The organism is Desulfovibrio sp. SGI.169 (assembly GCF_050313595.1).
Classification (GTDB): Bacteria; Desulfobacterota; Desulfovibrionia; order Desulfovibrionales; family Desulfovibrionaceae; genus Desulfovibrio.
This window is the reverse complement of the sequence record NZ_JBNPLS010000013.1, coordinates 1-54,368: the sequence shown is the minus strand read 5'-3', so window position 1 is coordinate 54,368 and position 54,368 is coordinate 1. Positions and strand designations below refer to the sequence as shown.

General features: G+C 56.5%; 63 protein-coding genes, 1 tRNA gene and 1 other RNA gene (1 of these 65 running past the window's edge). 49 read left to right on the top strand and 16 right to left on the bottom strand.

All coding sequences use genetic code 11. The annotated features are described in order from the left end of the window. The 7 genes from ACQRA4_RS08360 to recJ all read left to right on the top strand — a co-directional run. On the top strand, nt 1–147 hold the 3' portion of the coding sequence (locus ACQRA4_RS08360; RefSeq protein WP_427822619.1) for an FmdB family zinc ribbon protein. 102 nt of this gene lie to the left of the window's left edge; 147 of the gene's 249 nt are visible here — the last part of the coding sequence; its start codon lies off the left edge, out of view; its stop codon occupies nt 145–147. A 123-nt stretch (nt 148–270) separates the two neighbouring features. Then, the gene (locus tag ACQRA4_RS08355; RefSeq protein WP_427822618.1) at nt 271–1,152 is read left to right on the top strand and encodes a YicC/YloC family endoribonuclease; all 882 of its coding nucleotides are present in this window, start codon (nt 271–273) and stop codon (nt 1,150–1,152) included. 4 nt (nt 1,153–1,156) lie between these two features. Beyond that, a complete protein-coding gene (locus ACQRA4_RS08350) occupies nt 1,157–1,411 on the top strand; it encodes a DUF370 domain-containing protein (RefSeq protein WP_427822617.1) in 255 nt (84 codons plus the stop codon). Beyond that, nucleotides 1,408–2,019: a guanylate kinase gene (gmk, locus tag ACQRA4_RS08345; protein WP_427822616.1), complete on the top strand. Its 612-nt coding sequence runs from the start codon at nt 1,408–1,410 to the stop codon at nt 2,017–2,019. Before ACQRA4_RS08350 ends, gmk begins: the two co-directional genes overlap by 4 nt. 34 nt (nt 2,020–2,053) lie before the next feature. After that, entirely contained in the window at nt 2,054–2,755 is a 702-nt protein-coding gene (pyrF, locus tag ACQRA4_RS08340; protein WP_427822615.1) for an orotidine-5'-phosphate decarboxylase, read from the top strand. Nucleotides 2,756–2,766: 11 nt separating this feature from the next. Next, a complete protein-coding gene (locus ACQRA4_RS08335) occupies nt 2,767–3,609 on the top strand; it encodes a tetratricopeptide repeat protein (protein ID WP_427822614.1) in 843 nt (280 codons plus the stop codon). After that, nucleotides 3,606–5,330 carry a single-stranded-DNA-specific exonuclease RecJ gene (gene recJ, locus ACQRA4_RS08330; protein WP_427822613.1) on the top strand — a complete coding sequence of 575 codons (1,725 nt, stop codon included), beginning with the start codon at nt 3,606–3,608 and terminating at the stop codon, nt 5,328–5,330. Before ACQRA4_RS08335 ends, recJ begins: the two co-directional genes overlap by 4 nt. A gap of 64 nt (nt 5,331–5,394) precedes the next feature. On the opposite strand, the gene ACQRA4_RS08325 is transcribed toward recJ, so the two are convergent. The 9 genes from ACQRA4_RS08325 to ACQRA4_RS08285 form a co-directional block, all read right to left on the bottom strand. Continuing rightward, entirely contained in the window at nt 5,395–6,276 is an 882-nt protein-coding gene (locus tag ACQRA4_RS08325; RefSeq protein WP_427822612.1) for a succinate--CoA ligase subunit alpha, read from the bottom strand. Beyond that, nucleotides 6,276–7,397 (bottom strand): ATP-grasp domain-containing protein, encoded by a 1,122-nt coding sequence (locus ACQRA4_RS08320; RefSeq protein ID WP_427822611.1) that lies wholly within the window; start codon nt 7,395–7,397, stop codon nt 6,276–6,278. The genes ACQRA4_RS08325 and ACQRA4_RS08320 overlap by 1 nt, the downstream gene beginning before the upstream one ends. 42 nt (nt 7,398–7,439) lie before the next feature. Beyond that, complete coding sequence (locus ACQRA4_RS08315) at nt 7,440–8,834, bottom strand: aldehyde dehydrogenase family protein (protein WP_427822610.1); 1,395 nt, start codon at nt 8,832–8,834, stop codon at nt 7,440–7,442. A gap of 74 nt (nt 8,835–8,908) precedes the next feature. Beyond that, nucleotides 8,909–9,889, bottom strand: a complete 981-nt coding sequence (locus ACQRA4_RS08310) for a tripartite tricarboxylate transporter substrate binding protein (RefSeq protein WP_427822609.1) — start codon at nt 9,887–9,889, stop codon at nt 8,909–8,911. Nucleotides 9,890–9,940: 51 nt separating this feature from the next. After that, nucleotides 9,941–10,399, bottom strand: a complete 459-nt coding sequence (locus ACQRA4_RS08305; protein WP_427822608.1) for a tripartite tricarboxylate transporter TctB family protein — start codon at nt 10,397–10,399, stop codon at nt 9,941–9,943. A gap of 9 nt (nt 10,400–10,408) precedes the next feature. Next, nucleotides 10,409–11,911: a tripartite tricarboxylate transporter permease gene (locus ACQRA4_RS08300; RefSeq protein WP_427822607.1), complete on the bottom strand. Its 1,503-nt coding sequence runs from the start codon at nt 11,909–11,911 to the stop codon at nt 10,409–10,411. A 79-nt stretch (nt 11,912–11,990) separates the two neighbouring features. After that, nucleotides 11,991–12,206 carry a hypothetical protein gene (locus ACQRA4_RS08295; RefSeq protein ID WP_427822606.1) on the bottom strand — a complete coding sequence of 72 codons (216 nt, stop codon included), beginning with the start codon at nt 12,204–12,206 and terminating at the stop codon, nt 11,991–11,993. Nucleotides 12,207–12,262: 56 nt separating this feature from the next. Further along, nucleotides 12,263–13,684, bottom strand: coding sequence for a sigma-54 interaction domain-containing protein (locus ACQRA4_RS08290; RefSeq protein ID WP_427822605.1), 1,422 nt, complete (start codon nt 13,682–13,684; stop codon nt 12,263–12,265). Between the two features lie 54 nt (nt 13,685–13,738). Next, nucleotides 13,739–14,422, bottom strand: a complete 684-nt coding sequence (locus ACQRA4_RS08285; protein ID WP_427822604.1) for a tetratricopeptide repeat protein — start codon at nt 14,420–14,422, stop codon at nt 13,739–13,741. A gap of 190 nt (nt 14,423–14,612) precedes the next feature. Between ACQRA4_RS08285 and ACQRA4_RS08280 the strand changes: the two genes are divergently transcribed. The 18 genes from ACQRA4_RS08280 (at nt 14,613) to holA (ending at nt 30,459) form a co-directional block, all read left to right on the top strand. Then, nucleotides 14,613–15,086, top strand: coding sequence for a hypothetical protein (locus ACQRA4_RS08280; RefSeq protein WP_427822603.1), 474 nt, complete (start codon nt 14,613–14,615; stop codon nt 15,084–15,086). Between the two features lie 31 nt (nt 15,087–15,117). After that, nucleotides 15,118–15,444: a GIY-YIG nuclease family protein gene (locus ACQRA4_RS08275; protein ID WP_427822602.1), complete on the top strand. Its 327-nt coding sequence runs from the start codon at nt 15,118–15,120 to the stop codon at nt 15,442–15,444. Then, the gene (locus ACQRA4_RS08270; protein WP_427822601.1) at nt 15,438–16,073 is read left to right on the top strand and encodes a LysE family translocator; all 636 of its coding nucleotides are present in this window, start codon (nt 15,438–15,440) and stop codon (nt 16,071–16,073) included. The genes ACQRA4_RS08275 and ACQRA4_RS08270 overlap by 7 nt, the downstream gene beginning before the upstream one ends. Nucleotides 16,074–16,144: 71 nt before the next feature. Next, nucleotides 16,145–16,717: a YceD family protein gene (locus ACQRA4_RS08265; protein ID WP_427822600.1), complete on the top strand. Its 573-nt coding sequence runs from the start codon at nt 16,145–16,147 to the stop codon at nt 16,715–16,717. 246 nt (nt 16,718–16,963) lie between these two features. Continuing rightward, a complete protein-coding gene (gene rpmF, locus ACQRA4_RS08260; protein WP_427822599.1) occupies nt 16,964–17,146 on the top strand; it encodes a 50S ribosomal protein L32 in 183 nt (60 codons plus the stop codon). Further along, complete coding sequence (gene plsX / locus ACQRA4_RS08255; protein ID WP_427822598.1) at nt 17,146–18,180, top strand: phosphate acyltransferase PlsX; 1,035 nt, start codon at nt 17,146–17,148, stop codon at nt 18,178–18,180. The genes rpmF and plsX overlap by 1 nt, the downstream gene beginning before the upstream one ends. Before the next feature lie 18 nt (nt 18,181–18,198). Continuing rightward, nucleotides 18,199–19,185 (top strand): beta-ketoacyl-ACP synthase III, encoded by a 987-nt coding sequence (locus ACQRA4_RS08250; RefSeq protein WP_427822597.1) that lies wholly within the window; start codon nt 18,199–18,201, stop codon nt 19,183–19,185. A gap of 86 nt (nt 19,186–19,271) precedes the next feature. Further along, nucleotides 19,272–20,036 carry a 3-oxoacyl-[acyl-carrier-protein] reductase gene (gene fabG, locus ACQRA4_RS08245; RefSeq protein ID WP_427822596.1) on the top strand — a complete coding sequence of 255 codons (765 nt, stop codon included), beginning with the start codon at nt 19,272–19,274 and terminating at the stop codon, nt 20,034–20,036. Nucleotides 20,037–20,121: 85 nt separating this feature from the next. After that, complete coding sequence (gene acpP, locus ACQRA4_RS08240; protein WP_427822595.1) at nt 20,122–20,355, top strand: acyl carrier protein; 234 nt, start codon at nt 20,122–20,124, stop codon at nt 20,353–20,355. Between the two features lie 165 nt (nt 20,356–20,520). Next, nucleotides 20,521–21,768 (top strand): beta-ketoacyl-ACP synthase II, encoded by a 1,248-nt coding sequence (gene fabF, locus ACQRA4_RS08235; protein ID WP_427822594.1) that lies wholly within the window; start codon nt 20,521–20,523, stop codon nt 21,766–21,768. An 86-nt stretch (nt 21,769–21,854) separates the two neighbouring features. Further along, a complete protein-coding gene (glyA, locus tag ACQRA4_RS08230) occupies nt 21,855–23,093 on the top strand; it encodes a serine hydroxymethyltransferase (protein ID WP_427822593.1) in 1,239 nt (412 codons plus the stop codon). A 455-nt stretch (nt 23,094–23,548) separates the two neighbouring features. After that, entirely contained in the window at nt 23,549–24,052 is a 504-nt protein-coding gene (locus ACQRA4_RS08225; protein ID WP_427822592.1) for a deoxycytidylate deaminase, read from the top strand. Continuing rightward, nucleotides 24,045–25,202, top strand: coding sequence for a bifunctional diaminohydroxyphosphoribosylaminopyrimidine deaminase/5-amino-6-(5-phosphoribosylamino)uracil reductase RibD (ribD, locus tag ACQRA4_RS08220; protein WP_427822591.1), 1,158 nt, complete (start codon nt 24,045–24,047; stop codon nt 25,200–25,202). The genes ACQRA4_RS08225 and ribD overlap by 8 nt, the downstream gene beginning before the upstream one ends. Nucleotides 25,203–25,206: 4 nt before the next feature. Beyond that, on the top strand, nt 25,207–25,905 hold the full coding sequence (locus ACQRA4_RS08215) for a riboflavin synthase (protein WP_427822590.1): 699 nt from the start codon (nt 25,207–25,209) through the stop codon (nt 25,903–25,905). 36 nt (nt 25,906–25,941) lie between these two features. Continuing rightward, on the top strand, nt 25,942–26,412 hold the full coding sequence (gene ribH / locus ACQRA4_RS08210) for a 6,7-dimethyl-8-ribityllumazine synthase (RefSeq protein ID WP_427822589.1): 471 nt from the start codon (nt 25,942–25,944) through the stop codon (nt 26,410–26,412). Between the two features lie 3 nt (nt 26,413–26,415). Further along, nucleotides 26,416–26,904 carry a transcription antitermination factor NusB gene (nusB, locus tag ACQRA4_RS08205; protein ID WP_427822588.1) on the top strand — a complete coding sequence of 163 codons (489 nt, stop codon included), beginning with the start codon at nt 26,416–26,418 and terminating at the stop codon, nt 26,902–26,904. Between the two features lie 20 nt (nt 26,905–26,924). Then, nucleotides 26,925–29,438, top strand: coding sequence for a leucine--tRNA ligase (gene leuS, locus ACQRA4_RS08200; protein WP_427822587.1), 2,514 nt, complete (start codon nt 26,925–26,927; stop codon nt 29,436–29,438). Between the two features lie 10 nt (nt 29,439–29,448). Further along, complete coding sequence (gene holA / locus ACQRA4_RS08195) at nt 29,449–30,459, top strand: DNA polymerase III subunit delta (RefSeq protein ID WP_427822586.1); 1,011 nt, start codon at nt 29,449–29,451, stop codon at nt 30,457–30,459. A 70-nt stretch (nt 30,460–30,529) separates the two neighbouring features. Here holA and ACQRA4_RS08190 read toward each other — a convergent pair whose 3' ends face one another. Further along, nucleotides 30,530–30,775, bottom strand: coding sequence for an SDR family oxidoreductase (locus ACQRA4_RS08190; RefSeq protein ID WP_427822585.1), 246 nt, complete (start codon nt 30,773–30,775; stop codon nt 30,530–30,532). Between the two features lie 612 nt (nt 30,776–31,387). Between ACQRA4_RS08190 and ACQRA4_RS08185 the strand changes: the two genes are divergently transcribed. From ACQRA4_RS08185 to trbJ, 9 genes are all read left to right on the top strand, one after another. Further along, nucleotides 31,388–31,481: transfer RNA gene (locus ACQRA4_RS08185), tRNA-Sec, on the top strand. 132 nt (nt 31,482–31,613) lie between these two features. Beyond that, an RNA gene (locus ACQRA4_RS08180) (hammerhead ribozyme type II) lies at nt 31,614–31,687 on the top strand. A gap of 201 nt (nt 31,688–31,888) precedes the next feature. Then, complete coding sequence (locus ACQRA4_RS08175) at nt 31,889–32,905, top strand: helix-turn-helix domain-containing protein (protein ID WP_427822584.1); 1,017 nt, start codon at nt 31,889–31,891, stop codon at nt 32,903–32,905. Nucleotides 32,906–32,912: 7 nt separating this feature from the next. Continuing rightward, nucleotides 32,913–33,332, top strand: coding sequence for a TraK family protein (locus tag ACQRA4_RS08170; RefSeq protein WP_427822583.1), 420 nt, complete (start codon nt 32,913–32,915; stop codon nt 33,330–33,332). Between the two features lie 2 nt (nt 33,333–33,334). After that, nucleotides 33,335–34,063, top strand: coding sequence for a conjugal transfer protein TraL (locus tag ACQRA4_RS08165; RefSeq protein ID WP_427822582.1), 729 nt, complete (start codon nt 33,335–33,337; stop codon nt 34,061–34,063). A gap of 9 nt (nt 34,064–34,072) precedes the next feature. After that, nucleotides 34,073–34,594, top strand: coding sequence for a hypothetical protein (locus ACQRA4_RS08160; protein WP_427822581.1), 522 nt, complete (start codon nt 34,073–34,075; stop codon nt 34,592–34,594). Beyond that, nucleotides 34,587–35,546: a P-type conjugative transfer ATPase TrbB gene (trbB, locus tag ACQRA4_RS08155; protein ID WP_427822580.1), complete on the top strand. Its 960-nt coding sequence runs from the start codon at nt 34,587–34,589 to the stop codon at nt 35,544–35,546. Before ACQRA4_RS08160 ends, trbB begins: the two co-directional genes overlap by 8 nt. Next, a complete protein-coding gene (locus ACQRA4_RS08150) occupies nt 35,546–35,872 on the top strand; it encodes a TrbC/VirB2 family protein (protein WP_427822579.1) in 327 nt (108 codons plus the stop codon). Before trbB ends, ACQRA4_RS08150 begins: the two co-directional genes overlap by 1 nt. Nucleotides 35,873–35,934: 62 nt before the next feature. After that, nucleotides 35,935–36,735, top strand: coding sequence for a P-type conjugative transfer protein TrbJ (gene trbJ / locus ACQRA4_RS08145; protein ID WP_427822578.1), 801 nt, complete (start codon nt 35,935–35,937; stop codon nt 36,733–36,735). 8 nt (nt 36,736–36,743) lie between these two features. On the opposite strand, the gene ACQRA4_RS08140 is transcribed toward trbJ, so the two are convergent. Further along, on the bottom strand, nt 36,744–37,112 hold the full coding sequence (locus ACQRA4_RS08140) for a hypothetical protein (RefSeq protein WP_427822577.1): 369 nt from the start codon (nt 37,110–37,112) through the stop codon (nt 36,744–36,746). Between ACQRA4_RS08140 and trbL the strand changes: the two genes are divergently transcribed. The 7 genes from trbL to ACQRA4_RS08105 all read left to right on the top strand — a co-directional run bounded on the left by trbL (nt 37,078) and on the right by ACQRA4_RS08105 (nt 42,211). Further along, nucleotides 37,078–38,235, top strand: a complete 1,158-nt coding sequence (gene trbL / locus ACQRA4_RS08135; RefSeq protein ID WP_427822576.1) for a P-type conjugative transfer protein TrbL — start codon at nt 37,078–37,080, stop codon at nt 38,233–38,235. The two genes, ACQRA4_RS08140 and trbL, sit on opposite strands and share 35 nt — an antisense overlap. A gap of 73 nt (nt 38,236–38,308) precedes the next feature. Next, nucleotides 38,309–38,614, top strand: coding sequence for a hypothetical protein (locus tag ACQRA4_RS08130; RefSeq protein WP_427822575.1), 306 nt, complete (start codon nt 38,309–38,311; stop codon nt 38,612–38,614). Nucleotides 38,615–38,632: 18 nt separating this feature from the next. After that, a complete protein-coding gene (locus tag ACQRA4_RS08125; RefSeq protein WP_427822574.1) occupies nt 38,633–38,896 on the top strand; it encodes a hypothetical protein in 264 nt (87 codons plus the stop codon). A gap of 78 nt (nt 38,897–38,974) precedes the next feature. Beyond that, nucleotides 38,975–39,250 (top strand): hypothetical protein, encoded by a 276-nt coding sequence (locus ACQRA4_RS08120; RefSeq protein ID WP_427822573.1) that lies wholly within the window; start codon nt 38,975–38,977, stop codon nt 39,248–39,250. A 5-nt stretch (nt 39,251–39,255) separates the two neighbouring features. Beyond that, nucleotides 39,256–40,116, top strand: coding sequence for an HNH endonuclease (locus tag ACQRA4_RS08115; protein ID WP_427822572.1), 861 nt, complete (start codon nt 39,256–39,258; stop codon nt 40,114–40,116). Next, on the top strand, nt 40,076–40,357 hold the full coding sequence (locus tag ACQRA4_RS08110) for a hypothetical protein (protein WP_427822571.1): 282 nt from the start codon (nt 40,076–40,078) through the stop codon (nt 40,355–40,357). The genes ACQRA4_RS08115 and ACQRA4_RS08110 overlap by 41 nt, the downstream gene beginning before the upstream one ends. 891 nt (nt 40,358–41,248) lie before the next feature. Further along, a complete protein-coding gene (locus ACQRA4_RS08105; RefSeq protein ID WP_427822570.1) occupies nt 41,249–42,211 on the top strand; it encodes an IS1595 family transposase in 963 nt (320 codons plus the stop codon). Between the two features lie 242 nt (nt 42,212–42,453). Here the strand turns inward: ACQRA4_RS08105 and ACQRA4_RS08100 are convergent, their stop codons facing one another. Together ACQRA4_RS08100 and ACQRA4_RS08095 are read right to left on the bottom strand one after the other, a co-directional pair. After that, the gene (locus ACQRA4_RS08100; protein ID WP_427822569.1) at nt 42,454–42,798 is read right to left on the bottom strand and encodes a hypothetical protein; all 345 of its coding nucleotides are present in this window, start codon (nt 42,796–42,798) and stop codon (nt 42,454–42,456) included. Further along, nucleotides 42,798–43,037, bottom strand: a complete 240-nt coding sequence (locus ACQRA4_RS08095) for a helix-turn-helix domain-containing protein (RefSeq protein WP_427822568.1) — start codon at nt 43,035–43,037, stop codon at nt 42,798–42,800. The genes ACQRA4_RS08100 and ACQRA4_RS08095 overlap by 1 nt, the downstream gene beginning before the upstream one ends. Nucleotides 43,038–43,133: 96 nt before the next feature. Between ACQRA4_RS08095 and ACQRA4_RS08090 the strand changes: the two genes are divergently transcribed. The 3 genes from ACQRA4_RS08090 to ACQRA4_RS08080 all read left to right on the top strand — a co-directional run bounded on the left by ACQRA4_RS08090 (nt 43,134) and on the right by ACQRA4_RS08080 (nt 44,244). Beyond that, entirely contained in the window at nt 43,134–43,529 is a 396-nt protein-coding gene (locus ACQRA4_RS08090; protein WP_427822567.1) for a hypothetical protein, read from the top strand. 9 nt (nt 43,530–43,538) lie between these two features. Continuing rightward, nucleotides 43,539–43,919: a hypothetical protein gene (locus tag ACQRA4_RS08085; RefSeq protein ID WP_427822566.1), complete on the top strand. Its 381-nt coding sequence runs from the start codon at nt 43,539–43,541 to the stop codon at nt 43,917–43,919. A 91-nt stretch (nt 43,920–44,010) separates the two neighbouring features. Continuing rightward, nucleotides 44,011–44,244: a hypothetical protein gene (locus ACQRA4_RS08080; protein ID WP_427822565.1), complete on the top strand. Its 234-nt coding sequence runs from the start codon at nt 44,011–44,013 to the stop codon at nt 44,242–44,244. Between the two features lie 1,037 nt (nt 44,245–45,281). On the opposite strand, the gene traI is transcribed toward ACQRA4_RS08080, so the two are convergent. From traI to ACQRA4_RS08065, 3 genes are all read right to left on the bottom strand, one after another. Continuing rightward, nucleotides 45,282–46,877 (bottom strand): TraI/MobA(P) family conjugative relaxase, encoded by a 1,596-nt coding sequence (gene traI / locus ACQRA4_RS08075; RefSeq protein WP_427822564.1) that lies wholly within the window; start codon nt 46,875–46,877, stop codon nt 45,282–45,284. Nucleotides 46,878–46,896: 19 nt separating this feature from the next. Next, the gene (locus tag ACQRA4_RS08070; protein ID WP_427822563.1) at nt 46,897–47,202 is read right to left on the bottom strand and encodes a plasmid mobilization protein; all 306 of its coding nucleotides are present in this window, start codon (nt 47,200–47,202) and stop codon (nt 46,897–46,899) included. Nucleotides 47,203–47,434: 232 nt separating this feature from the next. Then, entirely contained in the window at nt 47,435–48,298 is an 864-nt protein-coding gene (locus tag ACQRA4_RS08065; protein ID WP_427822562.1) for a tyrosine-type recombinase/integrase, read from the bottom strand. A 1,392-nt stretch (nt 48,299–49,690) separates the two neighbouring features. On the opposite strand from ACQRA4_RS08065, the gene ACQRA4_RS08060 reads away from it, so the two are divergent. From ACQRA4_RS08060 to ACQRA4_RS08040, 5 genes are all read left to right on the top strand, one after another. Beyond that, nucleotides 49,691–50,488, top strand: coding sequence for a hypothetical protein (locus tag ACQRA4_RS08060; protein ID WP_427822561.1), 798 nt, complete (start codon nt 49,691–49,693; stop codon nt 50,486–50,488). An 86-nt stretch (nt 50,489–50,574) separates the two neighbouring features. Continuing rightward, nucleotides 50,575–52,020, top strand: a complete 1,446-nt coding sequence (locus tag ACQRA4_RS08055) for an aryl-sulfate sulfotransferase (RefSeq protein WP_427822560.1) — start codon at nt 50,575–50,577, stop codon at nt 52,018–52,020. A gap of 180 nt (nt 52,021–52,200) precedes the next feature. Continuing rightward, a complete protein-coding gene (locus ACQRA4_RS08050; RefSeq protein ID WP_427822559.1) occupies nt 52,201–52,653 on the top strand; it encodes a hypothetical protein in 453 nt (150 codons plus the stop codon). Between the two features lie 58 nt (nt 52,654–52,711). Continuing rightward, nucleotides 52,712–53,674, top strand: a complete 963-nt coding sequence (locus ACQRA4_RS08045; RefSeq protein WP_427822558.1) for a Bug family tripartite tricarboxylate transporter substrate binding protein — start codon at nt 52,712–52,714, stop codon at nt 53,672–53,674. 87 nt (nt 53,675–53,761) lie between these two features. Further along, the coding region (locus tag ACQRA4_RS08040; RefSeq protein ID WP_427822557.1) for a tripartite tricarboxylate transporter permease at nt 53,762–54,368 on the top strand (607 nt) is incomplete at its 3' end.

Below are 54,368 nucleotides of genomic sequence, written 5' to 3'. Positions count from 1 at the left end.
ACCGCCACGGAACGCCAGATGAGCGTCCCAAGCCCCCTGAAAACCGGCGCTTTTCCCTTCAAGCCCGGCCCGGTGCGCCCTATGGGCACGGGCATGCCCTCCTGCGGCGGCTCCAGCGGCGGCTGCGGCGGAGGCGGTTTTTCCTGAGGAGCTTAGGCGCAATCCGTCGGATTGCCATGCGGCAGGGCCGCCGTCGTCAAGGCGGCCGTTCTTGCATTCCCCCGTCCCTTGCTCTACACTTGCCGGATACAGTACGCAGCAGGAGAAGCTATGCTCCGCAGTATGACCGGTTTTGGACGCTGTCTGGTGGAAAACGCCAGCATCACCCAGCAATGGGAAGTTAAAAGCGTCAATGGGCGTCATCTTGATCTCAAATGGCGTCTGCCAGTGGCCGCGCGCAGTCTGGAACAACGGCTGGAAAAGGTGGTGCGGCGTTTTGCCGCCCGCGGCCGGGTGGACATCAGTCTGGTGTTGCACTATGCGTCCGACGCCGCGCCCAGTCCACGCTTTGACAGTCTGCAGGCCGCGGCCATGCTGGAAAAACTGCACAGCCTGGCCGCCTCGCGCGGCGAGGAGTTCAAGCCCGACTACAATGCCCTGCTGCACATTCCCTCCCTGTGGGGCGACACCGGTGAAGAGCCGGATGAAGACCTTGTCGCCCTGCTGGAAGACGGCCTGGCCCTGGCCCTGGAAGACTGGAACGAAGCCCGCGCCGCCGAGGGCCGCGCCCTGGCCACGGACATGCACTCCCGTATTCTGCGCATGGAGGAATGGACGGGCCTCATCGCTGAACGCGCCCCGGCCATCAGGGAGGAACGCGCCAACCTGCTGCGGGAGCGCCTGGGAGAGGCGCTGGCCCAGAGCGGGCAGGAGCTGGAGGAAACCCGCCTGCTTCAGGAGGTGGTCATTCTGGCCGACCGGCTGGACGTCAGCGAAGAGCTGACCCGCCTGCACACCCATCTGGAGCGTCTGCGCAATCTGCTGCAAAGCGGCGGCGACGCCGGACGACGCCTTGATTTCACCCTGCAGGAATGCTTCCGCGAAATTAACACCTGCGGCAACAAGCTGCCCGATGTGCAGCTTTCCCGCCTGGTGGTGGACTTCAAGAACGAACTGGAAAAATGCCGCGAACAGGTTCAAAATCTGGAATGAACCCATGCCCGGCGACAAACTTATCAATATAGGTTTTGGCAATTATGTGCTGGCCGGACGGGTGGTGGGCATCGTCAACCCCTCCTCTTCGCCCATGAGGCGTCTGCGCGAGGACGCGCGGGCCGAGGGGCGGCTCATTGACGCCACTCAGGGGCGCAAAACGCGCTCCATTCTGGTGACGGATTCCAACCATGTGCTTCTCTCCTCCATCCAGCCTGAAACCATTCGCCAACGCTTTACGCAAGAGGAGGGGGAATGACGCGGCGCGAAGGCATAGCCCTGGTTTTGAGCGCGCCGTCCGGCGCGGGCAAAACCACCCTGATCAAACGGCTTCTGGCGGAATTTCCGCATTTCGGCTATTCCGTGTCATGCACCACGCGCCAACCGCGCCAGGGCGAAGAACACGGCAAAGACTATTTTTTTCTGAGCCGGGAAGAATTTGAACGCCTTCGCGCGGAGCGGGCTTTTGCGGAATGGGCCGAAGTGCACGGCAATTTTTACGGCACGCCGCTGGCGCCGGTCAAAGAAATGCTGCGGCAGGGCCAGGACGCGCTCTTTGATATTGACGTGCAGGGCGCGGCCCAGCTCAAGCTGACACTTGAGGGGGCGCTCTTTGTCTTCATACTGCCGCCAAGCATGCGCGAACTGGAGCGCCGTCTGCGCGGACGCGGCCTGGATGACGAAAGCACCATCCAGCGTCGCCTGACCAACGCCCGCCAGGAAATGCTTGAAGCCCGCTGGTACGACGCCCTGGTGGTCAACGACAATCTGGAAGCGGCCTATGACGCCCTGCGGGCCGTATACCTGGCGGCCACACTGGCGCCGGGCCGCAACCCGCGGCTGGTTGAAGAACTGCTCGCCCGCTGAAGCGGCGCAACCGCCTTCACGGCAAGGAACACCCATGGCCCAGCTTATCGTCGCTCTGGATATGCCCCGCAAAGACGCGGCCCTGGCCCTGGCCCGGAATCTGCAAGGTCTGGCGCCATGGTGCAAAGTGGGCATGGAACTGTTCACCCTGGCTGGCCCTGGCCTGCTGGAATCGCTCAAAATCATGGGCTTCAAGGTTTTTCTTGATCTGAAATTTTACGATATTCCGCATACCGTGGGCCGCGCCGTTCATGCCGCGGCCGCCGTGGGCGTGGATTTGCTGACCCTGCATTGCCAGGGCGGCGAGCGCATGTGCCGCGAAGCCCGCGCCGCCGTGGACAGCCTGACGGCGGACAGCCCCGCGCGGCCGCTGCTCTTCGGCGTCACGGCGCTGACCAGCTTCGCGCCAGGCGAAATGCCCGGCATCGCCGCCGCCCCGGCGGATTTTGCTCTTGATCTGGCTGCCGGCGCTCTCGTCTGGGGTCTGGACGGCGTGGTCTGCTCGGGTCAGGAAGCGGCGCGCATCAAGGCGGCCTCGCCCGGCCTGCTCTGCCTCTGCCCCGGCATCCGCCCGACCGGAACCGCCGCCGGCGATCAGCGCCGGATTATGACCCCGGCCAAGGCCGTGGCCGCCGGAGCTGATTTTTTGGTGGTTGGCAGGCCCATTCTGGAAGCGCCCTCCCCGGTTGAGGCCGCGCGGCGCATTCTGGCCGAAATAAAGGCCGCCGAAGAATAGAAGGAACCGTCATGCCTGAAGAAAAAAAAACTGCCGCGCCCGCCGGGCCCGCCGCCGACGGCGGCAAAACCGAGGTGCGCGGGGTATTTTCCACCCAGGAAATCCGCAAAGTCGGCACCGGCACCACGACCCGCAAAACCGTGCAGAAAACTTTCTGGTTCATTGAGCAGCGCGGCAATGTCATCGAATGCCAGCCGCTCAACACCAACTATGTGCCCAGCGGCCCCAAGCGCAAGATCACCATGGACGAGCTGATCGCCAAATTCGCGCCGGAACCGGAGTTTTACCTCAATTCCGTCTATCCCAAAATGCGGGAATTGCGGCAGGCTGTGGACAATGGAGACGAGCACCGCGAAAAGGGCGAAAACTTCGCCGCCGAGTATGAATATAACCGCGCCCTCAAGGTGGATGAAGAAAACGTGCGGGCCAACTTCGGCATTGGCCTGACCTATATGGAACGGGGCGATGTGGAGAAAGCCCGGGACATTTTCGAGCGTCTGGTCAAGCTTGACGGCGCATTCGAGTCCGAGCACAAGCATCTTTTCAATGAATTCGGCATCAACCTGCGCAAGAACAAAATGCTGCAGCAGGCTGTGGAATACTACAGACGCGCCCTGGAACTCACGCAGAATGACGAAAACCTGCACATGAACATGGCCCGCGCGCTTCTGGAAACCAAAGACATTAACGGCTGCATAGATCACCTGCTCCAGGCCCTTGCCATTGCCCCCACGCACGAGTCTTCGCTGAAATTTCTCTCCTGGATGCTCCAGCGAAATCTCGTCCCCGAAGACCGCCAGCAAAGCGTGCGGGAGGCGTTGCGCGCTTCGGCGCAGCCGGGCCCGGCAAAATGAAGAACTGGCGCTTCCGCGAAGGCCCCGCCGGCTCGCCGCCCCCCACCTGGGCCGAGCGGCTTTCCATCTCCCCGCTTCTGCTGGAAATTCTCTGGCGGCGGGGGTTCACCGATGTCGCGGCGATGGAGCATTTCCTTTCCGCGCGGCTGAGCGCGCTCAGCCCCCCCGCCCGCTGGCCGCGCATTCCAGAGGCGGCAGAACTGCTGGCCGGCGAACTGCTGGCCGGCAAAAAGCTGGCGGTCTGGGGAGACTATGATGTGGACGGCATCACGGCCTCCACCCTGGTGCTGGATGTGCTGGAAGCGCATGGCATCCAGGCCGGCCACCACCTGCCGGATCGCCGCAGTGAAGGGTATGGCCTGAACATTCCCCAGGTCGAGGCATTGGCCGCGCGAGGCTACGACATACTGCTGACCGTGGATTGCGGCATTTCCGATGTGGAGCCTGTGCGCCGCGCGCGTGAACTGGGCATGACCGTGGTCATTTCCGACCACCACCTGCCCCCGCCGGAGCTTCCCCCCGCTCAGGCCATCTGCAATCCCCGTATGGACGACGCCGGGCAATCGCCCTGCCCGCATCTGGCGGGCGTCGGCGTGGCCTTTTACCTTATGGCCGCCGTCAACGCGGCGCTGGCCCCGCACACGGGCAAACGCTACAGGATGGACGAGGCCCTGGATATGGTGGCGCTGGGCACTCTGGCCGACGTCATGCGCCTGACCGGCGAAAACCGCATTCTGGCGCGCGGCGGTCTGGCCGTGCTGGCCAGAGCCGCGCGGCCGGGCATGGCTGCCCTCAAGGCGGTCAGCGGCTTTGACGCGGCGGCTTCCCTCAGCGGCGGGCAGGTGGTCTTCCGCCTGGCCCCGCGCATCAACGCCGCCGGACGCATGGGCGCGGCGGAACTGGCCCTGCGATTGCTGCGCGAAAAGGACTACGCGCATGCCGCGCGTCTGGCCGCGCAACTGGACGCTCTGAACACCGAACGCCGCGCCGAGGAGGAACGCATTCACGCCGCGGCTCGCGCCCAGGCCGCGCGCCAGCTTGAGCGCGAGGCCCGCGCGGCTCTGGTGCTCTATGGCCCAGGCTGGAACCCCGGCATTGTGGGCATTGTGGCTTCCCGCATTGTGGATGAATTTTACCGTCCCACCATCATCCTTTGCGACGATCAGGGCGGCCTCAAGGGCTCGGGGCGGTCGGTGCGTGAATTTGACCTGCATTCCGGCCTGGCGGCCACAGCTTCCTGTCTGCTGGGTTTTGGCGGACACCGCCTGGCCGCGGGGGTACGCCTGGAGCGGCAGCGCCTGGAAGAATTTCGCGAACGCTTCAATGCCGTGGTTGCCGAGAGCCTTGGCCCGGAACCGCTGTGCCCCAGCCTGACTCTGGAATGCGAGCTGGACTTCGCCCAGGCGGGCGAACAGAACTTTTTGAAAGAGCTGGAACTCATGCAGCCCTTCGGGCCGGGCAATGCCGAACCGGTTTTCGCCTCGCCGCCCCTGTTGGTCAAGGAGCGCTCTTTTCTGGGGCACAGCCGTGAGCATGCGCTGCTGCGCGTGCAGGATCAGAAAAGCGGCGTCACCCTGTCGGCCAAGGCCTGGCGCATGGCCGAACTGCTGCCGCCCTCCCTGCAGGGCCGAACCATCCGGCTGGCCTACACCCCCCGCATTGACACCTACAACGGCATCGCCTCGGTGGATATAGGCGTCAAGGACTGGCGGCCCGCATAAGGGGCTGTTCAGCTTCGCAACGGCGGCGGCCAAAGCCGCCGCCGTTGAAAACAGCCTATCCCGCTCAGGCCAGCAACTCCCTCAGCAGCGGCCCCACTTCACTGGGGCGCGCGGCGACGCTGGCCCCGGCCTTGCGCAGGGCGGCAGTTTTGCCCTGTACCGTGCCATGTCCATGGCTGGCGATAGCCCCGGCATGCCCCATACGCTTGCCCTCGGGCGCGGTGCGACCGCCCATGAAAACCACCAGAGGCTTGGTGAATACCCTGGCCTCCACAGCCTCGGCCACTTCCTCTTCCATACTGCCGCCCAGCTCCCCGATAATCACCAGGGCATGAGTGTCCGGGTCTTCCTGATACAGGGGCAGAAGCTCGGCAAAGCGGGTTCCCGGAACAGGGTCGCCGCCCACGCCCACCAGGGTGGTGACGCCGAAGCCGCCCTTGATGATCTCGGCGGTCACTTCATTGGTCAGCGAACCGCTACGGGTCATAACGCCCACATGCCCTTTTTTGTAAACGCTGTCGATCCAGTAGGGAATAATCCCCAGCAGGGCTTCGCCCACGGAAATGATGCCCGTGGTATTGCCGCCCACCACCATAGCCCCGCAGGAGAGGGCGGCCTTGCGAATCTGCACGCTTTCATGCAGGGGAATGCCGTCGGCCGTGGCGCATATTTTACGAATGCCCGCGTCCAGGGCTTCAAAAATGGCGTCCTTGGCAAAACGCGGCGGGACAAAAAGCATGGCCACATCGGCGGGATGCTCGCGCATGCCGCGGCGCACGCTGTGGTATACCGGCGCCCCGGACACCTCCTGCCCTTCCTTGCCCGGCGTGACGCCAAAGACCACCTGCGTGCCCATTTCCTTCATGTGCTTTGTCCAAAACGAGCCTTCCTTGCCCGTCACGCCCTGAACCACCACACGGCTGTTTTTATCGACAAAAACGCTCATTACGCCCTCCCTGCCGCCAGTTCCACGGCTTTACGCACGGCTTCCTCAGTATCGGACAGATTGACAAGCCCGGCCTGTTTCAAGGTTTCAAACGCCTCGGCCTCGTTGGTGCCCCGGATACGCAACACCACGGGCGTCTTGGGCTTAAGCTTTTTGATGGCCTCCACCACGCCTTCAGCCATGACGTCGGCTCGCGCGATGGTGCCGAAAGTGACCACCAGGATCACCTTGCTGGGCGTTTCCAGGCAAAGTTCCATAGCGCGCACGGCCCGCGTGTAGTTGGCTCCGCCGAAGTCCACATATGTGGCCACGCTGCCGCCCGCGTCGTGGATAAGGTCAAAAACCGTGGTCGTCAGGCCGGAACCCGCGCACATCAGCGCAATATCCCCGTTAAAGCGCAGATAGGGAATCCCCTCCTGCGCGGCTTCAAATTCCACATCCGAATCGAAATAGTCGCGGCTTAGCGGATAGCGAGGCTGCCGGGGCAGGGAGTTGTCATCAATGATCAACTTGCCGTCGCCGGCCGCGGCCCGTCCGTCGCTGGTGATGAACAGGGGGTTAATTTCGGCCAGTTGGGCGTCCCGGCTGCGAAAGACCTGGTACAGGCCGCGAATCGCCGCTCCCGCCTGTTTGCCCGTCTCGCCGGAAAGCCCCATCCCATAAACCAGATTGTTCACATGATAACCGCCAAGCCCCTCAGCCATATCCACGTTGACGCGCACGATCTTTTCCGGCTGTGTGGCGGCCAGGCTTTCAATATCCACGCCGCCTTCAGCGCAGCCCATGAGCAGCGCGACGCCCCTAACCGGATCCACCGTGATCGCCAGATAAATTTCACGGGCGATGTCCACGGCCTCTTCCACCAGCAACATGCGCACATTGTGTTCCGATGCGAACAGTTCTTCGGCTTCCTTCCGACCGGTCGCCGCGTCTCTGACCAGCCGGATCAGACCGGCCTTGCCGCGTCCGCCGCGCAAAACCTGGGATTTGAGCACGCAAGGAAAGCCCGTTTGCGCAAAAGCCGCGTCCAGTTCTTCCAAAGAGCGAATCAGCACCCCCTTGGGCGTTGTTATGCCGCATTCCCGGAAGGCCTCTTTGGCCTGATATTCAAAAAGATTCATGACAGCTCCTTTTTCATGAAATCCGGCTCGCCGGTTTTCGGATTATTTGCCGTATTTTTTCCAGAACTCGCCCCACATTTCCTCGTCGGTGAAACCCCAGGGCGAAACCGGCTCATTGACCCAGGTCACATTGATGAACTGCCGCCAATGGACGTTTTCCGTCGTGATGTTGCCGCCCCAGGTTCCACAGCCCAGCGTGGCCGTGGACGGCATGCGGTTGAAGGGGTGGCCGCCGTTGCCCGCGCTCATGGGCTGGCGCACGGTCACCCGTGAAGTTTTCATGTGCGTGCCGAGGTAGTGGATGTAATCCCGCCGCCAGGTATGAATGCCGCAGGAATGGCCGCGCCCGACCCCGCTGGTCAGTTCGACAAGAATGCGGTAGGCGTCCTGAAAGTCGCTCGCCTTGTAGAGAGTGAGCACCGGCGATATTTTTTCATCGTGGAACTTATCGTCGGCAATAGGTTCCCTCCCCTCCACCAGCAGAATGTCCGCGCCGTCGGGGATGGCGATGCCCGCGCCATCGGCAATGACCCTGGCGGACTTGGCGATAATGTCAGGATTAAGGGCCAACTTGCCCTTGGCATTGACCTTCCACATATGATTCTGAAGTTTTTCCCGATCCGCGCCGTTTACAAGATGACAGCCGCGGGACAGCATTTCTTCCATAAAGGCGCCGTAAATATCCGCCACGGCGATGACCGCGTTTTCAGACGAGCAGGATGTGGCGTAGTCGAAGAGCTTGCTTGCGCAAATCATTTCAGCGGCTTCAACAAGGTCAGCGTCCTCGGCCACAATGGTCACCGCGTTGCCCTGTCCCACGCCGTAGGCCGGCGTACCGCTGGAATAGGCCGCGCGTACCACGGCCCCGCTGCCCGTAGCCACCACCAGATCCGAAACGCGCATCAGTTCCGCGACGCCGTCCCGGCTGGGATCCTCCAGAATCTGAATCAGGTCTTCAGGCGCGCCCACTTTTTTGAGACCCTGGCGCATCATCCTCACAGCTTCCGCGGTGCACTTGAGCGCCCGGGAACTGGCCTTGAAGATGACGGCGTTGCGCCCCTTGAGAATGCCTACGGCTTTACCGCCACAAGTGGCCGTGGGGTTGGTGGCGGGCAAAATGGCGCAGATCACGCCCACGGGCTTGGCGTATTTCGAGATGCCGCTCTCTTCGTCCCGCTCCATAAGGCCCACGCTCACCGCGCCCCTCACGTCATGCATAACGCCGCCGACCTTGCGCTTGTGCTTGAGAATTTTGCTTTCCACATTGCCGTAACCGGTTTCTTCCACCGCCATCTGGGCCAGTTTGGCGATGTTTTCATCACGGTACACTTCCCAGCCGACGGCCAGGCAGACCTCGTCTATCTGTTCCTGCGCATACTCGGATATGGCCTCTTGCGCCTTGCGGGCCAGTTCCATCTGCTCTGCCACAGTTTTCATGCTATCCGCTCCTCTCACGGTTGGAGTTCAAAAAAGCGTCTCTGCCGCGTTGACGGCAGAGACGCGCTACGGCATTACTTTTTGCTAAACTCTTGAAGAAGTTCCTGAAGCTTGACCTGCTTTTCCCTGAACATTGCCTGCACCCTGGAACGGTCAAGAATCAGCATGGGAGAGTAGCTGTCCTTCATGCGCTTGAGGATGTCCGCATCATTGAACATCCTGACGGAAATATCGGCGGCCCTGTTCACAATTGCCTGGTCCACGCCCTTGGGCATGGCATAACCGCGAAAATTGACGCTTGTGTCGTCCACGGCGGCGTATCCCAGTTCCTGAAAGGTCGGCACACGGGGCAGAAATTCATGCCGCTTCACATCCGCGATGGCCAGTATGGAAACACGATCCTGAGCGCGTCCGGCATCGGACAAATTGTTGAAACCCGCCATCACCTTGCCGCCCATCACGCTCTGCAGGGCGTCGGTGCCGCCCTTTTCGGGGATATAGGCGCACTTGATTCCGGCATCCTTCTGCAGTTGCAGGGTGGCGATATGGTGCCCCACATAAAGGCCCGCCCCATTGATGGTCAGCTTGCCGGGGTTTTGCCTGGCGAACTTGACCAGGTCGTCAACAGACTTGAGGGGGCTGTCCTTGGCGACCACCAGCACGGCCGGATCCGCGCCCCAGTTGGCCAGCGGCTCAAAGGCGTCGATGCTGTACTTGGTCTTGTAGATGATGGACTGCGCTATGAAGTGCGGCATATTGTAGGCGGTGATGGTCAGGCCGTCACGGCTGCCGCGCTCCATCAACCAGTTCCAGCCGGTCTGGCCGCCCGCGCCGGGCTTGTTCAGCACAACAAAGGGCTGGCCGAAGTATTCCTTCTTCTGAGCCGCCATGCAGGAAATGCGGGCCTGCAAATCCGTGGCGCCGCCAGGCGTATAGCACACGACAAGGCTCACCGGGGCGGAGGGGTATCCCTCCGCCGCCTGGTCGGCATGAGCCGCGACGCCGGAAAACACGATGGAACACAAACAAAGAAGGGAAAGAAGATTTTTTCTCATCTCAACTACTCCTCGAATAAAATCCGGTTAAACAACTGAACCATCTGTGCATCAGGGCCAAATCTCTCCAAGGGGTATAAGCACACCCAAACCCCAGGAAAACAAAAGCCACAGCCCGCCCACAAACAAGGCGCAGCCCAGCGCGCGCAGGGCCGCGATGCGCCCGTTCAGAGGCGTCGGATTGGCCAGAAGCGAACCCGCCCAAAGATAGAGGAAGGAAGCCGCGTAAAAGCCCAGCGGCAGCAATACGGCAATATAGCCCAGCGTAAGCGCGAACAGCTTGAACACCAGGGGGAAGGGATAGCCCTTCAGGGCCTCCAGCAGGTTGCCCCCCTTCCGTCTGTACAGGGCGAGGATGTATTGCAGAACATTGACGCCGGCCATAAAGCAGATCAGCAACCGGGGCAGAAGACCCGCTTCTTCTGACATATCCGACACATTGAGCGCGAACAGAGCCGTCAGAAGGGTCATGCAGATCGCAGCCATAAATTCCCGTTGTAAAAAGATCATGTGAGCCTCCTACGCCCCGGCCGCGCGTTTGCGGGCGTACTTTATTTCGCCGACAATGCCCCAGACAAAGCTGAGCGCGCTCAGGACAATGAGGATCAGGTTGAGCTCTCCGGTGCAGAAGTAAGAGAGCAGGCCCACATCCGTTTCAGCGATCATTCTGCCCCGCAAAAAATTCTCCTCGGCGATGGGGCCGAGGATTATGCCCAGCACCAGAGGCGCGCTGGGGAAGCCCAGCTTGTCCAGCCCAAACATGGCCATACCCAGCACAAACATGATGAGCACATCGGTAAAGTTGTTGGACACGCAGTACGAGCCGAAAACGCACAGAATGACCACAGCCCCGAACATGATGTGATTGGGTACGTTGGCCACGTACCGCGAATAGCGGGAAGCCAGAATGCCAAGGGCAAACATGGCGAACTGCGCCAGCAAGAGCCCTCCAAGAAAGGTGTAAGTGACGCCCGCGTGCTTGGTGAACAGATCAGGCCCCGGGAAAAGGCCATGGATGAGCAGACCGCCCAACAGCACCGCCGCCGTGGGCGAACCGGGAATGCCCAATGTCAGCATGGGAATCAGGGCGGGCCCCACAGTGGCGTTGTTGGCTGATTCCGAGGCGCAAAGCCCCTCTGGATTGCCCTTCCCGAAACGCTCAGGGTGCTTGCTCAGCTTTTTTACCTGGTCATAGGCCATAAGGCCCGCAATCTGGCCGCCCGCTCCGGGGATGATGCCGATGACAGTGCCCAGCACGCTGCCAAAGGTCAGGGTGCGCCATACCCCGCCAAGACTCTTTAGAACACGCCACAACATGCCCTTTTTGGCCTTCACGTCCAGCTTGGTCAGTTTCACATGGGCGTCGCGCATGAGGTCAATAACCTGGGGCACGGCGAAAAAGCCGATAAGCGCGGGCACCAGGGCAATGCCGCTGGAGAGATCTTCATGAAAAATAAAGCGCGGTTCGCCGGAAATCTGGCTATAGCCGATGGTTGAAATGAGCATGCCCAGCGCGCCGCCAAACAGGCCCTTGAGCATGCCGCCGGACGACAGCCCGGTGATGACCGTGATGCCGAAAATTGCCGTCCAGAAAAGTTCGGACGGGCCGAAGCGCATGGCAAATCGGGCCAGCGGCGGCGCGAAGCAAAGCAGCACCAGCACGCCGAATACGCCGCCCGCCACATGGGCGCAAAAACTGGTGTACAGAGCTTCCTCGGCACGACCCTGCTTGGCCATGACCGGCCCTTCCATCAGGGTTGCGATGGAGGCCGGCGCGCCGGGAATACTCAGCAGAATGGCTGAAATGCTGCCGCCGGCAACGGAACTGGTGTACACCGCCCCCAGCATGATCAGCGAAGTGGTGGGCGGCATGTAGAACGTAAATGGCACCATGAGAGCCACGGCCATGGTCGGCGAAAGACCGGGCATGGCGCCGAAGAACAATCCGCCGATGGAACTGGCAATCAACACCAGCAGATTCAACCAGGAAAATACGTCGGATAGATAGTGAAAAAATTCCATTAGAGCATCCCCTCTTCCCCTTGGAGCGCCTGGCTCTTACCGGCCACGCGCTTTTTTCGCATTTCATGTTTGGCGTTGTTCAAGGCATTTCTCCCGCCTGTTTCTGTTCATTATCTCCTCTCTTTTGAATGTGACCGCGGGCAAGCGCGCTTCTGGCGGTGAACATTGCTCGCTGAAACTTGTGCATAAAATTACAAATAGCATACCAAGGAAAACCCGCATCCTCTTTTTTATAACTTGATAATTTATATAAATAAAAAAGAACCCCCACATTTGCCTGTGGAGGTTCCCGCAAAAAAATTGTCCTGTTTTCTGGACAACAGACGTCTTGTGTCTCGTCAAATTGACATTTTATGATCGTTCGCGTTTTTTATCACGAGCCTTTGACGTGAACATTTCGTCATCAAAAACTTTCAGCATACGCAGTTTTTTAATTTTCTCATACAAAGCGGCCCTGGAAATTCCCAATATGGCCGCCGCCTTGACCTTGTTGCCGCCGGTTTCGCGCAGAATTTTTTCTATAGCCAGCCCTTCCGCATCCATACGGACTGTCTGCAAGGAACCGACCGTCATGTCCTGATGCCGCCCGGCCCGGCTGTACTCCAGCGGCAGATCGTGCACGTCAATCCGCCCCCCGCTGCACAGGCTGAGGGCATATCCCACGGCATTGCGCAGTTCGCGGATATTGCCGGGCCAGGAATATTCCTGAAGCGTTTTCATGGCCTCTTCCGTGCAGACGGTCTCTCCCGCGCCCATGTGATCAAGAAAAAAACGCACCAGCAGGGGAATGTCCTCCCGGCGTTCACGAAGGGAGGGCAGACACAGCTTCATGGAGTTGATGCGATACCACAGATCCTCGCGAAAGGTTCCCGCCGCGATCATGGCCCGTAAATCGCGATTGGTGGCGGCCACCAGACGAAAATCCACATCTCGCGGCTGCGCTGACCCCAGGCGGAAAAGACGCTTCTCTTCAAGCACGCGCAGCAGCTTGGCCTGCGCCGACAGGGGCAGGTCGCCCACCTCGTCGAGAAAAAGCGTTCCCTGATGGGCCATCTCGATTTTGCCGATGCTCCCTTCCTTGCGCGCGCCCGAAAAAGCGCCCGGCGCGTAGCCAAAAACCTCGGATTCAAAAAGCTCTTTGGGAATGGCCGCGCAGTTGATGCAGACAAACGGGCCGTCAGCCCGTGAACTGGCGCTGTGAATGGCGCTCGCCGCCAGTTCCTTGCCCGTGCCCGTGTCGCCGAGAATAAGCACCGCCGCGTCCGTATGGGCGTAACGCAGCAAAAGGGCTTTGAAAGTCCTGATGCTCTCGCTTTCTCCCACAATGGATTCAATGCTGTACGGCGCTGAAAGCGCGCTTTTGATCCGCCGTTGACAGGAGTTGACCTTTTTATCCAGACAGCCCACATGCTCCAGCAGTTCTCTGACCTGATCCGCCATATCAAAAAGGGTCATGCTCAGAGCGCCGATCAGTTCGCCGTCCTTGTCAAAAAGGGGAACCCTGTTGACAATCAGCGTGGAGCCGCCGTTGGGAAAACGCCGTATCTGACGCAACTCAGCCTTGCCTGAACGCAGCACCGCCGGAATGCCCGAATCGGGAATAAGCTCAGTAATATGGCGACCGACGGCTTCCTCCGGACGCAAACGGAGGTAATTGGCATAAGCGGCGTTGATGAACTGCACAATGCCTTCCCTGTCGCAAATGAAAGCGCCGGTGGGAAGGTTGCGCATGGCCGCCGCGATGAGCGCGTCATGTGATTCCTTGCTTTGCATGGCATATGTTATGCAAATATCCGGCCACAATGACCGGCCATTTGCATAAAAAAGTTACGGCATGCTGTACCCGCGCACACGGTTGAACACATTGCCGTCGCGGGCAAGCCCCTGCGCGGCCGCCTTGTTGTACCAGATGGCGGCTTCCGCCGGGTCTTCCCCCACGCCGATGCCGTATTCATAGCAGGCGCCCACAAAGCGTTCGGCCTGGGCATAGCCCTGATCCGCCGCCAGTTTGGCCCAGCGAAAACTCTCTTTCTGGTCCTTGGCGGTCTGGTGCAGCCCCTGGCTGTAATACAGGGCCAGGTTGAACTGGGCCTCGGCGTAGCCGGCCTTGGCGGCGCGCGTCATCAGGGCCGCCGCCGCTTCGGGGTTTCTGGGCGTCCCGGCGCCCACCTCATAACAATAGGCCAGCAGCACCAGGGCCTCGCTGTCGTTCTGCTCGGCGGCCAGCTGATACCACTGGGCGGCCACGGCCATATCCTGCGCCACGCCAAGGCCGTTTTCATAACAACGGCCCAGCAGTACCTGGGCGCGGGAGTTGCCGTCTCCGGCCAAAGGCCGGATCAGTCGCAGGGTCTTCCTGTAATCGCCGATATTATAGGCAATCCAGGCATCCCGCATGATTTTGTCCGCCGCGGCCATGGCAATGTCGGAGGCCGCCCGGGTCATGTCCGCCCCATTGCCGCCGCAAGCCATGACAACGCCCAGCAGAACAGCCAGACAATATTTTTTCATGCTTTTCTCCTTCATGCTTCCATGCCTGACGGCTGTTTTTCTGGCATGCAAGGATACCGCCTGCCTTGCCCGAAGGCAAGGAGACTTGACGCTGGCCCCGGCACAAGGCACAAACGGAACATGAACAATGTTTTTCCCTTTTCCGGCGGCCCGGGGCGCAACATGACCCGCACCGCCCAGGAGGAACCGCATGACCCCTCCCGCCAGCCAGCCGCATGATCCGCACGGCGGCAATTTGCCGAAACGGATTTCCGGCGCTTCAGCAAACCAAAACCAGCGCCGGGTTCTGGAAGCCGAAGTGCTGGAACCCGGGCAGGAGCACCGTCGCGACGGTCACGAGTCCATGTTTGGCGGCGCGCGTTTTGAGGGCTTCGGCTCCGGCGGCCTGCATTTCAGTCGGGTCTGGACCAGCGGGCGCGCGCCACAAAACGCCTGCCTCGCGCCCTGCGTCAGCTTTGCGATTTTTCTGGTCTGCCTGGCGCAGTTTGGTCTGCTGGCGGGCATCGGCTTTGTATTTTTTCACGCTATAGGCAGCGTGACGGGCGGTCTGCGCGACATGCGCCTGCTGATGCGGGGGCGTCAACCCCATCCCTGGTTCTGGCGCATGGGCAACTGGCTGATCAGCTTTCTGCTGACCGCCTGGCTTGCCGGCGGTTTTGACTGATGGAACGACAAACCACCCTGCACTGGCGGATATGACTCGGAACAACGTCACGCGCGGCCCGTCGTCACCGGCCCGCACCGGAAAAAACCCGGACGTCTGGCACGTTTATTTGCTGGAATGCGCCGACGGCACGCTCTATTGCGGCATCACCACCGACCTCGCCCGGCGGCTGGCCCAGCACAACGGCCTTGCCCCCGGCGGCGCCCGTTACACCAAAGGCCGGCGGCCCGTGCGTTTGCTGGCCAGCCGAGCCTGCCCCCGCAAGGGCGCGGCTTTGCGTCTGGAATGCGCGGTCAAAGCCCGCCCCAGAGCCGAGAAAGCCCTTTTTTTGCAACAGGGAGGCATCGCGCCGTGCTGAGCCCGGAAGTTCTGCTGACCTTTTTCGCCGCCTCCCTCCTCCTGGGCGTTGCGCCCGGCCCGGACAACATCTTTGTGCTTGCCCAGTCCGCGCTTTACGGCGTGCGCGCGGGCCTGGCGACCACGCTGGGGCTGGTGACCGGCCTGTGCGCGCACACCACGGCCGTGGCTCTGGGCGTGGCGGCCCTTCTTCAAACCTCGCCCGCGGCCTTCGCCATCCTCAAATGGGCGGGGGCGGCCTACCTGCTTTATCTGGCCTGGCTGTCCTTCCGGGCCGGGGCGTTGTCGACGCATGCCCCGGGCGGCGGCAAGGCCGCCTTTCCCGGTTATGGGGCCCTGTACCGGCGCGGCATTCTGATGAACGTGACCAACCCCAAGGTCTCGCTTTTTTTCCTGGCTTTTCTGCCCCAGTTCTGCGACCCGCAGTCGGGCGGCGTGGCCGGTCAGGTGCTGATGCTGGGGGCCTTGTTCATGCTGGCCACCATTCTGGTTTTCTTTTCCGTGGCCGCCCTGGGCGGTCGCCTGTCCCTCTGGTTCAACCGGTCCCGGCGCGGTCAGGTTTTGACCCACAGGGCCGCAGGGCTGGTGTTTGCCGGCCTCGCCGCGGCCCTGCTCCTGACCGATTCCTGAGCCCCCATTCACCCGCTGTTCCTTGACAGGAGCGGGGGCGGCGGGTATGAACAGCACCTCTTGAGGCGTCTATGCAAAACTACCGTGTTTCCATCAACGATCTCCCGCCGGATGGCAAGCAGTTTGATCTGGACGACCAGGACATCTGGCGGACGCCCTTGCAGGAATTTGAGATGGACTGCCGCATAAGCGCCCCCCTCATGGCGCATATCAGCGTGCTGCCCGCCGAAGGCGGCTGCCTGGTGCGCGGCGAATTGCACGGACAGGTCATCCTGCCCTGCAACCGTTGCGCAGAAGATGCCGTGGCCGACATTCGGAGCGATTTCGAGGAATTTGAGGAACTGCCTGACGAAGACGCCCCGGCTGCCGAGAACGCCCGGAACGGAAACGCAACGCCCAATCTGGCGCTGGAAGCGGGAAGCCGCATCGTGTATGAGCGTAACGCGCCCATGCTGGACCTGGCGGCCGTCTGCTGGGAGGAATTCATGCTGGCCCTGCCGGTCAACCCGCTCTGCAAGCCGGACTGCAAGGGGCTCTGCGCACAGTGCGGCGCCAACCTGAATAGCGGCGACTGCGCTTGCATCCCGGACGAGGGCGACCCCCGGCTGGCGGTTTTGCGCGGGCTTACCCTGCATAAAACCTAGAGTCAGGCCTTATGAATGCGCTGTCGGTTAGGGATGTCGCTGTTTGTGTTCCGCCACAATAGCCCGATACTGGCCCTGCGACGCCATCAGGCGGGGAAGGCGGCTTTACAGCGGGCGGAGCAATGGCGGCTGACCCTAGACATTTGCAAAAAATTCAGCTATGCTTTTTTGTCTTGCGGCTGGGAGCAACCCTGCCCAACATCATGTTCGATCAAGCATCCGGCCCTGTCGGAAAAGGAGAATACCATGGCTGTTCAGCAAAATAAAAAATCCCGCTCCCGCAAGGGCATGCGCCGTTCCCATGACCGTGTGGCCGCCCCTACCGTCATCTACTGCTCCTGCGGCGAACCCACCGTGCCCCATAGCGTCTGCCCCAACTGCGGCGCCTACAAGGGCCGTCAGGTGGTCGCCAAAAACGAAGCCGAATAATGAGCAAACGCCCCATCATCGCCGTGGACGCCATGGGGGGAGACTTCGGCCCCTCCGTGGTGGTGCCGGGCGCCATTGAGGCCGCCCGGCTCCATGATCTGCACGTTCTGCTTGTGGGCGACACCCCCAAGCTTGAGGCCGAGCTGAGCAAGATTGACCTCGCCAACGCGCATTTCGATATTGTTCAGGCTGACGATGTGGTGCACATGAACGAAAAGCCTTCGGACATCCTGCGCCGCAAGAAAAACGCCTCTATCCAGGTGGCCTGTCGCCTGGTCAAGGAAGGCGCCGCCGACAGCGTGGTCAGCGCCGGACATTCCGGGGCCACGGTGGCCTGCGGCATGTTTATCATGGGGCGGCTTCCCGGTGTGGAGCGTCCGGCCCTGGCGGCCCTGCTGCCCACGGAAAAAAATCCCGTGGTGGTGCTGGACGCCGGAGCCAATGTGGACTGCCGGCCCTACCATCTCTTTCAGTTCGGCCTCATGGGCGACGCCTTTGCCCGCGATCTGCTCAATTACGCCGCTCCGCGCGTGAGTCTGCTGAGTATCGGCGAGGAGGAAGGCAAGGGCAACTCACAGGTCAAGGAAGCCTATGAATTGCTGAAGATGGCCCAGAATCTCAACTTCATCGGCAACGCCGAGGGCCGCGACATCTTCACCGGCAACATTGATGTGGTCATCTGCGACGGCTTCGTGGGCAATGTGGTGGTCAAGATGAGCGAAGGCCTGGCCGCATCTCTGGTGCGCATGCTCAAACGCGTCTTCACCTCCGGTCTGCTTCCCGCTCTGGGCGGCATGCTGGCCAAAGGCGCATTCAGGCATTTCGCCCGGACCATCGACTATGCCGAATATGGCGGCGCGCCGTTGCTTGGCCTGCAGGGGCTGGCCATTGTCTGCCACGGCCGCTCCAGTGCCCGCGCCATGAGCAACGCCATCAAGATGAGCGGGGCCTTTGTGCGCAAGGGCACCAATGACCGCCTTGCCGAAACCATTCTGGCCAACGAGGAACTGACCCGCTTCTCCCGCGCCATTTAAACTGACTACGGATCCGCCATGACCGCAACTTGTCATCTGCACGCGCTGAGCGCCCATGCGCCGGACACGGTGCTGACCAATGCCCATCTGACAGAACTGGTAGACACCAACGATGAATGGATCGTCACGCGCACCGGCATCAGGCAGCGTCGCAAGCTGGCGGATACGGACAACGCCTCGGATCTTGGCCTGGTCGCCGCCAGGCGCGCTCTGGATGACGCCGGCATGGCGGTGGACGAGCTGACCCACATCATCACGGCCACCTGCACGCCGGACGCCCTTTCGCCTTCCGTCGCCTGCATTCTGGCCGGTAAGCTGGGCGCGGGGCCGGTCATGGCCTTTGATTTCAGCGCCGCCTGTTCCGGCTTTCTGTATGGGCTTTCCATCTGCCAGGGCATGCTGGCCCAATCGCCCGACGCGCGCATTCTCTTTGTCTGCACCGAAGCCCTGACCCGCCGCGTCAACTGGAGCGATCGCTCCACCTGCGTGCTGTTCGGCGACGCGGCCACGGCCTGCGTGCTGAGCGCCTCGGCAGACAACCCCCTGGCCGGGGTGGAAGACGTCATCTGCCGCAGCGACGGCAGCCAGCGCGACCTGATCACCGTGGGCGGCGGCACGGCCTGCCGTTACGCTCAGGGCCAGCCTGTGGATGAAAGCTTTTTCATCGCCATGCAGGGACGCGACACCTACAAGCATGCCGTACGCCAGATGGTGCGGGTCTGCGAGGAAATTCTCGAACGCAATCATCTTTCCATCAGTGACGTGAATCTTTTTGTGCCGCATCAGGCCAATATGCGCATTATTGAAGCGGTGGGCGCCCGCCTGAACGTCGAGGGCGACCGCGTGTTCACTAATGTGGACAGGTACGGCAACACCTCGTCGGCATCCATCCCCCTGGCGCTGTCTGAAGCCCGCGCCGCCGGGCGGATCAGACGCGGCGACCGCGTGCTGATGACGGCTTTCGGCGCGGGCCTGACCTGGGGCGCCGCCCTGCTGCGCTTTTGAGCGCCGGGCCTGTGCGCGCATTGAAATTCCCCCTTGTCTGAGCTATAAAGAGCGTTCCACGTTTTCACAGCAAAGGCAGAACCAGCATGAGCACAACGCAGTCCACGCTTTCCGACGCCCTTCCCACAGCCCTGGTGACGGGCGGTTCGCGCGGCATTGGTCGGGCTATAGCCCGTACGCTTGCCCGCGACGGCTTTCAGGTTTTTCTGACCTATGTCAGCCGCCCCGAAGAGGCGGAACAGACCGTGGCCGAAATTGTCGCGGCGGGCGGCCAAGCCCGCGCCTTCGCCCTCAACGTGGCCGACAGCGCGGCCGTGGCGGATTTTTTTGCCGCGCAAATCAAGGATAAAGTCAATCTGGCCGTGCTGGTCAACAATGCCGGCATCACCAAGGACGGCTTTCTGGTTCGCATGAAAGACGAGGACTTTGACAAGGTGCTGGCCGTCAATCTGCGCGGGGCCTTTGTCTGCACCCGCGAAGCGGCCAAGATCATGAGCCGCAACCGCAAGGGACGGATCATCAATATTTCCTCTGTGGTGGGCCAGATGGGCAATGCCGGGCAAATCAACTACGCTTCGGCCAAGGCGGGCATGCTGGGTCTCACAAAATCCTGCGCCAAGGAGCTGGCCTCCCGCCAGGTCACGGTCAATGCCGTGACTCCGGGCTTTATTGAAACGGATATGACGGCGGATCTGAGCGACGACGTGCGCGCCAGCTATGTGGAGTCCATCCCCCTGAAGCGTATGGGCGAGGCTCAGGATGTGGCCGAGGCCGTGGCTTTTCTGGCTTCAGACAGAGCCGCCTACATTACCGGACAGGTGCTGGCCGTCAACGGCGGCATGTACTGCTGAAAAAGCTTTCCCACGCGGCAACGGCCCGGCGCCCTTCGGGCCCCGGGGCATACGATAAAAGAGTTACTACTATCTGGAGGATACCATGTCTGACGTCGCGGAAAAAGTTACCAAGATCATTGTGGACCAACTGGGCGTGAACGCCGAGGAAGTGAAGCCCGAAGCCTCCTTTGTGGAAGACCTCGGCGCCGACTCCCTGGACCTGACCGAACTGATCATGGCTATGGAAGAAGAATTCGACATCGAAATCGCCGATGACGACGCCCAAAAAATTCTCAAGGTTCAGGACGCCATCGCCTACATTGAAAACAAAAAATAGTCATGGCCCGGCTGCGGTTCCTCTGCCGTAAAGAACCGCGGCCGGAAGAGGCGCTCTTTGCCGTATCCGCCGACGCCCGGCGTTCAGGCGGCAACGAAAGATTGCCCAGCCGGCAGTTATCCGTCGAGCGGGGGGAATCAGGCCCCCCGCCCAAAAGGAGTCCGCATGACCCGTCCCCGCGTAGTGATCACCGGCGTAGCCGGTGTTACGCCTCTCGCCAACGACATTGAAACCACCTGGAAACGCCTGCTTGCCGGCGAGTCGGGCATCGCGCCCATCACCCTGTTCGACGCTTCGGGCTATGACTCGCGTATCGCCGGCGAAGTGAAAAACTTCGTGCCTGAGGACTACATGCCTCCCAAGCAGGTGCGGCGCATGGATCGCTTCACCCAGTTCGCCGTGGCCGCGGCCAAGATGCTGCTGCGGGACGCCGGCCTTGAAATCACCGAGGCCAACGCCTATGATGTGGCCGTGATTCTCGGCATCGGCCTTGGGGGCCTCCATACTCTGGAAACCTACCACACCAAGTTGCTGGAAGCCGGGCCCAACAAAATTTCGCCCTTCATGATCCCCATGCTCATTTCCAACATGGGGCCGGGGCAGGTATCCATTTTCACCGGCGCCAAGGGGCCGAACATCGTCACAACCACGGCCTGCGCTTCGGGCATCCACGCGCTGGGCACAGCCTTCAGCGAAATTCTGCTGGGCCGGGCCTCTGCCGTCATCTCCGGCGGCGTGGAAGCCACTGTGACGCCCCTGGGCGTGGCCGGCTTCACCGCCCTGAAGGCGCTTTCCAGCCACTACAATGACGACCCCACGCGCGCGTCCCGACCCTTTGACGCCAAGCGCGACGGATTTGTCATCGGCGAGGGCGCGGGCCTGCTGCTGCTGGAAAGCCTGGAATCGGCCAGGGCGCGCGGCGCGAAAATCTATGCCGAAGTGGCCGGCTACGGCGCTTCCGGCGACGCGTACCATATGACGGCCCCCTGCGACACCGGCGAGGGCATGGCCCACGCCATGCGCAACGCCCTGCGCGAAGCGGGCATCGCGCCGGATGCTGTGGGGCACATCAACGCCCACGCCACTTCCACACAGCTCAACGACAGCACGGAAACCAAGGCCATCAAGCTGGTCTTTGGCGAACACGCCCAAAAAATCAAGATATCCGCCACCAAGTCCATGACCGGCCACCTTCTGGGCGCGGCGGGCGGCATTGAGTCGGTCTTCACCGCCCTGGCCCTGCACGACGAGATGCTGCCCGGCACCATCAATCTGGAAAATCCCGATCCGCAATGTGATCTTGACTACCTGCCCGACGGTTCCCTGCGCATGGCCTGCGAGTATGCCATGTGCAATTCCTTCGGTTTTGGCGGCACCAATGCGAGCCTGATTCTGAAAAAATGGGTTGCATAGGCGCGAAATCCCCACTCTCTTTCTGACAGGCAGGCTGCCCGCCACTGCGGCGGGCAGCGTTTTTTAAGCAAAAAGGACAGGCATTCATGGACGAAATTCTGCTTCAAGATCCGGAGCTGGCCCGGGCCATTATGCTGGAGTCAGATCGGCAGGTGAGCAAACTTGAGCTGATCGCTTCGGAAAACTTTGTCTCGCCCGCCGTGCGCGAAGCCCAGGGCAGCGTGCTGACCCACAAGTACGCGGAGGGCTACCCCGGCAAGCGCTACTACGGCGGATGCGAATATGTGGATATGGCTGAAACGCTGGCGCAGAACCGGGCAAAACAGCTTTTTCACTGCGATTACGTCAACGTGCAGCCCCATTCCGGCTCCCAGGCCAATATGGCCGCCTACTTCGCCTGTCTCAAGCCCGGCGACGTGATTTTGGGCATGAATCTCTCTCACGGGGGTCACCTGACCCACGGCAGCCCGGTCAATTTTTCGGGCCGCCTCTTCAACATCGTTTCTTACGGCGTGCAGAAGGAAAGCGGCCGCATAAATTATGACGAGGTGGCCGCCCTGGCGCGTGAGCACAAACCCGCGGTCATCATGGCCGGCGCCAGCGCCTACCCGCGCCGCATCGACTTTGCCCGCTTCCGGGCCATTGCTGACGAGGTGGGGGCCAAGCTGCTGGCGGACATGGCCCACATCGCTGGTCTGGTGGCCGCTGGCCTGCATGAAAGCCCCATCCCCCATGCGCATATCGTCACCACCACCACGCACAAGACCCTGCGCGGGCCGCGCGGCGGCATGATTCTTTCCAGCGAAGACAATGCCAAGACCCTGAACAGCCAGATTTTCCCCGGCATTCAGGGCGGGCCGCTGATGCACGTCATCGCGGCCAAGGCCGTGGCCTTCGGCGAAGCCCTGCGTCCGGGCTTCGCGGCCTATCAGCGGCATGTGCTGGACAATGCCGCCACCCTGGCCCGTTGCCTGACGGACGCCGGTTTTGAGCTGGTTTCCGGCGGCACGGACAATCACCTCATGCTGGTGGATTTGACCAACAAAAACATCACCGGCAAGGACGCCGAGCTGGCTCTGGATCAGGCGGGCATCACGGCGAACAAGAACACCGTGCCCTTTGAAACCCGCTCGCCCTTTGTGACCTCTGGCATACGCCTGGGCACGGCGGCCCTGACAACGCGCGGGCTGCGTGAGGAGCACATGCGAACCGTGGGCGGCTTTATTGTGGAAGCGCTGGAAAAACGCGAAGACGCCCGGGAACTGGCCCGCATTCGCAAAAATGTGGAGGATTTTGCCCGTCAGTTCCCGCTGTTCACATGGTAAGCGCCCTCCAGCGTTTTATGCGTGAACGGCGCGATATTGTCGATAAAACAAAAGCGAGAGGCGCACAGCGCGGACTGACAGGGACAAACGGAAAACAGCGTTTTTTTGCGATGCCGCAAGGTTGAAAACGCGGAACGCCTCACGCCGAACGCGCGCCATCCCTTCATGAAACAGGCCGTCCGCGCGGCCTGTTTCGTTTTTCTCGTCGCTTCGGCGCGGCTTGCTTTTGGGCCGCCTCTGTGTAAACTGCTTCGGGGAAGCGCTGGCTTATTCTGCGAATAAATCTGCTTCATGCCCCAAGAGGCTTTTGCCTTCCGGGGAAAGTCACGCCAAGTCGTTCATTTGACAGGAAAGGTTAATCTTTTCCCCTTTCACGACTTGCGGGCGGTCTTGCTTCACAAGGCCGCAGGCGACGCTTTACGCGGCGTTTCCCCAAATCCATTTGCGAGCGCCCTATGCAACGACTGCCCTGGCCTGATTACTTTATGAACATCACCTACCTGGTGAGCGAGCGTTCCACCTGTACCCGCCGCCGGGTAGGCGCCGTGGCCGTCAAGGACAAACGCATTCTGGCCACAGGCTATAACGGCGCGCCCGCCGGCGTGCCCCACTGTCTGGAGGCGGGCTGCCTGCGGGAACAACTGGGCATCCCTTCGGGACAGCGCCATGAGATATGTCGCGGCCTGCACGCCGAGCAGAACGTCATTATCCAGGCCGCCGTGCACGGCATCAACATCGCCGGCGCGGAACTTTACTGCACTACCCATCCCTGCGTGCTGTGCAGCAAAATGCTGATCAACTGCGGCATCCGCCATATCTACTACGCCGAAGACTACCCCGACGAACTGGCTGCCGCCATGCTGCAAGAGGCGGGCGTTACCGTGGAGCAGTTTGCCTTTATTCCGCCCCGCGTCAACGGCATGCCCAGGGCCATGCGAGGAGAGAAAGGCCATGATTGAGCGCGATTTCGCTCCTTTCATGCGCGAGGCCATCGCCCTGGCGGAACAGGGGCGCTGGAAAGCGTGCCCCAACCCCACTGTGGGCGCGGTGCTGGTGCGTGACAAGCGCATTGTGGCGCGCGGCTGGCATCATCAGGCCGGTCAGGATCACGCTGAAATTGACTGCCTGAAAGACGCCGTTGCGCACGGCGTGGATCCCAGGGGCTGCACCCTGGTGGTCACGCTGGAGCCTTGCAATCATCAGGGCAAAACGCCGCCCTGCGCCCAGGCCATTCTGGACGCGGGCATCAGCCGGGTGGTCATGGGCATGGCCGATCCCAATCCTCTGGCCGCCGGCGGCGCGGCCCGTCTGCGCGACGCCGGGGTGGAGGTTCTGGGCCCGGTCTGCGAAGCGGAATGCCGCGATCTGGCGGCGGATTTTCTGGTCTGGCAAAGCACCGACAGGCCCTACCTGATTCTGAAGATGGCCGCCACGCTGGATGGCCGTATCGCCACACGCAATGGGCATTCGCAGTGGATCACCTGCGAGGCTTCACGCCGCGAGGTGCAAACGCTGCGCGCGGGCCTGGGCTTGTGCGGCGGCGCGGTGCTGGTGGGCGGCGGCACTTTCAGGGCGGACAACCCCCGGCTGACCGCGCGCGGCGACAACGCCGACGGGCCGCAGCCTCTGGCCTGCCTGCTGACCTCGCGCCTGCCCAAACCGGACGCTGATTTTCATCTGCTCAAAGAGCGGCCCGAACAGACGGTTTTTCTGGCCTCGCCGGCCGCGGCGGCCTCCACGGCGGCGCAGGCTTTACGTCAGAGGGGCGCGCGCGTGCTGGCGCTGGGCCCCGGCCCGCGCGGCGGCCCGGATTTTTCCAGTATGTTCCGCACCCTGCGACAGGAACTGGGCTGCCCTTATGTGCTCTGCGAGGGCGGCGGCCGCCTGGCCCTGGCCCTGCTTGAAGCGGGTCTTGTGGATGAATTTCACCTGCATCTTGCGCCCATGGTGCTGGGCGACAACGAAGCGCGCCCCCTGTTTTCTGGACGCGCCCCCCAAACCCTGAGCGAAGCCCTGCGCCTGCGAATCAGCCGAACCAGCCTCTGCGGCGACGACATTCACATGCTGCTGCGCCCTCTTGCGGCGGCCAATGCCCTCCAGGGAGAATAAAAAGATGTTCACGGGCATCATCCAGGGCCAGGGCGAAATCAGCTCCCTGCGCAAAAGCGGCGCGGAATGCCGCCTGGCTATCCGCCCGCTGTTCCCGCTGGAACATGTCATTGACGGCGAGTCCATCGCGGTCAACGGGGCCTGCCTGTCGGTGGAAAGTCACAGTCGCGATGGCTTTACGGCCTACGCCTCGGCTGAAACCCTGACGCGCACCACGCTGGGCGCGTTGCGCCAGGGCGATCTGGTCAACCTTGAGCGCGCCCTGGCGCTGGGCGACCGCCTGGGCGGCCACCTTGTCAGCGGCCATGTGGATTGTCTGGCCACAGTGCGCGATGTGCGCCCCGCCGGGCAATCCCTGCGCTGCCGCCTGGAATTTCCGGCGAACTTCGGCCCCGAAGTCATTGCCAAAGGCTCAGTAAGCCTTGACGGAATCAGTCTGACGGTCAATGATTGCGGCCCGGATTTTCTGGAGGTCAACATCATTCCCGACACGCAGAAGCGCACCACCATGCGGCAGTGGCGGCCCGGCGCGCGCGTCAATATGGAAACGGATCTCATCGGCAAATATGTGCGCAGCCTGCTCGCGCCCTGGTCTGACGCCGCCGGCATGACAGGCCAGACAGGGCGGGCGGGCAGCGCCGCCGCGACGGAAGCGCGCGCGGGCGTCAGCCGGGAACTGCTGCTGCGCAACGGTTTTATTTAGCTTTTTCGCCATCGACTTCACAGTACAGGAGTTAGCATGAACGCAGTCAAAACCATCGCGGGCCGCTTGGACGCCAAGGGATTGAAGGTGGCCATCGTGGCCACCCGCTTCAACGATTTCATCGTGGACCGTCTGACAGGCGGCGCTCAGGATTATCTGGAACGCCACGGCATTGACCCGGCGGACATCACCCTGGTGCGCATTCCCGGCGCGTTTGAACTGCCCCTGGTCTGCCAGAAGCTGGCCAGCGCGCGCCAGTATGACGGCATTCTGGCTCTGGGCGCTGTGATTCGCGGCGGCACTCCGCATTTTGACTATGTCTGCGCCGAGGCCAGCAAGGGCATCGCGCAGGCCATGCTGCAGTCCGGCACGCCCATCGGTTTTGGCCTGCTGACCTGCGACAGTATTGAACAAGCCATTGAGCGGGCCGGATCCAAGGGCGGCAACAAGGGCGTGGAGGCCGCCGCCGCCATGTTGGAAACCATCCGTGTGCTGGAGCAGTTGTAATTCATGGGCAAGGGTAAAAACGCCACCCGCCGGGGCGCGCGCGAGCTGGCCTTTCAGGTGCTGTACGGCCTCTCCTTCACGCCGGCGCAAACGCCGGAGGAACTGCGTCGGGCTTTTGTGCTCTCCCCGCACAATACGGCCATGAACGAAAAAGACCTGTCCACAGAGCCCACGGGCTTTGCCTGGGAACTGGTGGAAGGCGTCTGGAACAACAGCGAGGCGCTGGATGCGGCCATCGGTCAATTTTCCCGCAACTGGCGGGTGGATCGCATGGGCCGTATCGAGCTGACGCTGCTGCGCCTGGCCGTGTTTGAAATGCTCTACCGGCAGGATGTGCCGCCCAAGGTGGCCATCAACGAGGCTCTGGAACTGAGCGGCCAGTTCGGCGAAGGCAACGCCAAAAACTTCATCAACGGCATTCTGGACGCGGCGGCCAAGGCTCTGGAGAGCGATCGGCTGATTCCGCCCGTCGCCCGCGCCGCCAAACCATAATCCCTCCACGGTATCCGCACATGACGCAAGAACGCTATAATCCGCAGGCTATTGAAGAAAAATGGCAGGCCCGCTGGCGTGAGGAAAAATCCTTCGCCGTCACGCACGAGAGCGACAAGCCCAAGTACTATGTGCTGGAAATGTTCCCCTACCCTTCGGGCAACATACATATGGGACATGTGCGCAACTATTCCATAGGCGATGTGGTGGCGCGCTGCAAACGCATGCAGGGCTTCAACGTGCTGCACCCCATGGGTTGGGACGCCTTCGGCCTGCCCGCCGAAAACGCTGCCATCAAGCATCATGTGCATCCGGCCCAATGGACCTACGCCAATATCGACAATATGCGCGCCCAGTTGCAACGGCTGGGCTATTCCTATGACTGGTCGCGTGAAATCGCCACCTGCCGCCCGGAATACTATCGCTGGGAACAGGCTTTCTTTCTGCGCCTGCTTGAAAAGGGCCTGGTCTACCGCAAAAAGGCCCCGCAAAACTGGTGCCCCTCCTGCCATACGGTACTGGCCAATGAGCAGGTTATTGACGGTCTCTGCTGGCGTTGCGACAGTCGGGTGGAACAGAAGGATCTGACTCAGTGGTTCCTGAAGATCACGGCTTACGGCGACGAACTGCTGGCTGATCTCTCCCGGCTGGAAGGCGGGTGGCCGGATCGCGTGCTGGCCATGCAGCGCAACTGGATCGGCAAGTCCACAGGCGCGGTCGTCAGCTTTGCTCTGGAAAAAGCCGTTGACGGCGTCTCCGCCATCGAAGTCTTCACCACCAGGCCGGATACGCTCTTCGGCGTGACGTTCATGACTCTGGCCCCGGAACATCCGCTGGTGGAAAAACTTCTGGAAGGCTATGAAAAAGCCGACGAGGCGCGCGCCTTTGCGGAACGCATCCGCAACATGGATCGCCTGGATCGGCAGTCGGACAATCTGGAAAAAGAGGGCATCTTCACCGGCGCATACGCCCTGCACCCCTTCACCGGCCAGCGTGTGCCGCTTTGGCTGGGCAATTTCGTGCTGGCGGACTATGGCACAGGCGCGGTCATGGGCGTCCCGTCCGGCGACCAGCGCGACTTTGAATTTGCCCGCAAGTATGATCTGCCCATCCGGGTTGTCGTCCAGCCCCGTGAAGAAAATCTTGACCCCGCAACCATGACCGAGGCATGGAGCGGGCCGGGCGTCATGGTCAATTCCGGCCCCTTTGACGGCATGGACAACGAGGCGGGCAAAAAGGCCGTGACCGACCGGCTGGAGCGGGAAGGCAAAGGCAGAGCCGCCACGCAGTTCCGCCTGCGCGACTGGAACATCTCGCGCCAGCGTTTCTGGGGCGCTCCCATTCCGGTGGTGTACTGCGAGCGGTGCGGCGTGGCGCCGGAAAAGGAAGAGCACCTGCCCGTGCTGCTGCCGCTGGACGTGAAGGTGCGTGAAGACGGCCGCTCTCCTTTGCCGGAAACGCCGGCCTTTGCCAATTGCGCCTGCCCCCGCTGCGGCGGCCCCGCCCGACGCGAAACCGATACGCTGGACACCTTTGTGGAGTCATCCTGGTATTTCGCCCGTTATACCAGCGCCCGCGACGAAAAAGCGCCCTTCAATCCCGACGCCCTGCGCTACTGGCTGCCTGTGGATCAATATATTGGCGGCGTGGAGCACGCCATCCTGCACCTGCTCTACTCCCGCTTTTTCACCAAGGCATTGCGCGATCTGGGGTTCTTTCCCAAAGCTCTGGCCGAACCCTTCACCAACCTGCTGACTCAGGGCATGGTGCTCAAGGACGGCGGCAAGATGTCCAAATCCAAGGGCAATGTGGTGGACCCCACGGAAATGATTAACAAATATGGCGCCGATACCGTACGCCTGTTCTGCCTTTTCGCGGCTCCGCCGGAGCGGGATTTCGACTGGTCGGATTCCGGCATTGAAGGCGCGTCGCGTTTTCTCGCCCGCGTCTGGCGGCTCTTCACCGAAGAGGAAGAGCGCCTGCTTCCGCTCAAGGCCTGCGGCTCCTCCGCCGCTGACGCCGCCAGCGCCGAAGGCCGCGACCTGCGCCGCAAAGAGCACCTCACGGTCAAAAAAGCCGGCGAAGACATGGGCTCTCGCTTCCAGTTCAATACGGCCATTGCCGCTGTCATGGAACTGGTCAACGCCATGTATCTTTCACGCGAAAAACTGGGCCGCGGCGAGGCCGACAGGCGTGTTTTCTCCTCGGCTATGGCCACGGTGCTGACCCTGCTTTCTCCCATCACCCCACACCTCTGCGAGGAGCTCTGGCAACGGCTGGGGCATCCCACGCCGCTGGCCGACGAGTCTTGGCCGCAATGGGACGAGGCCGCCACCCTTCAGGATATGATCACCGTGGCCCTGCAGGTCAACGGCAAATTGCGCGGTACTCTGGAAGCCGCCGCCAGCGCGGACAAGGCGGCCCTGGAACAGGCCGCGCTGGCCGATCCTGCGGTGCAGCGCCATACAAAGGGCCTGACTGTGCGCAAGGTGGTGGTGGTTCCCGGCAAACTGGTCAACATTGTGGCCAATTAAAGCGCCCGGCATGAGCCCGCATAACGGAAGCGACGAAAAGGCCAGGCCCGGCTTCAGCTTTCTGGTCTGCCCTGACAGCCGCCTGCTCCGCAGCCGCATCACGGAGCAACTGGCCGTCTTTCCGCCAGCGACTGGCCCTTGGGAACGGCATGTCTACTGGGGTGACGAAGAACCGCCGCCGCGCTTCTGGGAGCAGCTCAGCCTGCAGGGTCTGTTCGGCGCGTCACGCCTCCTGCTGATCCGCCAGGCCCAGCTCTGGCCGGCAGCCATCTGGAAAAAGCTTTCCCAGGCTCTGGCCCGGCCCTCATCCCAGTGCTGGCCCTTTTTCTGTCTGGAAGTGAACTGGGAAAAGGGTCAGCCCAAGATTCCGGCTCATATCGCCAAGCTGCGCTGTATGGCCTTTGCCGATCAAAGGGGCTGGATATGGCGGCACGAGGGCCTGACCGAACGCTGCGTCAGACGCCATGTGCAGCAGCGCGCCCGTGAGCTGGAGCTGAACTTTGAAGCCGACGCTCTGGAACAGTTTTGCGCCTCGGTGCCGCCGGACGCCCAGGCCATTGAAAACGAGCTGCAAAAACTTGCGCTGCTGCGCGGAAGCGGCGACCCGGATGGCGGGGGCAAAATCACCGCCGCCATGACAGCCACCGCAGCCTGGAGTCCGGAATGCAATGTTTTTGCCTGCATCCGCCATATGGAGGCCGGCAATCTGGCCGCCGCCTGGAGAGAGCTGGCCCGCAGCCGTGACAGCGACAGCCTGCTTTTCTCTTTGCTGGCGCTGTTGGCCCGGGAATTGCGCCTGCTCTGGCAAATCCGGGCCGGCGAAAGGGTGCGCCTGCATCCGTCGGAAGCCGGTTTGAAAAAACAATTGGCCTTGCGCCTTGGCCCACGCGGCCTGGCGGAGGGCATGGCGCTCGTGGCCGACGCCGAATGGCAGGTCAAAAGCGGTCGCCGCACGCCGGAACAGACGCTGGAATTTCTGGCCGCGCGTCTTACCCTTCTGTTCGGCCCTTCCCAGCCCTGAGCAAGGGGCAACAAGCTGCCGGCATTTCATGGCGGAAGGCATATACCAATTCCGTGCTGCCATGCCTTGATCACGCCAAATGGCTTTTCCGGCAAAGCTGATTCCACCTGTTGTCGTCAGATTCAGGGCGAAGCGAACCATAAAAGAAAGAGGCCGCGGCGCCGCCGTCAACCAGAAAATCCGCGCCGGTGATGAATGAACCTTGCGGCCCCAAAAGCAATTCAGCCACATGGGCGACTTCATCGACGGTTCCGGGACGACCGGCGGGGCATCTGGCGAACATGTTCTTGCAGAAGTCGCCACGAGGCCATTGCATTCGTTCAGAGCGAGCAACGCGCCGCAAGCAAGGCATATTGTCCCCGTCTGGCCGCGGTCAATCTGGTTGCGCCATACCCTTCGAAAAAGCCCCATGAGAGGCCTGACACATGCCCGCTCGCTCGGACAATGGCGCTGTTCCTGAAGGATGGTCGCCTTCAGGAAATTTGCCCTTGCACGCGCATGAGAATCTTCCATAGCGATCCCCGCCCTGATTTTTATAGCGAATAAAGGCCGCCATCCACTATCCAAAACATGGAGGAAGCGCCTGTACCGGCATCCTTCACACAAAATGCAAAAGAACGCCTCCAGAATCTGACGATCAGTTAAGGCGTGTTTTCTCCCTCTGGGAACGGATTATCCTTTGAAGATTGGTTCCGTAAGACAAACTGTTCATCCGTACATATTTGTACTTTTCATGCGCGCATACTACACATGGAAGTATCTTGCGAATTATCTGCCAATAAAACCTAATTTCAGATATTTTTGGGTATTATTCATGCGCTTGCCCGCCCCGACAGGTCGTTTTTTGCGCGCGCGTCTCCCGCACAGGGCAAGCCGCCTCTTGCGGAGACGATGCTTTTCACTTATGATTCCACAGTCATTGCGGTAGGGAGACGTGTCGTCACCGGTGTGGCGCCCGGTCTTCAAAACCGGTGGTGGGCAGAAATGTCCACGGTAGGTTCGACCCCTATACGTCTCCGCCAGAAAGCATATTTCCGTACATCTCCAAAAAATTTTAGTTCCAGAAGACTGGAACAGGAAAACCTCTTGAGGCTTAAGCTTCAAGGGGTTTTTTTGTTTCTGCCTCAGCACAGACAGAACCCCTCCCTTTTTTAAGGCGAAACGCTGGCGCATTTGCGTCCAGCGTCGCCGTGGGCTCGGCGCCCACGGCCTGACGAGCCAGCCGCCCGGAAACACTCAAGCGCGGGAGCGTTGTTGAGAAAAACATAGGCCGGAAAAAGTAAAGGCCTGACTGCGGCAAACAGTCAGGCCCATCTGCGGGGAGTATCCGCAAATTTTGTGGATTAACTCTAGCCGAAAGGCTTAGCGGCGTCAAGCTCCGCAGCTCTGTTTTACGCTCTTTTTCATGGCCTGTCTGGGAGTATCAGACATGGAAACTTTCATACCACGAGGCTGCATCACCGGCCCCATTCTCCCATCTTTCGTACTGCGGGAAAAGCTCTCGCCCGGAGCGAAAATGCTCTATGCGCTCCTTTGCGACCACGCTTCCGACAAGGATCACTGCTGGCCCTCCCACAAGTATCTGGCTCAGGAAATGGGCTACAGCGTTTCAAGCATCAAAAACTGGCTGGGCGAACTGACGAACGCCCGTCTGTTGACGATTCACCGCACAGCCTACAGGTCATCCACTTATGTGCTGCTGCGGCCCCGTGCCGGGGCGGCGTCCACTGCCTCCGCCGTCCCGGTCAGAAAGGAGACAAACTTTGGCTACCCCCAGGCAAAGTTTGGCTACAGAAACAACTTTAGGAAAAGTCTAGAAAAGTATCCCCCCTGCCCCCCAACGGCTGAACGGCACAGAAGCAGCCGGCTGCGCGAAAAAGGTCCCAAAGGGGGGGATTTTATCGCTCTTAATGCGGCATTTGAAAAGCTCTGGGCCGCGTATCCGCGCAAGGAGGCCAAGGAGCTGGCCCGCTCCGTATGGCATCGTCTATGCCGGCAGGGTGAGATTCCGGGGCTGGATGTGCTGATAGCGGCGCTGGAAAAATTCAGGGCTTCGGCCATGTGGCTCAAGGAACATGGCCGCTTTGTGCCGCAGTTGGTCAACTGGCTCCGTGGCCGCCGCTGGCTGGATGAAACGCCGGAGGCCTCGGCGTCGCCGGAAGCCGAGTCGGCCATGACACCGGAAAAAGCGGAACAGGTTCAACGCTGCATGAAGCGCCTGGAAGAGCATCACCAGGCAGATCCGACACTGGAAGCTGCTCGTCCGGCCTTTGAGGCGTTTTTATCGCGTTTTGCCGATGGTCAGCGCAAACGCGGCCCGGCCTGGGGGCTGTGGAGCCTGCTGCACCGTCAGGGCAAAGCTCCGTGTGAGGATGAGGCGGATACGGATATGGAGGTGCTGACCTTTCTCAAGAGTTGGAGCCTCAATACCGTTGGGGGGCAGTGATCGCACAATGAAAATAACTCATTCCAGAAAAGCACGTATTGAATATTTAGCTATCGAAAAAAAAGCGGAAGAGCTTTTCCAAAAAGGACATTCTTTCCGTAGTGCCTACAAAATATTTTACGACGGACACAAAATTACGATGTCTTATGACACATTCAGGAGATATGCTCTCGGACTTTTCACAAGAATGGACCAAATACGGCAAAAATGTACAACGCCATCTAGTTCAGTCTTAAAAAGTTCAAAAAGCGCTAATGACAGTGCGGCATCCCCGCCAGTGAAGCAGGCTTCCGAAGCCGCTTCCAGCGACAACGCCGCCAGCGCCCCAGCCAGGAGCGGCCCCAAAATACTAGGGAGAAAGAAATCAACGTCCTTTGGTGAAGATGTAATTGACCTTGCAGACCTCTTTGGAACCAAAACGGAGTAACGATGGCGACAATTCATTTCATTTTGCAGGGCAAAGGCGGCGTGGGAAAGTCTATGGTCGCTTCCTTTCTGTATCAGGCATTGCGCCATTTTGGCAGGGAGGTGATGGCCTACGACACGGACCCGGTAAATGCCACTCTGGCGGCCTTCAGAGAGTTCAACGTCACGACGCTTGCCATTATGCGGGATGGCAATATCGACGCCCGCAAGTTTGACACTCTGCTGGAAAGTCTCGCCAATGCCCCGAAAGGATCGCATGTCATTGTTGACAACGGCGCTTCTTCCTTCATCGCGCTCGGCGCGTACCTTCAGGAAAATGACGTGCTGTCGCTCCTGGCGGATGCCGGACACAGGGTCTTTTTCCATTCCATCATCACAGGCGGGCAGGCCATAGGCGATACGGTTCAGGGGCTTGCCCAGCTGGTGAGTGGTTTTCCCGATTCATCCCTGCTGGTCTGGCTCAATCCCTTTTTTGGAGAAATTGCCATCGACGGCATGAGCTTTGAGGATTTTAAAATCTACAAGGACCATGCGCACCAGTTCCACGCGCTGATCCGGCTGCCTGAAGGCAACCGGGCGCTGATCGGCAAGGACCTGGAAGAGCTGCTTGCCAAACGCCAGAGCTTTGAGGCGGCAATCAACGGCAGTTCCACATCCATCGCGGTCAAGGCGCGCCTGCGGCGCTACTGGAACCAGATTCTTTCCTGCGTCGAGCAGGCGGACATTCTGTAGGGGGCTGACATGAGTGACGATCTGCCTCCTGATGAAAGCATGAGAGAATGGCCGGAAGCTGCTGTTTCCGCCTCTGATACCGCCGTTGCTAACGAGCCGCCCCAGCCCGCGCCCGAAGTGGGCCAGTGCCTACCGGACGGCATGGGCCTGTCCGTGGAGGACGTGCGCGCCCTGCTGGCCCGAAAGCATGACCTGGCCGTGCCCAAGGATGATCCGCTGCTGATGCAGGTGACGATCCTCAATGCCTTCCTTGCCGAACAGCAACAACTCCAGAAAAGGCACGAAAAGGCGCTGGCCGCGTTCATGGGCCAGCAGACGGCGGCTTACGTAGAAGGCGTGGAAAAAAGCGTGTCCGAACTGCGGAAAACGCTGGCTGACGTGACCATCAACGGCATCCGTGACGCGGCTGCGGACTTCGCGGCCACGCTGTCCGGCTTCAGGTCCACGCTGTACCTCTGCACGGCTGTCATGGCGCTTTCCGCCCTGGTCAATGTGGCGGTTTTTGTCCTCCGGGCGGTGCAGCATGGCTGATGCGCGTACCCTGGAAAGCCTGGAATACAACTGCGGGCCGCTGATCATGGACGCGCTGCGTGACCCGTCCGTGATTGAAATCATGCTCAACCCTGACGGACGACTGTGGAGAGAGGCCTACGGGCAAGAACACGAATGTGTTGGGGAACTGCCGCTGGCGCAGGGCAAACTGATACTCTCGCTGACCGCAAGCGCCCTGAACATCACGGTGGATGCCCTTCATCCAGTGGTTGAAGGAAGCTTTCCGCTGGACGGTTCACGCTTTGAGGGCACGTTTCCGCCTCTGGTGGGACCGGGCGCGTCTTTTTCCCTGCGCAAGAAGGCCAATCGCATCATCACCCTGGCGGAATACCTGGAAAACGGCGTTATTGGCCCGGAAGTGCCGGGGATTATCCGCGAGGCCATTCTGGATCGGAAAAATATTGTCGTGGTGGGCGGAACATCCAGCGGTAAGACAACCTTCGTGAATGCCATCATTCATGAGCTGGATGAACTTTGTCCGCATGACCGCCTGCTGATTCTGGAAGACACGGCGGAACTGCAATCACGCGCGCCCAATTCCGTATTTTTCCTCACTTCCGAGCTGGCGGGCATTGGCATGCGCCAGCTTGCCAAGGTCAGCATGCGCTATGCGCCGCGCCGCATTCTTGTGGGCGAGGTGCGCGACGCGGCCGCTCTGGAACTGCTCAAGCTCTGGAACACGGGCCATCCGGGCGGCATCGGCACCTTTCACGCGGACAGCGCGGAAGAGGCTCTGGAACGCCTGGAAGAGCTGGTGGAAGAAGCGGGCGTCGGCCCCAAGCAAAAGCTGATTGGCCGCGCCGTTGACCTGATCATCCACATGGAAAAGACGCGCGCGAACAGTCGCCGGCTGGCTTCCATTATTTCCGTCAACAATTTCAACACGAAAGAGGGACGTTATGAAACAACGCCCCTCTATTCAGTCGCCTGATGGGGGAGACGATGTACCGCAAGGCTTTTTTTCTGGCGTTTCTGGCCTTTTTCCCTGGAGTCTGCCCGGATCTGGCCCTGGCCAGCGGCGGCATAACCGAATTTGCCGGCCCGCTTGAGAAGGTGGTCAATACCATTACCGGCCCGGCGGGCAAGTACATCAGTATCACCGCTGTGGGCATCTGCGGCATCATCTACCTTATGAACAGAGAAGATATCAGCGGGGCATTCAAAATGCTGCTCGGCGTTGTGGCGGGCATCTCTTTCATCGCGTTCGCGGGAAGCATGGTCAATTCCACATTCAGCTTTTCCGGGGCGGTGCTCTGATGGAAATCCAGACGGGTCTGACTCGAAAAATACAATGCCGCTTAACTCCAGGGAGAATGTTCATGCGTCTTTCATTGCCTCTTATTGGTATTTTGTCTCTGTGCGCTCCGGCTGTCGGGCACGCAAAAGCCGTCTACTGCACCAATTGCAGCGACAGGGTGACGCAGGCCATTGAGAAGGCCACCAGCCTGGAACAGCTCAAAACGCTGATGAAGGAATATGACGAGGCCATCCGGCAGACAGCCGCCCAGCTGCAGATGGTGCAGCAGAATATCGAGCAGTACACCAATATGGTTCAGAACACAGTCCAGCTCCCCGCGAACATCATCCGGAAGATATCCAACGAGCTTTCCAAAGTCGGGCAGATCACGGGCGCTTTGAATACCCTGCGCAACGATGTGGCCGGGCTCGGCAACGTCTATGACGCTCTTTACCAGACTCAGGACGAATTCAAACAATTGGCCAGTTTGCCCAAAAACATGCTTTCCCAGGGGGGCGCGACTTACCGGAGCAGTTGGGACAGTTGGAGCCGCCGGGTGGATGATTCCACCAGGGCGACATTTCAGCTCTCCGGAAGCCAGCTCAGGGACCTGGAAGAATCCGGAGAACTGGAAGCCTACATTAACGAATTGCTGTCCACACCGGACGGTCAGCAAAAAGCCCTCATGGCCGGGAACCAACTTGCGGCCCTGCAAATACAGGAGGCCCGCCAGCTCCGTGAACTCATTGCTACCAAGGTTCAGTCGGATCTGGCGGGCCAGGTGAAGCGGGAAAAGGAAGGTCAGTTTTCGGAAGAAGTGGCACGAGGGCTTACGGACTTTAATAAGCTCAACCTTAAGCCCATAGACGACCCAGGCTTTTAATTATGTGTCTATTTCAAATAGAGTTGGGCTTTTTCTTCGTTAATACGAATATAACTTTGTTGTGAACGGTTACCAGTAGCAGTCGGAAAATCAAGAAATAATTTTTTATCTTTTAACGTCACGATATATTTTAAATTAACACCAAAAGGACCAGTAAAATCTATGACTGTATTATCATCATTTTTTTGAAATTTGCATTCTATCGGAGGCTGTTTTCCCTCTTGAAATGAATCATGTTTAATAATCAGAACTTCCTTTTTTCCAGTGCTTGGAAGAGCTGTTTCACTGATCCAAAAACCAAATATATCATCTGATGATGCAAAAACAACATTAGGAATAAAAATGAATACAGCAATAGCGATAAGAATATTTCTCATTGTGATATCTCCTCTTTTTATTTTAGATTTATCAAGTAGTATTGCATTTGCTGGCAATGCGGATTCTGACATCGTTGCAAAAATTGTCAATAGTTTTGCAAGTAAAACCGATAAGTGGACAAGTATAGCTCAAAAGTATGCAAAAATAGTTTTCTATTGGTGTGCAGTCTTAGAAGTTGCATGGCTCGGCGTAAAAATGTCTCTTGGTACTTCTGATATACGTGAAACGATCAAGAATTTTTGTTTTGTGTTGATTATTGCAGGATTTTTTTTAGCTGTCATCAATAATTATCAAGAATGGTCACATCAAATAATCAATGGAATGATTTCAATAGCTGGAGAAATGGGGGATATTCAGCATTCGTCAGACAATGTATTTAAAATGGGACTGGATTTGTGCGGTCAAGTTTGGGAGGTCATAGGCACAATAAGTCCTACAAAAATAGGCGTCATTTTTGGCATGGTAATCGCGTTATTCATAGTTATTGTATGCTTTTGCCTTATAACAGCTCATGTTATATTTATAAAATGCGAAGCGTATATTGCCATGCTCGCCGCCTGTATTTTAGTTGGTTTTGGTGCATCTTCATTCATGCGTGATTATGCAATCAATGTTCTCAAATATATTCTCGCTGTTGCTTTCAAGCTCTTTGTTATGCAGCTTGTCATCGGAATTGGTTACTCTTTTATGAGGGACGCTATATCTCCAAAGGCTGATCTTCCCACTATCTGCATTCTCATCGGCGTTGCCATAGTACTCCTTGCCCTGGTCAAGCAACTCCCGGACACGGTAGCGGGTATCATCCAGGGCTCGCACGTCAGTTCCGGCCAGGCGTTGACATCCACGGTCATGGCCATTGGCGCGGGCATGATGGGCGCGGGTATGGCCGCCGGCTCCGGCGTCGCCAATATAGGTCGGGCCGCTATGGCCGCCAAGGCTCAGGGGGCGGAAGGCGTGGGCGGCATGGTCAGGGGCACGGCCAGCAATCTCTGGAACGCCACTCGTGAAGCCGGCTTCAACAAGGACCAACGCAAAGACAGTGTCGCCTCATCCCTGCGTGAACGCATTGAGGCTGGCAGGAAGCATTCAAACTCGCCGGAAGCTACACGGCAACCAAAATAAAAATATATAGGGAGAGAATCATGGAAGCAGTTGATGCTTCGCAAACATCAAGAAAAACAAAGGAGATAATGCCATGTCTCAGATTAACTTCGAGAAGCTTAACGAGGAACTTCTTGATCAGCTTGAACGGCTCGGCAATGTGAAACTGAACGGCGAAGCCCTGCAAAAAGAAATAGCCCGCTCCAGGATGATGAGCCTCAAGGTGGAAATCATGCAGTTGGTCCGCCAAAACGAATTGCTGCTTCAACGGATCAGGGCCGAAGCTCCCATGCTCCCGCTCCGCGCCCCTGATCTGGAAAGGAGCTTTCAGGCGCAACGCGCTTGCCTGGAAAGTCTGCTGCGCGCGCTGGATCAATCCACTCCGCAACCCGCCGCCTAAACAAGGAGAGACACGCACATGGCCAAGAACAAGATCATTAACCTGAATGATCATCTTTTTGCCGAGCTGGAGCGCCTGGGCGATGAAAATCTGAAAGGTGATGCCCTCAAAGAAGAGATAGAGCGCTCACGGTCAATCGGTCATATTGCCGACCGCATTATCAACAGCGGCGATCTGATGCTGCGGGCGCGTATTGCCGCTGACAACACGGTTCGGGGCGACAAGCTGCTGCCCTCCATTCTTGGCGCGGACTATGGGCCGGATTCGGACATTCAGCAATGATTTGCAACCTGACTGGAGCAGACGCCTGAACCTGCTCAGACGTCTGCCCGTCTTCCTTTTTCATATGGAGTACGGACAATGACTCACGGAACACAAAGGATGCAAAAGGCTGTCCTTAACCAGAGCAAAGCGCGGAAGACTGTCCGAAAGCACCTGAATACGCTGCCTGCGCTGCCTGTGGATGACAAGGAAGAGAACTGGAAAAATGTTGAGAATGAGGCTGGCCGTACCAGAGCCATCGGCAAAATTGCGGGCCATATTATCGCCGCCAATGCTCTTGTGATTCGATCCAGAGTAGCGGCTGATAATCTGCTGATTGGCAGCAAGATACTGCCTGAAATTCTTGAGGAGTGACGTTTATGTTCAGGTATTCCGATGAAATGATCAGTTTTCTTCGCGCACATAGGAATCAGATGACTCTTGCCGAACTTACCAAAAAATTCAATGAGAAATTCGGCCAAAGAAAATCCACATATGCGATACACAGAATTTGCTACAATAAAGGATTATGCCAAAAAATTAGATATCGCAATGATGTGAAAGAGTTTATAAAACATCATGTAAAATCATTGAGCTACAAAGAACTAACTGAAAAAATTAATACGATTTTCAATCTTAACAAGTCAGTCAATCAAATAAAAGGATTTTGCATTTATCACGACTTGCATAATGGAAAAGGAAAAAAAGTATCAGAACAGTTCTATTTTACTGATGACATGATTCAATATATAAAAAATAATATAACACAAACAGCATATAAAGACTTGTTAAAAAATTTTAATGAGCACTTTTCTGTGAATATCACAAAATCAATTCTAAAATATAAATTGCAAAAACTTGGCCTTAGCAATGGAAGGACTCCTGATCATCAATTATTTACAGAGCATTTTGATAAGCGAAATGGATATTTTATAATAAAAACAGAAAAGGGGTGGATTTCAAAACAGCGTTTTTTGTGGGAGCAATATAATGGGCCATTGTCTGAGGAATATTGTATCATATTTGCTGATGGAGACATAACAAATTTCACTAAAGATAATCTTATAAAAGTCAACAGAAAGGAACACTTTCACTTAAATAGACGTAAATTAAGATTTTCCGATCCAGAATACACAAAGACAGGATTAAATATTGTCAAACTATTTCTCAAAGCGGAAGAACGCCAGAAGGAGATCAACAATGAAGAATCAGAGAAAGAAAATCAGCAGGCAGAAGCCTGAATTGCTTCTGGACGATATTCTGAATTCTGACGATCCGGAAGTAGATCGCTACATGAAAACGGCTTTTAAAGAAGAAAATGGAAAAGTGGATTTCTCACTGCCTGAGGAGCAACTAGGCGGAGAACTGGACAATGCCCAGGAACGCGCCTTGATCCGCCTCGCCTGGAAGTTCAAACATCTGCTCTCGCTCCGGATGCAAAAAATCCTTGAGGCCCAACACCCAAGGCCGGACAACGTGTAACAATTTTTCATATGAATATTATTTAATATAAAAAAGTATTCATATGAAAATATCATTAAACAGAAAAGGAACTCCATATGAAAAGGCTCTGTACTAAGAAAGGGTTTACGAAACGATAACTCCTTGATATATTTACCTTAACGAAAATATTTCAAAAGATTATCCAAATGAATCTCTACCACCTCATTCAATCACTCAACTTCTTCATATTCTCCAAAATTGACGGGAGTAGTGAATACCTTATATTAAATGGGTTGTGTGTTGGTGGAAAGGAGGATGCCTATGAAGCATTGTTGGCTGAGGCGTCTATCCCAGATTGCTATTTGGGAGCTTACCAAGAAAGCTGTCAAATGGCTCTGGGATAACCTGGATAACCTGTAAACAGTATTTATTTTTTCATATTATCTAACATAAACATAATACCCATCAACACACAAAATTTATTCTATATATTTTAATTAACATTTCAAAAATCCTCCTGTATAATATACGGCAATCAGACGGGAAAATATTACAGTTATTTTCCCAATGCAAATATTATACAGGAGGGCATGCGTATGTACTGATCAGAAATCATTAATATCATAGGAATTTGCGCTACAGCCCTAAGTATCATTTTCACAGTGATATATTGTAACACAAATTCCACACCTCAGATAATTATCAATAATTATTATATTGTCATAAAACAATAGATAATATTGATAATAATTCAGAATGATTGTTATCATTCTATGCCATTTTGATGGTCATTTAGAGAGTGGTTATTGCGAGTAACCACTCTCTTTATAAATTTGATTTTATTAATGATGTCTGTGGAAGTTAACTAATTTTAGAAAATTTAAGTATATTATATACATTAACTTTAACGAAAACAAGTGGAGTATAAAAATGAATCTCTATCACCTCATTCAATCACTCAATCCAGAGCAAAAATCTCAACTTCTTCATATTCTCCAATCAGAATCCAAATCCAATCAAGAAAATCTAGTTGAAGCTAAATTTCATAATGGTTTATTCTGTCCAAAATGTGGATGTACAGAAAATATTACTAAATTTGGTTTCAAAAATGGACATCAAAGATTTCGGTGTAAGAATTGTGGACGTGTATTTAATGAAGTCACAGATTCATTTCTTATGGGTACGAAAAAAGATATTTCAATATGGAAAAAATATATTGATTGTATGTTAAATCATTTCACAATAAGGAACACTGCTGAAATATGTGGAATTAATAAAACAACAGCATTTGTTTGGAGACACAAAATTTTGGATGTTATATCAAGTAAAACAGATAAAGAGATTAAATTAAATGGTATCATTGAAGTGGATGAAGCATTTTTTAATATTTCATACAAAGGAATGAGAAATCTGCCAAGAGAATCACATCATAGAGGTACAAAAGCAAATAAGCGTGGAATATCAAACGCACAAGTATGCGTAACTTGTGCAATTGATAGGAATAAAAATTCATATGGGAAAATCTCGAATCTTGGTAGAATTACCATTGATAGTTTGAATAGATTATTTGAGAATAGGATAGAGATTGAATCTATAATATGTAGTGATAGTAATAGTGCATATCGGAAGTTTTCAGAAGGTATTGGTTGTAAGCATATTGAAATTGAATCAGGAAAGCATAAAAATGGAATATATCATATTAATCATATAAATTCATATCATTCCAAGTTGAAGACTTTTTTGAGGAAATTTAATGGAGTTGCAACAAAATATTTGAACAATTATATAGTATGGGTGGACAATATGATTGATGAAATTGAGGAATTGATGAATATTATATGCAAACAGAGGTATAGGAGTTTTAATGATAGAAAATTGATTCCTGTTATATAAGATATGTTTACTAGAGAAATTGAAATTTTATAATTGAATAAAAAGGAGAAGATATTATGGATTATTTAATGGATCCAAAAGTTCTTAAAAGTGACGGATTTTTTATAGGAAGTATTGAAGAAGAAAGAGGTCCTATTCCTTTAAGATGAGTTCTTGTTATTCCACTTCAAGATATTCTTAGAGAAAAATCTAAGGATTTAAAATGATTTTTAAAGAAACACTATCCTAAAAAATATGATGAGTTAGTGAAATACATTCATTAACAAGCTTTCAACATCGTCGTCAATATTAATAAATCGTATTTTTCTATTCGTATAATCCGTAATAATACATCTAAAATTTTCATGAGATATTTTCCATTTTATAAGTATATTTCTGAGCTCGTCTATATCTAGCTTTGACTTAAGAATTCTATTTGATGATATTTTTGTATTATATACATTATTACAATGTTTTCGTAATTCATCATCAAATTTATTATAAGTATTTGAATCTTCACCCAAATAAAAATCGATAGAAAAGATATTGTCTTTTTTCATCCTTTCATCATCAATAAATTTATCCATTTTATTCAATAGGGTATTCATTAAATCCTCTCATTATTTTCAAGCGCCAAGAATACATCAGACACTTTCAGATCCATCACCTTGCAAATGGAAACAAGAATCAAGATAGATGGTTTTCTTTCACCTCTCAATACCTCTCTGAGATAAGGAGGAGTTATTCCAGATAACTCACTCAATTTCCGCTTACTCATCCCAATCTCAACCCGCCTATACTCCAAAATCTTCGATATTTCAAGATAAATTTGATTTCCTTCTTTCATTGGTTATTCATATCAAATTTCCTTCTTGACTTTTACCGGGTTCCAGATATAACCGGGTTTCATTTGTAACCTACAAAAAGGAGAAATGAGAATAACATGAAATCAATTTTCAAGTTGTCATTTTTATTGATTTTATCAATTATTCTAATTAGTTGTGTCCAAAATAAAGGAGGGGCAATATATTCACAACAACCATCTCAAGAGGAAATGATCTCGTGGAATTGGGGCAAATATCCATCAAACTATAAGAAAATTGTTGAATCTGAACTTAATAAGGATGCGCCAAAAGGCAAAAAAATTTATTATGAATATGAGGGCAAGCCAGAAAAAATTTGGATGCCAAATAAGTTAGGTGTTGGATATGTGTATGGTTATGGAGGATGTGTTGTTCAATCTAGTAACGATATAGGGAGGGTGAAATATAGGTATATAATAAGAGATGGAATGGTTGTTGTGTTGGAGGAGATGAAAGATAGTATGACACTATTTTAGGAGGGGGATATGAAAAAATTAGTATTGGTATCTCTGATGGTTATGATTTGTTTTAGTGTCATTGGATGTATGAAGATACAGAGAGGAAATGAGAAATTATCTGGTGTTAGTGTTACAGAAATACAGGATAGGATAAAGGAAGGTCGTACTACTAAGGGTGAGATTGAGGAGTGGTTGGGTCCTCCGTCCACTATAGGTAAGGAAAGAAATGGCAATGAATATTGGGCGTATGAGTTTATGAAAGCTGAGAGTAATTTGAAAGCTACTACTTTTATACCTGTTGTTGGTGGATTGGTGGGTGGTAGTGAAAGTAGTAGTGAGAATGCTATGTTACATATTGAGTTTTCAAGTGGAGGAGTTGTGAAGTCGTATAAGTACACAACGTCCTAAAGATAGTTTGTATATAAAAAATAAAAATCTCCTTGAATTTTGATGTTCAAGGAGATTTTTATTTTATAAACCCTTTCTTAGTACAGAGCCTATGAAAAAGCGCTTCTTTTCTCTTCTCTGCGCGGCTTTACTTCTGTTACCGCTGGTCAGTGCGCCGGTGGCCGCACATGCCAAGACCGCGAACATTTTCTCCATCCCGCCGGAAGGTGTTGATTTTGGTGACTGGATCACCGTTACGGGGCCAGGCTTTGACGGGGCTTGTTACAGCTGGGAATCCATACCGCGTGATATTTGCAATACCAGGTTGAATGGTTTAAATGTCTGATTTCCACGATGGTCTCCTTCTGGGAACTTTGAGCGGTTCTCATCAGGAGGCCATTTTTTTTTTCCGTAAAAGTCAAACTTTGGGAGTCCCCAAGCAAAGCCGGGGGCTTACCAATTTTTGGTTATGGATGTGCTCTGAATTCAACCCATAAGTCAATCCTGGTCCGCCAAGAGTATTGGCACTCTGTCTGTACCAAACATGCATACCTATAGCGCCGGATGTCTGGTCATTTACTCCGCCGCCGGTCATGGTTGGACTGCCGCCAGTAATATTCCTGATTGCATCCCCTTGCTGAACTCCCAGCGCCGCGCTGTTTCCGCCGTGCCCCCTGAGAAACAGGCCCCTCAGATCGGGCACGTTTCCGCCCATCACCGCAAACAGTTCCGGATACGCGCGGCACGGCCCGGCAAAGCGTTGCCGGATGGGAAGAATCCGGATATAAGAAGCGGGCACGGTCACCCTTCCAAACTCTAACGCCTGGGCACGGCGCTAGCAGCAAAGGAGGGTATCACCATGCGAAAGCTGGTTTTTGCCACGTTCCTCGCGCTGATACTGGTTCTGCTGCTGGCCTCAAAGGCTAGATAAGCAGTGACCCCGTATCTGCGCAACCAGATACGGGGTCGAAGACTTGGCCTCTAGCAGGTGACCGTGTCACAAGGCGCTATGCGCCGTGCCCAGCCCCGGTTCCTGTTCACAGCAGGGGCCGGGGTTCCCTTTTTAGATAACGCCTCTGCTCTTCATTGGCAAGTGTTGCCCTGAACACTCCGCCTTCATTTGCTAAAAGCGCTTATAGCCACCAGGACAATCACAATCAGGGTCATGGTATACTTGTGATTTTCCCACCACTTTCCAGGGTCGGCCAGAAACCTTTGCAACCATCGGATGACCCTGTTGACCAGGCGTTTCACACGAGGTTTTTCAAAAAAACGTGTTACGCACATAAAAATTCACTCCCTGAAATTTCATATAGTTATTAAACTGGCCAGCTTGGTTTCCGGACACCAGTTAAACCTGCGTTCGTGTTACTGGCGTCCAGGTCATCGCTCCATTCCTTTACTCCGCTCCCGCTCCAGTTGGCGCTGGCGGCGCACAGCGGCGGGCCGTTCAAAGACGTTCTGATTCTTCCGCTCATGGATTTTCTGACCGCTGGCCAGCGTGTACATGGTATCTCCTGACGCCCTGTCCACGGTTTGCCGGCGCACTCCCCACTTTGCGGACATATACGCCAGTGCTGTTGCCCTGGCTTCGGGGCTGAAGCTGATGCTTTTGCCGGTGTCGCAAATCTTCCCGCCTCCGGGTAGCGTATAAATGACGCTGCCGTATTTGCTAATTTTGGCCGTGGCTCCACTGGCCAGGCTTTCCATCAGCGCCACGCTGACAAGACGATTTTTTGCCCTGGCCGACAAGGCAGCATTTTCCAGAATGGCTGTTTTGCTGGCCAGATAGTTCGATCGGCCTTGCTGTGACTCCTGAACGGATTGATATGTCTCCGGCGACACTTCTTCCTGTCTGGACCGCAGGACGGCCAGGGCGGTTTCGTCGCCCCTGGCGGCTTTCCGCCGCAAAAAATCAAGCCAATTGTCCGCTCCGGCATCCATACGCGCGGCATGAAGTTCCTCGGCTTCATACTGGCGTGTCAGCTTCATAAGATTTGCCCTGGTCCTGCGCGCTATGGGTCTGGTTTCCAACTCCTTGCGTTTATCCGCCCACTTTCGGCGAACAGCCGCCAGTGAATCTTTCCGCCCTCGGCGCTGCTCCTGAAATTCCTGCCAGAGTCGGTTCCGGTCCGGCGCTTTCTGAAGTGGATCCGCGCCATAGCGCCGCTCGCTTTCCAGCATCTTTCCGGCCTGTTGAAACGCCCCGAAGCGGGCTTCCAGCTTTTTCAGGGACAACTCACGATGCACGGCGCTGGCCTTGGTCGTATGTCGCCCGTGCCGGTTTTTGACCACAAGCCCGGCTCCGCGCGGCTTCAGCTCCAAGCCATGCCGGGCAAAGGCGCAATGCACGTCCTCCCAGGTGCGCGCGTTTTCCAGCAGGGCCAGAATGGCCTCGCCCTGATTCTGAGCGTATCCCTCAAAGGACTGGCGGCCCGTGTGCGCTTCCACGGACGCCGCCTTGTCGCCAAGGCTTTTCTCCCGCGCCTGGTCTCGGCCATTGTCCACGACAAGGCCGTATTCTTTCTCCAGTTCTCGGCAGAGTTTGTCCCGCTTGATGTAGTCCCTCCACGGTTCCACCCGCGTCAGTTTTTCTGGATGGATGAGATTATAGGCAACATGCATGTGCATGTTCTCGGTGTTGACGTGGACGCCGCAATGTCGCTGATGTTCGGAAAGACCCAGGGCATCGGCAAAACGCTGCTCAATATCCTTGAAAGCTTCCGGCGTCAGCCGGGTTTCATCCTCCGGGCGGAAGCTGACAACCAGGTGATAGGTTTTGACGCCCTGGCTTCGGGTGTTAAGTGCCTGAGTGTCAGCCACTTCTTGCATGGCCAGCTCGTAGTCATCTCCGGCCCAGCAGCCGGCGCACCAGCTTACCAGAGATTTCTCGCCCTGGTGGCTGGCGTCAGCTATGTAGTTGGCAAGACGACCGTAGTTGTCGTTCCCGGCCTGGCAGTGCACACGTTTGCTGATCATAGATTCCGAATCCTGGCTTTCAGAAGAGCCTGCGCCTGGTCAATCTTGTGGAGCAATCCATAAATCCGCTCCTTGTTCCCGGCCACGAGGGCTTGCTTGAGCAGGCCGCCCAGCCTTCCAGGTTGGCATTGACCTTCAGTAATTCCCGCCGGGCCTGCTGGTCCTCCCGGCTCTCCACCCGGAAGCCCAGACACACGCGCCGGGCAAACTCCGACAGACTCAGCCCGGCCCGCTCACTGGACTCCATGATAAGAGTGAACTCCTCCGGGGTCACATAGGCTTTTACCTGTTCCGTGCGTCTGGGTTTTTCCACATCCTCTGCCATGTCTTCTTCTCTCTTGTCTTTAGCGTCGAGCGAAGCGAGTAAGCCAGCCTCCCCCGGCACATGAGGGGGCAGGACGTAAAGTAGCCACTTGAAAAGTGGTACTACTTTACCTGTCCTGCCTTCTTTCTCATTGATTATTTTTGCAACTATTAGCATATTTCTGCAAAACTTGTCAGTATAATTGCAGAAATTTGCACTGCATTGCAGAAATTTGCATTACCCATAGATAATGCTATGATATATATGGCAAAAATTTAAGTGCATTTCGGCCTTGCTCCGGCGCGAGATGTGCATATCGCTCAGTCACGCGAACCGAGCTATGCCCTAAAAGATTACTGACAACCTGTAAGGAAACTCCACGTTGCACGAGCCAACTTGCGAACGTGTGCCTTAGCGTATGGAAAACTACACGATAGCGGTTATCTGTAATACCGTCATTTAATCCGGTTAGATCAACTGCTTTTCTGAATTTCTTTGATATTTTCACAAACTGCTTGTTAGAACTACCTTCTTGATGAAAAAGAAGTTCTGAATTTCTTTTACGATATTCTTTTATGATATCTAAGGCTACTTCATTCAATGGAACAATGCGTTGTTTGAGATTTTTTGTCTTATGTAAAATAATATTTTCTTGAGGAATATTTATATTTGCTCCACGCAATGAAAAAATTTCACTTGCTCGCATCCCTGTATTAAGAGAAAGCAAGGCTATATCATGCCAGAGCTGAGAGAGATCGCCTAAAATCTGCAATAAATGGGTGGCTTCATCCGGCTCAAGATAGCGATAACGCACACTATCAGCTGGAGGCATTTCAAAGTATGGCAGTTGGCCTTCCAACAGGCCCAACCGGTGGGCGCGCCGCATGATGCGCCGCAACTGCCCAAGGCATAGTCGTACAGTTTGCGGAGAAAGGCCTTTGGCGAACAGATGATTCGTATAAAGCTGAATATCGAGGGTTTTTATTGACGTCAGGCCTTTTCCGTGCCAATAATTTTGCAGATGAACACGGTAGCGGCTCATATCCGTCAAGTACCCATATTGGGTAAGATGGCGGGTAGCAAGGTAGCTGTTCCAGGCTTCGTCTAAAGTAAGCATAACGCCTCCAAAGGTTTTTCCTCTGGAGGTGTACGGAAAAAAGCAAGTCTTCCTTTATGCTCTGGGGCGATAGGTCTTCAAAACCGGTGGTGGGCAGAAATGTCCACGGTAGGTTCGACCCCTATACGTCTCCGCCAGCAGGCATATTTCCGTACATCTTCAAAGAATTTTGGTTCCAGAAGCCTGGAATCGCAAGCACCCGCATAGCGGATGGTCTGCATAAGCCGTATAAGGGCTTGTCGCCGGCAGCGTCATTCAGGCCGGACAGCTGAACCAGTCTTTGTCAATAAATTATTTTTAGCCGGTTTTTGATGGCGGCGGGTGGATGAAGGCTTCATAATTGGAAGCCGTCTTGTCGTATCGGATCGCCATTCGGCGATTTTCTCTCAATTTGCCGATAAATCACTCTATCACATTTCGCGTCTGCATATCGCACGGCAAAAATCGGGAGCCTGCAAGCTGTTGCCCCGTTTGTAAATCGCAAGACGCATCCCTGATTCACGAATCTTCATCCGCAGACTTTCACTGTCATATCCCTTGTCAGCGCGGGTTTTTTCAGCTTTCTTTCCGATGCCGCCCGTCCGATCAATACCGGCGCACGGCTATGCGCATCTGGCCTGAAGAAAGTGAAAGACAAATGAGTCGCTGGGCTTTATCCACAACCAAGTGAAGCCTGGTTCCCAATCCTCCACGAAACCGCTCCGGCGCCAGCTCTATTGCCCTTTTTTGGGGCCCCGGCCGTATGCCTGTGAACCCGGGCGACAGTGCTTGAAGGCTCTTTTTACCTTCAGAGCATTCGCTTTTTTGCAAGCGCATGAGCATTTCCCATAAAACTCCCCTGCCATCTTGGGTAACGCATAAGGACCGCCATCCACTGTCCAAAATGTGAAGGCGGCATCGCCACCGGCGTTCTTCACGCAAAACATAGAAGAACGCATCCAGAATCTGGGGGTATTTATGGCAGGATTTCTCCCCCTGGAGTTAGGTTCTTCTTTAAGAATTTCTTCTATAAGAATTGTTCATCAGTGAGTGTTTGGCATCTTTCCATACGTTCATACGACACACGGGAAAACATCCTGCAAACTATTTGTTTGCATAATTTAGCCTGGAAGGGAAAGCGCAAGGCAAACAGCGGGTGAAGCGATGCTCGCCGCGTTCGAACGGCGGAAGCGCGCCCTCTGTCAACCATTGCTGCAAGCAGAGCGTTTTCAAATTGGCATACTCCGCATGCGGGACATTATATCACCATCAAGTGATATATTTATTGTAAAAAAGAATATGACAGAAAGCGCGAAGCGTGGGATAAATATATTAAGATATCTGAAATGAATATCTTATTTGTGAACAGTATTACGATCTTATTCATTGCATCAAAGAGTGGGGCACAGGCTCATGTTGACTGTTTTTTCTTCCACAGGATGCATCCGCTGCGAGATTGTCAAAAAATATTTGCGTCGGGAGTCCATTCCCTTCACGGAGTGGGATGTAAAGACGGATGAGGGCAGGGAGGCTTTCAAAGTTTTTTACCGCAGACGCCGGGCTGAAGTGCGCCGGGATGACAGGGGCATCTTTTTCCCGGTTGTGCTGGACGGCGAAACCGTCGTGCAGGACGCCGGCCTTACTCTGGCCTGGCTGCTGGCTGGCGAGGCGTTATGTGAGGCCGTCGTGCCGAACAATCTTGGGCACGGTTGGACAGGCGGTCTGTATACAGGTCGCTGCGGGAGCGAGTTCAATGCGGTCTTTTTGCGCGTCGTCCGCCTGCTTAAGAATGGCGGCCTGCGCACGGAATGCCAGGCTGACGGACGCAACCCCGCCCTGCTGGAAGCGCTGTTGCAGGAGAAACTGATGGATCGGCTGCGTTTTGCCGTGCTACCGGCGGCGGATAGCGGGCAGGACCAGCGGGAAAGCCTGCGCCTGGCAGGCGAACACGCCCATGAGTTGGAAATGATCTTTTACACTGACATTGCCGTCCGCACGGCGCGGGGCGGCGACATGCTCTCCGTGACCGAAGTGGCGGAGGCGGCCCGCCTGCTGCGGGAGGCCACGGGCAACGGCGCTCTGGCCTATGCCGTGTGCGCCGGCGCGCCGGAATTGGGCGTCAACCTGCTGCAGTACAGAACTGCCGCACGCCGCTGGCAGACCCGCGCTGAACTGGTGCAGGCAATGCCCGGCATGCTCGAGCCGGAGTAGGAACTGTTTTTACTGTAGAATGCTTTGAATCCCTGGCCGCATCGACCTTGTGCACCAAGTCCAGCGCATTGCTGAGGAGTGAGAAAATGGCTTATCCCACAGTATACCCCACCGGAACCACGCTTTATGATCCTGAACGCTGCTTTAACGGTTTTACGGTTTATGAGGCCAAGGAACAGGGCGTTCTGATTATGGATATGAACGGGCATGAGATACAGTTTTTCAAAGGTCTGCACGGCTTTCCGCCGAAACTGCTGCCCGGCGGGCATCTGCTGGCGCAGACCGGCGAGCGCAACACCCGTTTTTCCACCCAGGACAAGTTTGACCTCGTGCAGGTGGACTGGGATGGCAATATCGTCTGGAAGTTCAATCAGTATGAATACATCGAAGACCCCGGCGAGACGCCCTGCTGGATGGCGCGGCAGCATCACGACTTTCAGCGTGAGGGTAACCCCGTGGGCTATTATGCGCCGGGCATGGCGCCCAGGGTGGATGGGGGCAACACCCTGATTCTCGGACACAAGGACGTGCACAATCCCCGCATCACCAACCGCCTGATGCTGGACGACACTGTGTACGAGATTGATTGGGAGGGCAACCTGCTCTGGGAATGGGTGCTGAGTGAGCATTTTGATGAAATTGGCCTGCGCGAAGATTCCAAAAACACGCTTTTTCGTAATCCCAATGTGCGTCCGGCGCGCGGGGGCCTTGCCGACTGGGCTCACACCAACAGCATGTCGCTCCTCGGCCCCAACCGCCATTACGAGGCCGGGGACGAGCGTTTCCATCCGGACAATATCATCATCTGCTGTCGGGATCTCAATACAACGCTCATTATCAGCAAAAGAACGGGGCGCATTGTCTGGAAGATGGGCCCCTATTACGATGAAACGGCGGAACTGCGCGCCATCGGCTGGATCATCGGCCAGCACCATGCGCATATGATTCCGCGCGGTCTTGTGGGGGAAGGCAACATCATGGTTTTCGACAACGGCGGCTGGGCTGGCTACGGCAGCCCCAATCCCGCCAGCGTTAACGGCGAAAAATACGCCACACGCGACTATTCGCGTGTTCTAGAAATCAATCCCGTGAGCATGAAGATCGAGTGGCAATTTACGCCCAAGGAATTGGGCAAGGTTTTTCCTGTGGATTATAACCGTTTTTACAGTCCCTTTGTCAGCGGCGCACAACGTCTGCCCAACGGCAACACGCTGATCACCGAGGGGGCGTCGGGCATGCTGCTGGAGGTCACCCGCGACCACCAGCTGGTTTGGGAATACATCAGCCCGTACTGGGGCGGTATTGTGCCTATCAATCAGGTCTACCGCGCCTATCGCGTGCCCTATGCATGGATTCCGCAGGCGGCGGAGCCGGAGCAGACAGCCATTCCCCCGATAGACGTGCGAGACTTCCGCATGCCTGGCGCGGCGGCACGCGGCGCGGACCGTGTGGTGGAAGTGGAAGGATGCAATCCCTTTTTCGGGGGGTCCGGGGTTTGCGTGGTGACGGATGTGGAAGAGAACGCTTCTTAAGAACCCGCTGCTTTATTTTGTGAAAAATCAGCGCCATGCCAAAGAGGCAAAAGCCTCTTTGGGAAAGCGTGACAATCTGTTAATTTAACAGGAAAAACAGAGTTTCCTGTTTGCGACTTGCGGGCGGGGAAACGCTTTAATCAGCTTTTACTCAAGGCTCCGCTGGAAAGGAGACGTGTGATGAAAACATGCTGTTTTCGTCCCGACTGGTTGCAGCTTGTGGTGGTCGCCGTTTTCATGATCGGCCTTCCGCTGGCCTTTTTGCTCAGCTCACGCGAGTTGAGCGGCGGCGCTGAAATCATGCCCATGGCCATGGGCGGCGTGATGATTCTCACTGCCCTGGCGAGCCTGCGCGGTCGTCTGCGCTGTCCGGCAGCGGCAGCGGCCTTCCCCGCGCTCAAGGCCCTGGGTGTGGGCGCGGCCCTGCTGCTTTTCCCTGCGGCAGCGTCTCTGCTGGGCTTTTATACGGCTTCCTGGCTGCTTGTCGTGGGGGGCTTTCTGCTTTTCACGGGCCGTGTGAGTCTGAAGGCGACACTCCAGGGTGCCCTGACGGCCAGCATTTTCTGCACGGCGGCGTGGGCGCTTTTCTATCATGTTTTTGTCATACAGACCCCGAAAGGATTGTTTTATTGAAGTGAACCGCCGTATACCGCGACGGTTTTAGTCAACATCTTACGCATGGAGAAGAGTAATGAAAAAGCTTCTCACTGTACTGGCGGCGTGTTTTCTGCTCATGAACGTTTCACCTGTCATGGCGGCTGAATATCCGATCAGGCCAGTTTCCGTTATCGTGCCGTTCGCGGCGGGCGGCGGCACAGACGTGCAGGCGCGTCTGATGCTCAAATACATGGAGGAGCAGCTCGGAAAAAGCATGGTTATCGTCAACCGCCCCGGCGCAGGCGGCGAGATCGGCATGACCCAGCTCTCCAAGTCGCACCCCGACGGGTATACGCTGGGCGTCATTGCCTATCCGGATTCCTACATCCGCTCCGGATATATGAAGACGGCCTATGACAATAGGGATTACATCTACATCGGCACGTCGGTGAACAGCCCGGTGACCTTTCTCGCCGGGCCGGGCAGCGCCTGCAAGACCCTGGATGATCTGATCGCCCGCTACAAAGAGACCGGCAAGGCCATTACGGTGGGTGTGGCTTCCGACGCGCACTATCTGGCGGCGAAGCTGTTTGCGGAAAAGTCGGGCGTGAAAGTCACCCCCATCTTCTTCAAGTCGGGTTCAGCCGCCTCGACCGCCTTGATGGGCGGCCATGTGGACACCCAGGCCACCAACGTGCAGTTCGCCGTAGTGGGGGCGGCCTCCGGCGCGCATGTGCTGGCCATCGCCGGCGACAGACGCATTGCCGCGCTTCCCGACGCCAAAACCTTCAAAGAACAGGGCTATGACGTCATCCTGAAGCAGAGCCGCATTCTGGTCGCTCCCAAGGGCACGCCCGTCAAAATTGTCGCCCTGTTGGAAAAGACCCTGCGAACCGCTCTGGGCAATAACGAATTGCAGGAAAAAATCGCCAAGGTCGGCGACGTGTTCGAACCCATGTGCGGCAAGGAGTTGGAAGCCATGCTGCGCGATACCGAGGCGCGGCTTGATCCCGCTCTGAAAAAATTCGGCAAGGAACTCGTGTCCGGTCAGAACTAAAGCGGGTTAACCTTGACTTCCGTGCGCCCCGCGTCCTCTGCGGGCGCGGGGCACGGTGTGCCGCGCCGACCCCCTTCTGGAGATCCTATGGAACTGCTGAGCACTCTTCTGTCCTTCCATACGGTTCTGTCCGTATTCACAGGCACTTTTCTGGGCATCGTCATAGGGATGCTGCCGGGACTGAATGGCCCCATTGGTGTGGCTCTGCTGCTGCCGTTCACCTTCAATATGGATGTGACCAACGCTCTTTTGCTGCTGGGCGGACTGTATATGGGATCTTCTTATGGGGGTTCCATCTCCGCCGTGCTGCTGAATGCGCCGGGAACCGAAGTTGCGGCGGCCACGGCTCTGGAAGGGTATCCCATGACCAGGGCGGGCAAGGCGGAGGAAGCGCTTTACCTCTCTCTGATTTCCAGCGTGCTGGGGGGCCTGTTCGGCGCTCTGGCCATGCTGACCTGTACCCCTTTGCTGGCAAAAATCGCCTTGCACTTCGGCCCGCCGGAAATGGCCTTGCTGGCTCTGTCCGGCCTGGCGATCATCGGCATGCTTTCCGGCAGGGACATCTGGATCGGCCTGTCCGCCGGGGCGCTGGGCATTCTGCTCAGCACAGTGGGGCAGGATATCATGCTCGGGCAGATCCGCAATGACTTCGGCGTATTTGAATTGCAGGCCGGCATCAATCTTGCGCCGACCT

Bases quoted from the DNA above. Each gene is read 5' to 3' on its own strand.
- ACQRA4_RS08355 (WP_427822618.1), top strand. From the start codon at position 271: ATGCTCCGCAGTATGACCGGTTTTGGACGCTGTCTGGTGGAAAACGCC.
- ACQRA4_RS08350 (WP_427822617.1), top strand. From the start codon at position 1,157: ATGCCCGGCGACAAACTTATCAATATAGGTTTTGGCAATTATGTGCTG.
- gmk (WP_427822616.1), top strand. From the start codon at position 1,408: ATGACGCGGCGCGAAGGCATAGCCCTGGTTTTGAGCGCGCCGTCCGGC.
- pyrF (WP_427822615.1), top strand. From the start codon at position 2,054: ATGGCCCAGCTTATCGTCGCTCTGGATATGCCCCGCAAAGACGCGGCC.
- ACQRA4_RS08335 (WP_427822614.1), top strand. From the start codon at position 2,767: ATGCCTGAAGAAAAAAAAACTGCCGCGCCCGCCGGGCCCGCCGCCGAC.
- recJ (WP_427822613.1), top strand. From the start codon at position 3,606: ATGAAGAACTGGCGCTTCCGCGAAGGCCCCGCCGGCTCGCCGCCCCCC.
- ACQRA4_RS08325 (WP_427822612.1), bottom strand. From the start codon at position 6,276: ATGAGCGTTTTTGTCGATAAAAACAGCCGTGTGGTGGTTCAGGGCGTG.
- ACQRA4_RS08320 (WP_427822611.1), bottom strand. From the start codon at position 7,397: ATGAATCTTTTTGAATATCAGGCCAAAGAGGCCTTCCGGGAATGCGGC.
- ACQRA4_RS08315 (WP_427822610.1), bottom strand. From the start codon at position 8,834: ATGAAAACTGTGGCAGAGCAGATGGAACTGGCCCGCAAGGCGCAAGAG.
- ACQRA4_RS08310 (WP_427822609.1), bottom strand. From the start codon at position 9,889: ATGAGAAAAAATCTTCTTTCCCTTCTTTGTTTGTGTTCCATCGTGTTT.
- ACQRA4_RS08305 (WP_427822608.1), bottom strand. From the start codon at position 10,399: ATGATCTTTTTACAACGGGAATTTATGGCTGCGATCTGCATGACCCTT.
- ACQRA4_RS08300 (WP_427822607.1), bottom strand. From the start codon at position 11,911: ATGGAATTTTTTCACTATCTATCCGACGTATTTTCCTGGTTGAATCTG.
- ACQRA4_RS08290 (WP_427822605.1), bottom strand. From the start codon at position 13,684: ATGCAAAGCAAGGAATCACATGACGCGCTCATCGCGGCGGCCATGCGC.
- ACQRA4_RS08285 (WP_427822604.1), bottom strand. From the start codon at position 14,422: ATGAAAAAATATTGTCTGGCTGTTCTGCTGGGCGTTGTCATGGCTTGC.
- ACQRA4_RS08280 (WP_427822603.1), top strand. From the start codon at position 14,613: ATGACCCCTCCCGCCAGCCAGCCGCATGATCCGCACGGCGGCAATTTG.
- ACQRA4_RS08275 (WP_427822602.1), top strand. From the start codon at position 15,118: ATGACTCGGAACAACGTCACGCGCGGCCCGTCGTCACCGGCCCGCACC.
- ACQRA4_RS08265 (WP_427822600.1), top strand. From the start codon at position 16,145: ATGCAAAACTACCGTGTTTCCATCAACGATCTCCCGCCGGATGGCAAG.
- rpmF (WP_427822599.1), top strand. From the start codon at position 16,964: ATGGCTGTTCAGCAAAATAAAAAATCCCGCTCCCGCAAGGGCATGCGC.
- plsX (WP_427822598.1), top strand. From the start codon at position 17,146: ATGAGCAAACGCCCCATCATCGCCGTGGACGCCATGGGGGGAGACTTC.
- ACQRA4_RS08250 (WP_427822597.1), top strand. From the start codon at position 18,199: ATGACCGCAACTTGTCATCTGCACGCGCTGAGCGCCCATGCGCCGGAC.
- fabG (WP_427822596.1), top strand. From the start codon at position 19,272: ATGAGCACAACGCAGTCCACGCTTTCCGACGCCCTTCCCACAGCCCTG.
- acpP (WP_427822595.1), top strand. From the start codon at position 20,122: ATGTCTGACGTCGCGGAAAAAGTTACCAAGATCATTGTGGACCAACTG.
- fabF (WP_427822594.1), top strand. From the start codon at position 20,521: ATGACCCGTCCCCGCGTAGTGATCACCGGCGTAGCCGGTGTTACGCCT.
- glyA (WP_427822593.1), top strand. From the start codon at position 21,855: ATGGACGAAATTCTGCTTCAAGATCCGGAGCTGGCCCGGGCCATTATG.
- ACQRA4_RS08225 (WP_427822592.1), top strand. From the start codon at position 23,549: ATGCAACGACTGCCCTGGCCTGATTACTTTATGAACATCACCTACCTG.
- ribD (WP_427822591.1), top strand. From the start codon at position 24,045: ATGATTGAGCGCGATTTCGCTCCTTTCATGCGCGAGGCCATCGCCCTG.
- ACQRA4_RS08215 (WP_427822590.1), top strand. From the start codon at position 25,207: ATGTTCACGGGCATCATCCAGGGCCAGGGCGAAATCAGCTCCCTGCGC.
- ribH (WP_427822589.1), top strand. From the start codon at position 25,942: ATGAACGCAGTCAAAACCATCGCGGGCCGCTTGGACGCCAAGGGATTG.
- nusB (WP_427822588.1), top strand. From the start codon at position 26,416: ATGGGCAAGGGTAAAAACGCCACCCGCCGGGGCGCGCGCGAGCTGGCC.
- leuS (WP_427822587.1), top strand. From the start codon at position 26,925: ATGACGCAAGAACGCTATAATCCGCAGGCTATTGAAGAAAAATGGCAG.
- holA (WP_427822586.1), top strand. From the start codon at position 29,449: ATGAGCCCGCATAACGGAAGCGACGAAAAGGCCAGGCCCGGCTTCAGC.
- ACQRA4_RS08190 (WP_427822585.1), bottom strand. From the start codon at position 30,775: ATGCAATGGCCTCGTGGCGACTTCTGCAAGAACATGTTCGCCAGATGC.
- ACQRA4_RS08175 (WP_427822584.1), top strand. From the start codon at position 31,889: ATGGAAACTTTCATACCACGAGGCTGCATCACCGGCCCCATTCTCCCA.
- ACQRA4_RS08170 (WP_427822583.1), top strand. From the start codon at position 32,913: ATGAAAATAACTCATTCCAGAAAAGCACGTATTGAATATTTAGCTATC.
- ACQRA4_RS08165 (WP_427822582.1), top strand. From the start codon at position 33,335: ATGGCGACAATTCATTTCATTTTGCAGGGCAAAGGCGGCGTGGGAAAG.
- ACQRA4_RS08160 (WP_427822581.1), top strand. From the start codon at position 34,073: ATGAGTGACGATCTGCCTCCTGATGAAAGCATGAGAGAATGGCCGGAA.
- trbB (WP_427822580.1), top strand. From the start codon at position 34,587: ATGGCTGATGCGCGTACCCTGGAAAGCCTGGAATACAACTGCGGGCCG.
- ACQRA4_RS08150 (WP_427822579.1), top strand. From the start codon at position 35,546: ATGGGGGAGACGATGTACCGCAAGGCTTTTTTTCTGGCGTTTCTGGCC.
- trbJ (WP_427822578.1), top strand. From the start codon at position 35,935: ATGCGTCTTTCATTGCCTCTTATTGGTATTTTGTCTCTGTGCGCTCCG.
- trbL (WP_427822576.1), top strand. From the start codon at position 37,078: ATGAATACAGCAATAGCGATAAGAATATTTCTCATTGTGATATCTCCT.
- ACQRA4_RS08140 (WP_427822577.1), bottom strand. From the start codon at position 37,112: ATGAGAAATATTCTTATCGCTATTGCTGTATTCATTTTTATTCCTAAT.
- ACQRA4_RS08130 (WP_427822575.1), top strand. From the start codon at position 38,309: ATGTCTCAGATTAACTTCGAGAAGCTTAACGAGGAACTTCTTGATCAG.
- ACQRA4_RS08125 (WP_427822574.1), top strand. From the start codon at position 38,633: ATGGCCAAGAACAAGATCATTAACCTGAATGATCATCTTTTTGCCGAG.
- ACQRA4_RS08120 (WP_427822573.1), top strand. From the start codon at position 38,975: ATGACTCACGGAACACAAAGGATGCAAAAGGCTGTCCTTAACCAGAGC.
- ACQRA4_RS08115 (WP_427822572.1), top strand. From the start codon at position 39,256: ATGTTCAGGTATTCCGATGAAATGATCAGTTTTCTTCGCGCACATAGG.
- ACQRA4_RS08110 (WP_427822571.1), top strand. From the start codon at position 40,076: ATGAAGAATCAGAGAAAGAAAATCAGCAGGCAGAAGCCTGAATTGCTT.
- ACQRA4_RS08105 (WP_427822570.1), top strand. From the start codon at position 41,249: ATGAATCTCTATCACCTCATTCAATCACTCAATCCAGAGCAAAAATCT.
- ACQRA4_RS08100 (WP_427822569.1), bottom strand. From the start codon at position 42,798: ATGAATACCCTATTGAATAAAATGGATAAATTTATTGATGATGAAAGG.
- ACQRA4_RS08095 (WP_427822568.1), bottom strand. From the start codon at position 43,037: ATGAAAGAAGGAAATCAAATTTATCTTGAAATATCGAAGATTTTGGAG.
- ACQRA4_RS08090 (WP_427822567.1), top strand. From the start codon at position 43,134: ATGAAATCAATTTTCAAGTTGTCATTTTTATTGATTTTATCAATTATT.
- ACQRA4_RS08085 (WP_427822566.1), top strand. From the start codon at position 43,539: ATGAAAAAATTAGTATTGGTATCTCTGATGGTTATGATTTGTTTTAGT.
- ACQRA4_RS08080 (WP_427822565.1), top strand. From the start codon at position 44,011: ATGAAAAAGCGCTTCTTTTCTCTTCTCTGCGCGGCTTTACTTCTGTTA.
- traI (WP_427822564.1), bottom strand. From the start codon at position 46,877: ATGATCAGCAAACGTGTGCACTGCCAGGCCGGGAACGACAACTACGGT.
- ACQRA4_RS08070 (WP_427822563.1), bottom strand. From the start codon at position 47,202: ATGGCAGAGGATGTGGAAAAACCCAGACGCACGGAACAGGTAAAAGCC.
- ACQRA4_RS08065 (WP_427822562.1), bottom strand. From the start codon at position 48,298: ATGCTTACTTTAGACGAAGCCTGGAACAGCTACCTTGCTACCCGCCAT.
- ACQRA4_RS08060 (WP_427822561.1), top strand. From the start codon at position 49,691: ATGTTGACTGTTTTTTCTTCCACAGGATGCATCCGCTGCGAGATTGTC.
- ACQRA4_RS08055 (WP_427822560.1), top strand. From the start codon at position 50,575: ATGGCTTATCCCACAGTATACCCCACCGGAACCACGCTTTATGATCCT.
- ACQRA4_RS08050 (WP_427822559.1), top strand. From the start codon at position 52,201: ATGAAAACATGCTGTTTTCGTCCCGACTGGTTGCAGCTTGTGGTGGTC.
- ACQRA4_RS08045 (WP_427822558.1), top strand. From the start codon at position 52,712: ATGAAAAAGCTTCTCACTGTACTGGCGGCGTGTTTTCTGCTCATGAAC.